Raw genomic sequence first — 52,807 nt, 5'->3', positions numbered from 1 at the left:
GGCCCGGTCCCTGGGGAGGGACCGGGCCGCACGGGTGTGACGGGGTGGGGCGGGGATCAGCCCTCGGGCTGGGCCGCCGCCTTCTTGGTGGTGCGGCGGCGAGGAGCCTTGGGGGCCTCCTCGGCGGCCGGCGCCTCGGCCGCGGCCTCGGCGGCCGCCGCCTTCTTCGTCGTACGGCGGCGCGTCGGCGTCTTGGGCTCGGAGGCGTCGGGCGCCTCCGCCACGACCGCCTTCTTCGCCGCGCGGCGACGCGGAGCCTTGGGGGCCTCCTCGGTCACCGGCGCCTCGGCCACCGCCTCGGCGGCGACCGCCTTCTTGGCCGTACGCCGACGCGGGGCGGCCTTGGGGGCCTCCTCGACGACGGGCTCGGCGACCGGTTCGGCGACGACGGCCTCGGCCGCGGGGGCTTCGGTGGTCGTCGGGGATCCGGCGGCCTTGCGGGCGGTGCGGCGGGCGCGGGGAGCCTTGGGGGCCTCCTCGACGACGGGCTCGGCGACCGGTTCGGCGACGACGGCCTCGGCCGCGGGGGCCTCGGTGGTCGTCGGGGATCCGGCGGGCCTGCGGGCGGTGCGGCGGGCGCGGGGAGCCTTGGGGGCCTCCTCGACGACCGGCGCGGCGACCGGCTCGACGGCGGGTGTCTCGGCCACGGGGGCCTCGACCGTCACGGAGTTGGTGGCCGGGCGGACCGCGCGGCGACGGCGCGGGGCGGGGACCTCGGCCGTGACCTCGGGAACCTCGGCCTTGGGGGCCTCGACGACCGGAGCGGCGGCCTGCTGGACGACCTGCTCGGTCACCGGGGAGCCGGTGGCCTTGCGCGTCGCCCGGCGGCGCGGAGCCTTCGTCGGCTCCTCGACCGCCGGGGTCTCGACGACGGGCGTCTCGACGACGGCGGGCGCGGCGGCGCGACGCAGGGCGGCCGCGGCGGTCTCGACCGTCTGGAACGAGCCGGTGTCCTCGACCGGGCGGGCCACGCGGGGACGGCGGCGGCGCGGGGCCGGAGCCGGCGCCTGGGCCACCGGCGCCGGGGCGACGGGCGCGGCCGTCACGGCCTCCTGGCGGGGCGTACGGCTACGGCGACGGGGAGCCTTCGGCTCCTCCACCGGGGCCGCGGCGGCCGGAGCCGGCGTGGCCTCCACCGCCAGGGCGACCGGAGCAGCGGACGCGACCGGAGCGGCCGGAGCCGCCTCGGTCACCGGAGCGGCGCCCGGGGCGCCGAAGCGGGTGCGACGGCGACGGCGCGGGGTGCGCGGTCCGGACTCGGTCCGGGCCTCGTCCGTCGAAGTGCCGGTGCCGGTCGCGGTGCTGGTCGGGGCGCCCGTCTCGACGGCCGGAGCCGCCGACGCCGGGGCGTCGCCCTCGGCGCCGCCGCGGGTGCGCCGACGCTGACGCGGGGTCCGCGTACGCTCCGGGCGCTCCTCGGTCCGCTCGGCCGGCTTCGGGCCGCGCGCACGGCGTCCGCCGGGCTCGCCCAGGTCCTCCAGCTCCTCCGCGCCCAGACCCGCGCGGGTCCGCTCGGCGCGGGGCAGGATGCCCTTGGTGCCCGCCGGGATGTCCAGCTCCTCGAACAGGTGCGGGGAGCTGGAGTACGTCTCGACCGGCTCGTGGAAGTCCAGTCCGAGCGCCTTGTTGATGAGCTGCCAGCGCGGGATGTCGTCCCAGTCGACCAGCGTCACCGCGGTGCCCTTGGCGCCGGCGCGGCCGGTGCGGCCCACGCGGTGGAGGAACGTCTTCTCGTCCTCCGGCGACTGGTAGTTGATGACGTGGGTGACACCCTCGACGTCGATGCCGCGCGCGGCGACGTCGGTGCAGACGAGCACGTCGACCTTGCCGTTGCGGAAGGCGCGCAGCGCCTGCTCGCGGGCGCCCTGGCCGAGGTCGCCGTGGACGGCGCCGGAGGCGAAGCCGCGCCGCTCCAGCTGCTCGGCGATGTCGGCCGCCGTGCGCTTGGTGCGGCAGAAGATCATCGCGAGTCCGCGGCCGTTGGCCTGCAGGATGCGGGAGACCATCTCCGGCTTGTCCATCGAGTGCGCGCGGTAGACGTGCTGCTTGATGTTGGCGACGGTCACGCCCTCGCCGTCGGGCGAGGTGGCGCGGATGTGCGTCGGCTGCGACATGTAGCGGCGGGCCAGGCCGATGACCGCGCCCGGCATGGTGGCCGAGAACAGCATGGTCTGGCGGCTCGCCGGAAGCATGTTCATGATCTTCTCGACGTCGGGCAGGAAGCCCAGGTCGAGCATCTCGTCGGCCTCGTCGAGGACGAGGACCTTGACCTTGGACAGGTCGAGCTTGCGCTGGCCGGCCAGGTCGAGCAGACGGCCGGGGGTGCCGACGACGACGTCGACGCCCTTCTTCAGCGCCTCGACCTGGGGCTCGTACGCGCGGCCGCCGTAGATGGCGAGCACGCGGACGTTGCGCACCTTGCCGGCGGTCAGGAGGTCGTTGGTGACCTGCTGGCACAGCTCGCGGGTGGGAACGACGACGAGCGCCTGCGGGGCGTCGGTCAGCTGCTCGGGCTTGGCCCGGCCGGCCTCGACGTCCATGGGGACGGTGACGCGCTCCAGGATCGGCAGGCCGAAACCGAGGGTCTTGCCCGTGCCGGTCTTGGCCTGGCCGATGACGTCGGTGCCGGTGAGGGCGACCGGGAGGGTCATCTCCTGGATCGGGAAGGGGGTGACGATACCGACGGCCTCCAGGGCCTCGGCCGTCTCAGGGAGGATTCCGAGCTCTCGGAAAGTCGTAGTCAGGGTGCTGCCTCTTCTGTGAGACGCGGTGCGAGGCGAACGAAGGGGGTCGTACCGTGCCGGGATCCTTCCGGCCGGATCGTTGAAGATCGCTGCCGGGTGGCACGGGACCACTGCCGTCGCTCGAGCGTCGTACCGCTGAGGGTGACCCTTCCGCGGGTCCGCCGGAAGGGCTGTCGGGCCGGAGCCGATCGGGCCACCGACCGGGCATCCTCATTCATGAGTCGGCCCACCGTGTACGTCCGAACGTGCGAAAGCATGTCCGCATACTCAGCAGGCGCTTTATCACTGTACCCCGGATTCGCGCATGTGTGTTGGGAGAAAACGTGATGAGGGCACGGTCACACTGACTGACCAGGGCCTTCCCGGGGTCCGCGAGCGGGCTATTGTGCGCTGCATGGAGACGCCTGACAACGCCACACCCACCGGGATCGCCGCCGAGGACTGGGCCACCGCGTCCGCCGAGCCGCAGTACCGCGCCGCCGTGATCGACCTCCTCGGCGCCCTCGCCTACGGAGAGCTGGCGGCCTTCGAGCGGCTCGCCGAGGACGCCAAGCTGGCCCCCACCCTCGCGGACAAGGCGGAGCTGGCGAAGATGGCCTCGGCCGAGTTCCACCACTTCGAGCAGTTGCGGGACCGCCTCGCGGCCGTCGACGCCGAGCCGACCGCGGCCATGGAGCCCTTCGCCAAGGCGCTCGACGACTTCCACCGCCTGACCGCTCCGTCGGACTGGCTGGAGGGCCTGGTCAAGGCGTACGTGGGCGACTCCATCGCGAGCGACTTCTACCGGGAGGTCGCGGCCCGGCTCGACTCCGACACGCGCGGGCTCGTCCTCGCCGTGCTCGACGACACCGGCCACGGCAACTTCGCCGTGGAGAAGGTGCGCGCCGCCATCGACGCCGACCCGCGCGTCGGCGGGCGGCTCGCGCTCTGGGCGCGCCGACTGATGGGCGAGGCGCTCTCGCAGGCGCAGCGCGTGGTCGCCGAGCGCGACGCGCTGTCGACGATGCTGGTCGGCGGTGTGGCGGACGGCTTCGACCTCGCGGAGGTCGGCCGGATGTTCTCCCGGATCACCGAGGCGCACACCAAGCGGATGGCCGCGCTGGGTCTCGCCGCCTAGCGGCGGATCAGGGGCCGGGTGTCAACGGTCGAGGGGTCGTGCGGCGCTGTTCACGCCGCTGCTGATCGGCGCAGCCGGCGGGTGGCCGGGCGGATCAGCAGGGAGAGCAGCACCGCCGACACGGCCACGGCGCCGATCAGCGTGGCGGCGAAGTGGCCGGGGCCCAGGGCTCCGTGGGTGACGAGCGCGCCGAACACCCCGCCGAGCGTGCCGGTGACGAGAACTCTCCCCCGGACGGGGAGGCGGCCGGCGAGCCGCTGCACGGCGACCCAGGCCAGGGCGAAACCGAGCAGGGCGGAACCGAGGACTTCCAGGAACACTGCGGATCACCTCGCGGAGTGCTGCGGGGCGGGTGGTGCGGTCGGGGACCTCCTACCCCTGAGGGGCGGAACGCAATCCTTCCGTACGCCCTGACGTGGCCATACGGGCATACGAGAGGCCCGGTGGACCGAGAACGGTCCACCGGGCCTCTTCGCGTGCTCTCCGGCTCAGAGAGCGCCGAAACCCACGCGGCGGACGGCGGGCTCGCCGAGCTCCACGTACGCGATCTTCTCGGCCGGAACGAGGATCTTGCGACCCTTCTCGTCCGAGAGGCTGAGCAGCTGCGCCTTGCCGGCCAGCGCGTCGGCCACCGCGCGCTCGACCTCCTCGGCGGACTGCCCGCTCTCCAGAACGATCTCCCGGGGTGCGTGCTGCACGCCGATCTTGACCTCCACGGCTATGTCCCTCCGAACGGTCAGCGTTGCGCGATTGAGTGCGCCGTACGCTGCACACATTAGCCCGGTGAGGGGACGCGTACGGCGCAGCCGCAGCACGCCAGGAGCGAACAGCCCCCGGGAATGCTCAGTGGCCCTCGGCGCTCAGCAGGCCGTCCACCGGGTGCAGCGGGAAGCCGGCGATGCCGCGCCAGGCGAGCGAGGTGAGGAGTCCGACCGCCTTGTCGCGGGGGATCGGGGACTCGCTCGACAGCCAGTAGCGGGCGACGACCTGCGAGACGCCGCCGAGACCGACGGCCAGCAGCATCGACTCGTCCTTGGACAGGCCGGTGTCCTCGGCGATGACGTCGGAGATCGCCTCGGCGCACTGCAGGCTGACCCGGTCCACGCGCTCGCGTACGGCGGGCTCGTTGGTCAGGTCGGACTCGAAGACGAGGCGGAAGGCGCCGCCCTCGTCCTCGACGTAGGCGAAGTACGCGTCCATCGTCGCCGCGACCCGGAGCTTGTTGTCCGTGGTGGAGGCGAGGGCGGTGCGCACCGAGAGGAGGAGCGCCTCGCAGTGCTGGTCGAGCAGGGCCAGGTACAGCTCCAGCTTCCCCGGGAAGTGCTGGTAGAGCACCGGCTTGCTGACGCCGGCCCGCTCGGCGATGTCGTCCATCGCGGCGGAGTGGTACCCCTGGGCGACGAAGACCTCCTGGGCCGCGCCGAGCAGCTGGTTCCGTCGGGCACGTCGCGGCAGGCGCGTGCCCCGAGGGCGTGCTGCCTCTGTCTGCTCGATGGCGCTCACGCGGCCTCCCAAGAATCGATACGTGCGCTGTCGCGCCGCGCCGCCATCGTACTTTTGGGTAACCCGGCTGTGCGCGGTGCGAACGCAGAATTTCACGGACCGGACGTCCAGGTCGACAGTCGATTCAAGATTAAACCGAACAAATCAGCGGTAGTCGTCTTCGTCCAGGGCGACCACGCGCGCCTGTTCGGACGCGTCGGCCTCGTCCGCCGAGTCGTGTTCGATATGAGTGGGGTGTTCGTCCTCGCGTTGCTGCAGTTCGGTGTGCTGCTCAGCGGCGTCGGCCTCCGGGATTTCCTGCTCCAGCAAGACGACCTCTTCCTCGGTGAATGTGTCCGGCTCGGTCGGATCGACAGTCATGCGGTTCCTTCCGGCATGCGGGTCGCGGTCCTCTCCGATGGCCCTCCCTTCGAGCGTAGGAGCACCCGCGCCCCGCCGCACACGCACTTGTGACCCCACCCACACACGGAGCCGCGTGATCGTCTCGTAATATTGCGGCCATGTCCTCGACCGAGCTGCCGGAAAAGCGGACCGCCGCCGCACCACCCGCGTCGCGGCCCCGCGCCGTGAGGGTCGCCGACGGCGAGGAGCTCCGCTCCGTCGAACTGCCCGGGCTCACCCTCACCGTGCGCGCCCGGCCCGGCACCCGGCCCGGCCTGCCGCCCGCGCTGTACGTGCACGGCCTCGGCGGCTCCTCGCAGAACTGGTCCGCGCTGATGCCGCTGCTCGCGGACCAGCTCGACGGCGAGGCGGTCGACCTGCCCGGCTTCGGAGACTCCCCGCCGCCGGACGACGGCAACTACTCGGTCACCGGGCACGCCCGCGCGGTCATCCGCTTCCTGGACGCCGGCGGTCGCGGCCCCGTCCACCTCTTCGGCAACTCGCTGGGCGGCGCCGTCGCCACCCGCGTCGCCGCCGCCCGGCCCGACCTGATCCGCACCCTGACCCTGGTCTCCCCGGCCCTGCCCGAGCTGCGCGCCCAGCGCACCGCCTGGCCCACCGTGATGCTCGCGGTGCCGGGCGTCGCCTCGCTCTTCGCGAAGCTCTCCCGGGACTGGACGCCCGAGCAGCGCGTCCGCGGAGTCCTCTCCCTCTGTTACGGGGACCCCGCCCGGGTCTCCGACGAGGGCTTCCTCCACGCCGTGGAGGAGATGGAGCGGCGTCTGGAGCTCCCCTACTTCTGGGACGCGATGGCCCGCTCCTCGCGCGGCATCGTCGACGCCTACACGCTCGGCGGGCAGCACGGGCTGTGGCGCCAGGCCGAACGCGTCCTCGCCCCCACCCTCCTCGTCTACGGCGGGCGCGACCAGCTCGTGTCGTACCGGATGGCCCGCAAGGCGGCCGCCGCCTTCCGCGGCTCGCGCCTGCTGAGCCTCCCCGAGGCGGGGCACGTGGCGATGATGGAGTATCCCGAGACGGTCGCACAGGCCGCGCGGGAACTGATCGCCGACCACGACGGGAGCTGATCCGGGGCCGTGGGACGACACAGTCGCAAGGGCTCAGCGCCCGCCGCACCTCCCGCACCTCCCGTGCCCGCCGCACCTCCGGCGGCCGGCACCGGACAGCGGCAGCAGCCGCCGGCCGGACAGGGGCAGCCGCCGGCGCAGGCACCCGGCACCGGGCGCCGCCGCAGGCCCCCGGGCACCGGCCAGGACCCCGCCGGGACGCCGGCGCACGGCACCCCCGCGTACGGAACGCCGGCCCACGGCACGCCCGTGTACGGCACCCCGGCGCACGGGGTTCCGACGTACGGCTACGGCACGTACTCCGGACCGGCCTACGACACCCCCGCGCACGGGACGCCCGGCACTCCGGCGCACGGTGTCCCCGCCTACCGGACCCCCGTGCGGGGCGGTCATCCGCAGCACGACGAAGACACCGGCGCACGGCCCGGGGCATACGAGGGCCGGCGCGGCTCGCACCGGGCCCCGGCGGCGGAGCGGACCGGTCAACAGGCCGCGGTGCAGGCGCCGTTCATCCCCGGGCCGCGCCGCGAGCCCGTGCCCGACGTGGCGGACGCCGGCCGGAAGGGCGGTCTGGGGCGCACGCTGACCGGTGTCGGGGCGGCCGCCGTCGCCACCGTCCTCGCCGTCGTCGTCGCCGGTCAGGTGACCGACAGCGGGACGACTCCGCCCGTCACCCACGCCGCCGAGGGCCCGGCCGACCGGGCGGCGGACGACTCCTCCGCCTCCCGCTCCGACGAACGGGCCGTCCCGACGACCCCGGCGCCCGTCGTCGCCACGCCGGCGCCGACGTACGAGCAGCTGATGACCCGCCAGTTCCCGATCGACCCGAAGCTGAAGGGCTCCGGCGACTTCGAGGCCGTGCCGGGCTTCGACAAGGCGCCCGGCAAGGGGCGTCTGATCCGCTATCGGATCGACGTGGAGAAGGGGATCGGTCTCGACCCGAAACTCTTCGCCGCCGCCGTGCAGAAGACCCTGAACGACCGCCGCAGCTGGGCGGGTGACGGCGAGATGAAGTTCGAGCGGATTTCCAGTGGGGAACCCGAGTTCGTCATCACGCTCGCCAGCCCCGGAACCACCGGCGCGTGGTGCAAGAAGTCCGGTCTCGACACGACGGTCGACAACGTCTCCTGTGACTCCGCCTCCACCCAGCGCGTGATGATCAACGCATTCCGCTGGGCGCAGGGATCGGAGACCTTCGGACCGAAGGCCATGTACGCCTATCGGCAGATGCTCATCAATCACGAGGTCGGCCACCGCCTCGGGCACGGTCATGTGAGCTGCAGCACAGCCGGTGCGCTCGCGCCGGTGATGCAGCAGCAGACGAAGTCGCTGAACATCCATGGGATCGCCTGTCGTCCCAACCCCTGGGTGCACCCCGGAAGTTGACGTTCCGTCCGATGCGGGCGTGATCACATTCCGAGATCCGTGTCTCAGCACGGCCGTGAACCGCGTTGACATCGCTCGCGCGTTCGTTCATATTTCTCGGCATGTCGCCCCGTCACGTCGTCTCCGATCGCGCCGCCATTGAGCTGGCGCTCATCGGCGTGACCGCGCACACCGTGTCCGACATTCTCTGTAGCTGACGCCTGCCCGAGCGCCCGTCGGCTTTTTCTCTTTCCCTCTTGCCGGCGATGTACCGCGCCCGGGTGTTCCCTCCCCGCAGGCGCGGCCCTTTTCCCGTTCCCGGCGATTTCCCCGGATGACGCCACTCGCCGCTGCCTGCGCGGAATTCCCTTTTCCCCGCCCGCAGTTCTCCGAGAGGTTTTCTCCGATGCGTCAACCGTCCGTCATTTCGCGCCGCGTGGCAGCGGCCGCCGTCAGTCTCGTCCTGGCCTCGGGCGCCGCCGCCTGCGCGGGACCCGAGGACACCGGCGCCAAGGGCGGCACCTCCGGCAAGGCCGGGAGCGCCCCGCAGAAGGGCGGCACCCTCACCGTCCTCAACAACGAGGCCCAGACCGACTTCGACCCCGCCCGCCTCTACACCTCCGGCGGCGGCAACGTCCCCTCCCTCGTCTTCCGTACGCTCACCACCCGCAACCGCGAGGCGGGCGCCGCCGGCGCGCAGGTCGTCCCCGACCTCGCCACCGACATCGGCCGCCCCAACAAGGACGCCACGGAGTGGACGTACACCCTGAAGGAGGGCCTGAATTTCGAGGACGGCACGCCCATCACCAGCGCCGACGTCAAGTACGGCATCGAGCGCTCCTTCGCCGCCGAACTCTCCGGCGGCGCCCCCTACCTGCGCGACTGGCTGATCGGCGGCGACACGTACCAGGGCCCGTACAAGGACACCAAGGGCCTCGCGTCCATCGTCACGCCCGACCCCCGGACGATCGTCTTCAAGCTGAGGAAGCCCGAGGGCGAGTTCCCCTTCGTCGCCACCCAGACCCAGTTCACGCCCGTCCCGAAGGCCAAGGACACCGGCGCCAGGTACGAGGAGCACCCCGTCTCCTCCGGCCCGTACAAGGTCGTCAGGAACGAGAACGACGGCGAGCACCTCGTCCTGGAGCGCAACGAGCACTGGGACCCGAAGACGGACGAGGAGCGCAAGGCGTACCCGGACCGGATCGACGTCAAGTCCGGGCTCGACGAGGCCGTCATCAACCAGCGGCTCGCCACGTCCTCCGGGGCCGACTCCGCCGCCGTCACCACCGACACCAACCTCGGCCCCGCCGAACTCGCCCAGATCGGCTCCGACAAGGCGCTCGCCGCCCGCGTCGGCACAGGCCACTTCGGCTTCACCAACTACATCGCCTTCAACCCCAAGGTGAAGCCCTTCGACAACCCGAAGGTGCGCCAGGCGATCTCGTACGCCGTCAACCGCACCAGCGTCGTCAACGCCGCCGGCGGCTCCGCGCTCGCCGAGCCCGCGACCACCTTCCTGCCCGAGCAGAAGTCCTTCGGCTTCACGCCCTACGACCACTTCCCGGCCGGGAAGACGGGCAACCCGGAGAAGGCCAAGGAGCTGCTCAAGGAAGCCGGTTACCCCGACGGCCTCACCGTCACCCTCCTGCACTCCACCGCCCAGAACCGCACCACGAGCCCCGAGATAGCGACCGCCGTCCAGGAAGCCCTCGGCAAGGCCGGCATCACCGTCAAGCTCGACGGGCAGCAGCCCAACTCCTTCAACGAGAAGCGCTGGAGCGTCAAGGACGCCCCCGGCTTCTTCCTCTCCCGCTGGGGCGCCGACTGGCCCGCCGGCGGCCCGTTCCTCGCGCCGATCTTCGACGGACGCCAGATCGTCGCCGACGGCTCCAACTACAACCACGCCCAGCTGAACGACCCGTCGGTCAACAAGGAGATCGACGAGATCAACAAGCTGACCGACCTCAAGGCCGCCGCCACCCGCTGGGGCGCCCTCGACAAGAAGATCGGCGAGCAGGCACTCGACGTGCCCCTCTTCCACCCGGTCTACAAGCGGCTCGTCGGCAAGGACGTCAGGAACGTCGTCATCAGCGACTGGACCGGCGTCCTCGACATCTCGCAGGTCGCCGTCAAGTGACCGCCGTGACCGACACGTCGGCGCCCGTGGCGGGCACCCCCGCCACGGGCGCCGCCCGGCAGGCGTGGCGGCGGCTGCGCACCCGGCCCGCCGCCCTCGTCTCCGCCGCCGTCCTCCTGCTGCTCGTCGCCCTCGCCCTCGCCGCGCCGCTCCTCGCCGCGCTGGAGGGCCAGGACCCGAACGCGTACCACGACGACCTCGTGGACTCGGCCCGCGGCGGCGTCCCGTACGGCGCCTTCGGCGGGGCGGGCGCCGACCACTGGCTCGGCGTCGAACCCGGCACCGGGCGCGACCTGTTCGTCCGCCTCCTCCACGGCGCCCGGATCTCCCTGCTCGTCGCCGTCGGCGCCACCGCCGTCCAGGTCCTGATCGGCGTCCTCGTCGGCCTCGCCGCCGGACTCGGCAGCCGCTGGGTCGACGGACTCCTCGGCCGGATCACCGACGTCCTCGTCGCCCTGCCGATGCTGGTCCTCGCCGTCGCGCTGACCGCCGTCGTCCCGCGCGACTTCCCCCGGCCGCTGCTCCTCGTCCTGGTCATCGGCCTCCTCGGCTGGGCCGGCACCTCCCGCATCGTGCGCGCCCAGACCCTCACCCTCCGCGGCCTCGACTTCGTGGCGGCCTCGCGCCTCGCGGGCTCCGGACGGTGGCGGACCGCCCGCCGCGAACTGCTGCCCTCCCTCGCCGCCCCCGTCATCACCTACGCGGCGATCCTCGTCCCCACCAACATCGTCGTCGAGGCGTCGCTCTCCTTCCTCGGCGTGGGCGTCACCCCGCCCACCCCGTCCTGGGGGCAGATGCTGTCGACCGCGCAGACCTGGTTCCGGGCCGACCCCGCCTACGTCCTGCTGCCCGCCGGACTCCTCTTCGTCACCGTGCTCGCCTTCACCGTCCTCGGCGACGCGGTCCGCACGGCCCTCGACCCGCGCGAGGCGAGCCGGCTCGGCGTGGGCACCCGTAAGGAGACCTCCCGATGACCCGCTACGTCCTCAAGCGGCTCGCGGGTGCCGTGCTCGTCCTCCTGGCGCTCTCGGTCCTCGTCTACGCCCTGTTCTACCTGGCGCCCGGCGACCCCGCGCGGCTCGCCTGCGGGGAGCGCTGCAACCCCCAGCAGATCGCCCAGGTGCGCACCCGGCTCGGGCTCGACCAGAGCGTGTTCGCGCAGTACCTGCACTTCCTCCAGGGCGTCTTCGCCGGCCGTGACTACTCCACCGGCACCTCGCTCGTGCACTGCGACGCGCCCTGCCTCGGCCTCTCGTACCAGAGCGACCGGCAGGTCACCGAGCTCGTCCTGGAACGGCTCCCGGCCACCGCGTCCCTCGCCCTGGGCGCCATGGTGATCTGGTTGCTCGTCGGTGTCGGCACCGGACTGCTCTCGGCGCTCCGCCGCGGCGGACCCACCGAGCGGATCCTCACCGTCCTCACCCTCGCCGGCACCGGCACGCCCGTCTTCATCCTCGGCCTGCTCCTCCTCATGGCCGTCTGCGCCTACCTGCGATGGCTGCCCTTCCCGAGCTACGTGCCGCTCGGCGAGGACCCCGAGCAGTGGGCCTGGAACATGCTGCTGCCCTGGGTGACCCTCGGCTTCTTCGAATCCGCCAAGTACGCCCGACTCACCAGGAGTTCCACCCTGGAGACGCTCGCCGAGGACCACATCCGCACCTTCCGCGCCTACGGCGTGGGGGAGCGGGCCGTCGTCACCCGCCACGCGCTGCGCGGCGCCGTCCCGCCGGTGATCGCGGTCAGCGCCGTCGACCTCGGCTCGATGTTCGGCGGCGCCGTCCTCACCGAATCCCTCTTCGGCATCCCCGGGCTCGGCAAGACCCTCATCGACGGGGTGCGCGCGATCGACCTGCCCGTGGTGGTGGGCGTGGTCATGGTGATGGGCGCCGCCGTCGTCCTCGCGGGCGTCGTCGCGGACCTGCTGTACGCCGCCGCCGACCGAAGGGTGGTCCTGACGTGACCGCACACGACCGCACCCCGGGTGAGCCGGCCCCGCTCGTCGAAGTCCATGACCTCACCGTCGAGTTCGACCGCGCGGGCAGTCCCGTACGGGCCGTGGACGGGCTCTCCTTCACCCTCGGCGAAGGGCGCGCCCTCGCGCTCGTCGGCGAGTCCGGCAGCGGCAAGTCCACCGTCGCCGGCGCCCTCCTCGGCCTCCACCGGGGGACGGGCGCGCGGACCGGCGGCACCGTGCGGGTCGGCGGCATCGACGTCGGGGCCGCCGGTCCGGGCGAGCTGCGACGGCTGCGCGGCGGCGTCGCCGCCATGGTCTTCCAGGACCCGCTGTCCGCCCTCGACCCCTACTACGCCGTCGGCGACCAGATCGCCGAGGTGTACCGCGTCCACCACCCCGGATCGCGCAAGGCCGCCCGGGCCCGGGCCGTGGAGGTCCTCGACCGGGTCGGCATCCCCGACGCGGCCCGCCGCTCCCGCTCCCGCCCGCACGAGTTCAGCGGCGGCATGCGGCAGCGCGCCCTCCTCGCGATGGCCCTCGCCTGCGAGCCCCGGCTCCTCGTCGCGGACGAGCCGACCACCGCCCTCGACGTCACCGTGCAGGCCCAGATCCTCGACCTGCTGCACGAGCTGCGGAAGGAGACGGGCACCGCGCTGCTCCTGGTCACCCACGACGTGGGCGTGGCCGCCGAGAGCGTCGACGACGTCCTGGTCATGCGGGCCGGGCGCGAGGTCGAACGCGGCTCCGTCGCCGGGCTGCTGGGCGCGCCGGCGGAGCCGTACACCCGGAAGCTGCTCGCCGCCGTGCCCCGGCTCGACGGGCCCGTGCGCGCGCCCTCGGAGCCGGGCGAGGTGCTCCTCGAAGCGCACGAGCTGCGGCGGGAGTTCGGCCGCGGCGGGAAGCGGGTCACGGCCGTCGACGGGGTGTCGCTCACCGTCCGTGCCGGGGAGACCCTCGGCGTCGTCGGGGAGTCCGGCAGCGGCAAGACCACCCTCGGCCGCATGCTGGTGCGGCTCCTGGATCCGACCGGCGGCCGGCTCCGTTACGGGGGTAAGGAGATCGGCGCCCTGCCGGACCGGGAGCTCCGCCCGTACCGCCACGAGCTCCAGATGGTCTTCCAGGACCCGGTCGCCTCCCTCAACCCGCGCCGCTCCGTCGGCGAGTCGATCGCCGACCCGCTGCGCGTGGCGGGGGAGCGCGACGAGACCCTGATACGGGGTCGGGTGCGGGAGCTGCTCGACCGGGTGGGGCTCGACCCCGACCGGTACGAGGCGTACCCGCACGAGTTCAGCGGCGGCCAGCGCCAGCGCGTCGGCATCGCCCGCGCGCTCGCCGCCTCGCCCCGGCTGATCGTCTGCGACGAACCCGTCTCCGCGCTCGACGTCACCACCCAGGCCCAGGTCACGGCGCTGCTGGCCGAGCTCCAGGCCGAACTCGGACTCGGTCTGGTCTTCATCGCCCACGACCTCGCCGTCGTCCGGCAGGTCAGCGACCGGGTCGCCGTCATGCGCGGCGGCCGGATCGTGGAGCAGGGCCCCGTCGAGGAGGTGTACGGCGCTCCCCGGGACCCGTACACCCGGCAGCTGCTCGCCGCCGTCCCCTCACTCGACCCGGTCCTCGCGGCCGAGCGGCGGGGGAGGCGCCGGGCGCCGGTGGTGGCCGCCGCCTGACCCTCCGTGATCGTTTCGGCGCGTACCGCGACGGAACGCGACCGGGGTGGGAAAGTTACGTGCATTCACCCCTTCCGGTGGTACGACGGACAACCGTCCGTCGTACCACCGGTGTCTCCGCTTACGTTCTTCCCGCTGCGAGTCGCCGGACCAACGGTGGCCGCCGTCAAGGGAGATCGGGGGTGCGCTCGTGCGGATCGGACTGCTCACGGAGGGTGGCTACCCGTACGCCACCGGTGAGTCCGGACCCTGGTGCGACCGGCTCGTACGCGGGCTCGGGCAGCATCAGTTCGACCTCTACGCGCTGGGCCGCCCCGGCACCCCGCTGCCGCTCCCGCCGAACGCCCGCGTCGTGCGCACCGCCGACCTGGACGACGGCGCCGCGCCGAGGCACCGCCTCGAACGGGCCGCCTTCGGCGACGGCCGCGCCGGGCGCCGGGCCTACGGCCGACGCGAGCGGCGGCGCTTCACCGAGGCCCTCCACGCCCTCGCCGCCGGCCTCTGCGCCGAGGACGAGACGGGAGGCGGAGCCGAGGCCGCGGCGGGAGCCGACGGCGCGGCCGCGGCCGGAACGGGCGCGGCGTCCTTCGCCGCCGGGCTCTACGCCCTCGCCGAACTCGCCCGCCAGCGCGGCGGACTGCCCGGCGCGCTCCGCTCCGACGACGCCGTCCGCACCCTCGAAAGCGCCTGCCGCGCGCCCGGCGCACGCCGGGGCGCGGCCGCCGCCGGACTCGCCGACCACCTCGCCTTCGCCGACCACCTGGAGCGGGCCCTGCGCCCCCTCTCCCTCGACTGGTACGCCGAGGACGCGCTCGGCTCGGCCGACCTCTGCCACGCCGCCGCCGGAGGCACCACCGCCCTCCCCGGCCTGCTGGCCAAACGCTTCTTCGGGACCCCGCTGCTCGTCACCGAGTACGGCGTCCGGCTCCGCGCCCACTACCTCTCGACCGCCGGCGCCGAACGTTCCGCACCCCTGCGGGCCCTGCTCGCCGCCCTGCACGGACGGCTCGCCGCCGAGACCTATCGGCAGGCCGCCCTCCTCACCCCCGGCAACGCCCACGCCCGCCGCTGGCAGGAGAAGTGCGGCGCCGACCGGGACCGCATCCGCACCGTCCACCCGGGCATGGCCGCCGACCGCTTCGCCGAGGTCGGCGAGGACGAGGAGAGCGGCGACCCCGCCACCCTCGTCTGGGTCGGCCGCGTCGAGCCCGCCAAGGACCTGATCGCCCTCCTCCACGCCTTCGCCGAGGTCCGGGCCCGGCAGCCCGACGCCCGGCTGCGCATCGTCGCCGTGCCCGTGCGCGAACCGGGCGCCGGCGCGTACCTGACGCACTGCAAGGGGCTCGCGGCCCAGCTCTTCCCCGACGAGGCCGCCGGGGCGCACGCCGTCGGCGAGAACCCCGTCACCTTCGAGGAGCTCGGCGGCCCCGAGGCCCCCACCCTGGAGGACGTCTACGCCTCCGGCGCGGTCGTCGCCCTGTCCAGCGTCGTCGAGGGGTTCCCGGCCAGCCTCGTCGAGGCCATGTTCTGCGCGCGGGCCACCGTCTCCACCGACGTCGGCGCGGTCGTCGAGATCATCGGCGGCACCGGTCTCGTCGTCCCCCCGCGCAACCCCCGGGCGCTCGCCGACGCCTGCCTCGCGCTGCTCCGCGACCCCGAGCGCCGCCACCGGCTCGGCGCCGCCGCCCGCGCCCGCGCGCTCGAACTCTTCACCGTCGAACAGAACCTCGCCGCCTTCCGCGGCATCTACCTGGAACTCCTCTCCCACGCGCCGGTGCGCCACCGCCCCGGGGACGGCGTGCCGTTCGCCCACCCCGCCGAGGCCCATGTGCCGGGCAGCTGGACGCACAAGGCCCTGACCGCCGGCGCGGGAGGCCCCGATGCCTGAAGGAGGCACCCCCATGCGCGGCCCCGCCGCCCCGACGAGCCCCGGAGCCTGGGACGCCCGCTCCGAAGCCCTCCTCGGAACGCCCGCCCTCACCCCCTCGGGCGCCCTCGACCCGAGGGCCGTCCCGGCGGACGCGACCGGCCTCGACCTGCGCGCCCCCGAAGCCCCGGCGGACCCGTTCGACGCGGCCGACCCGGCCGAAGCCTCCGCCCCGTTCGACGCCACCGACCGGACCGCCCCGTTCGACGCGGCCGACGCGGCCGACCCGACCGACCCTGCCGACGCCGCCGGCCCGGCCGAGTCCGTCGACCCGTTCGAGCGGGTCGACGCCTCCGCGCCGGCCGGGATAGCCCCGGCCCCGGAAGCGGCCCCGACGGCGCTCCCGGAGCCGGGTTCCGGCCGGAGTGCCGACCGCCCCGAGGCCCCGGTCGCGGGCGCCGCGTGGAGGAGGGGGCCGGAGGCCGCCGCGCGCCCCGACGCACGGGCCGCCGCGCCCGCCGCCCCCCGGCCCCGGCGCGGGAACGCCGACCCCGTCAAGGTGCTCATGCACCGGCACCGCGAACTGTGCGAGCGGGCCGTGGATCCGCTGGAGATCGCCGCCGGCCTCGAAGCGCAGGGGTTCACGGACCGGACCGCCGCGCGGTTCCGGCACCGGGACGTGTTCTCGCTGGCCGAGGAGCTGTACGCGCGCGTGCCGCGCGGGTACAGCAGGACCGCGCCCCCGGCCGAGCCGGAGCCGCCCCGCGCCCCGTGGGCCCTCGCCGTGCTCGCCCCCGGGGCCGTCGCGGGCCTCGCGGGCCTCGCGCTGACCTTCACCTACGGGTCGCTGCGGGTCGCCGTCGGGGCGGCCGCGGTGCCCGCGCTCGGCGGGGCGCTGCTGCTCGCCGTCCGGCAGGGGCCGTTCCGGGTCCCGGGCGGCGGGACCGTGCCCGCCGCCCGGCTCTGGACGTTCTGGCTCCTGGCGTACGCGGTCGCCGGCGACGGACTCCTCACGCAGGTGCTCAGCGGGGGCCCCGACGGGGTCTGGGACCTCACCCCCGCCCCGCTCCTGGGGCTCGCCCTCGCCGTGGCCCCCGCCGCCTGGTGCGCGCATCACTTCGCACGCCGGGCACGCCGCCGGATCGCCGACAGCCGCGGCCTCGCCGACTTCGCCGCGGCCACCAGGCCGCTGCTCCTCGGCACCGTGGCCCTCCAGCTGCTCGCCCTCACCGCCCTGCTCGCCCTCACCGGCTTCAGCCCCGGAGCCCTCGCCCTCGGCGCGCTCCTGCTGCTCGCCCGGCTCCTCACCGTGCACGGCTTCCCCGAGACGGCCGCCGCCGCCCTCGCCGCCGCCAGCGCGGCCGAGGCCCTCGCCCTCGCGAGCGTCCTCGCCGCGCGGGTCCCGCTCCCCGGCTTCGACGGGATCGCCGCCCCGGTGCGCGCCGTCGTCGACGCGTGGGGCACCGGGGCCGTACCCACCCTCGTCTGCGGCGCCGCCGCGCTCGGCCTGCTGGCCCACGCGACCGGCGCCCTCGCCCGGGCCTCGGCCCACGCCACCCCGTGAAGGCCCCGCCGAAGCCGCGTGCGAAGGCCGGGCGACCATCGCGACCGACATCCCGCCGAGCCTTCATCCGAAGCGCCCCTCGCTCCCGCGGAGCCGACGCCGCGGGCGCGCACCGTCACCTTTCTCATCACCTCGCAAGGAGACCGAAGACCATGACCCCTCAATCCCAAGGACCGGCCGGTCGGCACGTAGGGGCCGCACGATGAGGGTGCTACTGCTCGGAGCCAACGGCTTCATCGGCCGCTTCGTCGCCGACCGGCTGCTCGCCGACCCGGCCGTCCACCTCACCGCCCTCGGCCGCGGCGACGACGCCGACGTCCGCTTCGACCTCGCCTCCGGCAGCCCGGGCGCGCTGACCCGCTTCCTGGACGCCGTCCACCCGGGGGTCGTCGTCAACTGCGCGGGCGCCACCCGCGGCGGTGCCCGTGAGCTCACCCGGCACAACACGGTCGCCGTCGCCACCGTCTGCGAGGCCCTGCGCCGCAGCGGCTGCGGCGCCCGCCTCGTCCAGGTGGGCTGCGCCTCGGAGTACGGGCCGAGCCAGCCCGGCTCCTCCACGGCCGAGGACGCGGTGCCCCGCCCCGGCGGCCCGTACGGGGTGTCGAAGCTGGCCGCCACCGAACTCGTCCTCGGCTCGGGGCTCGACGCCGTCGTCCTGCGGGTGTTCTCGCCCGTCGGCCCCGGCACGCCCGCCGGCTCCCCGCTCGGCCGGCTCGCCGAGGCGATGCGCCGGGCCATGCAGGCCGGGGACGGCGAGCTCAAGCTCAGCGGCCTCGGCGTCCAGCGGGACTTCGTCGACGTACGGGACGTGGCCCGGGCCGTGCACGCGGCCTCGCTCTCCGCCGCCCAGGGCGTCGTCAACATCGGCACCGGCCGCGCGGTCCGGCTCCGGGACGCGGCCGCCGTCCTCGCCCGGGTCGCGGGCTACTCCGGCAACCTGCACGAGCTGGACGCCCCGCACGGCCTGGCGCAGCGCCCGATGATCGGCGCCCCCCGCAGCGAGGGGACCATCGCCGACCAGCTGGCCGCCGCCCCCTACCCGTACCCCGACGGCTGCGGCACCTGGCAGCAGGCCGACGTCCGCACCGCCCGGGACCGGCTCGGCTGGCGGCCCAGGATCAACCTGGAGGAGTCGCTCGCCGACATCTGGATGGAGGCGGCGTGTCGCATCTGACGACGACCACCGCCACGGGGGCCGTCCAGGCGCTCGGCGTGGGCGTCCCCGGCTACGCCCACCCGCTGCTCGCCCCGGTCGAGTGGGCCGAGCTGACCCGCCCCGGGACCCCGGTGCACTGGGCGGTGCTCAACGTCGCGGAGGGCCCGGGCAGCCGGCCCGACCCGCACTGCCTGGAGGCGGCCGGGAAGCTCCGCAACGCCGGGGTCAGGGTCCTCGGGCACCTGGACGCCGACCACGGCCGCCGGCCCTTCGGGGAGCTCGTCTCGGACGCCCACCGCTTCGTCGACTGGTACAAGGTGGAGGGCTTCTACCTGGACCGCGCTCCCGCGGACCGGGCCGACCTGGCCGGGACGCGGCGGGTCACGGCGACCCTGGAGGCGATCCTCGGCGGCGAGGCCCATCTCGTCCTCGGCCACGGCACCCACCCGCATCCGGGGTACGCCGAGGCCGCCGACCAGCTCGTGACGTTCTCCGGCTCCTGGGTGGACTACCGCTGGTCACAGGTGGCGGAGTGGACCGCCGACTACGCGGAGTCGAAGTTCGTCCACCTCGTGCACGGGGTCCCGCGCACGCATCTGGAGGAGGCCCTGCGGGTCGCCCGCTGGCAGGGGGCGGGAACGATCTTCTTCACCGACCGTGCGGACGGCGGGGGACAAAGCGCCCCCTTCCACTCGCTGCCCGGCTACTGGGACGAAATCGTCTCGCGGATCGGACCGGGTGTCTCGGAATGAGGAGGGGCGTGGCAGTGTTACGGGGAGAACAACCGTACTGACATACCGACAACCGGAGTCCCCGTGTCGCTGCCACCCCTGGTCGAGCCGGCTGCCGAGCTCACCGTAGACGAGGTCCGCAGGTACTCCCGCCACCTGATCATCCCGGACGTCGGGATGGACGGGCAGAAGCGGCTGAAGAACGCCAAGGTGCTGTGTGTCGGCGCCGGTGGCCTCGGCTCGCCGGCGCTGATGTACCTGGCCGCCGCCGGCGTGGGCACGCTCGGCATCGTGGAGTTCGACGAGGTCGACGAGTCGAACCTCCAGCGCCAGATCATCCACAGCCAGGCCGACATCGGCCGCTCCAAGGCGGCGTCGGCGCGCGACAGCGTGCTCGGCATCAACCCGTACGTGAACGTGATCCTCCACGAAGAGCGGCTCGAGGCCGAGAACGTGATGGACATCTTCAGCCAGTACGACCTGATCGTCGACGGCACCGACAACTTCGCCACCCGCTACCTGGTGAACGACGCCTGCGTGCTGCTGAACAAGCCGTACGTCTGGGGCTCGATCTACCGGTTCGACGGCCAGGCGTCGGTCTTCTGGTCCGAGTACGGCCCCTGCTACCGCTGCCTCTACCCGGAGCCCCCGCCGCCGGGCATGGTCCCGTCCTGCGCCGAGGGCGGCGTCCTGGGCGTGCTGTGCGCGTCCATCGGCTCCATCCAGGTCACCGAGGCCATCAAGGTCCTGGCCGGCGTGGGCGACCCGCTGGTCGGCCGTCTGATGATCTACGACGCCCTGGAGATGCAGTACCGCCAGGTGAAGGTCCGCAAGGACCCGGACTGCGCGGTCTGCGGCGAGAACCCGACCGTCACCGAGCTCATCGACTACGAGGCGTTCTGCGGCGTCGTGTCCGAGGAGGCCCAGGAGGCGGCGCTCGGCTCGACGATCACTCCCAAGCAGCTCAAGGAGTGGATCGACGACGGCGAGAACATCGACATCATCGACGTCCGCGAGCCGAACGAGTACGAGATCGTCTCGATCCCGGGCGCGCGTCTGATCCCGAAGAACGAGTTCCTGATGGGCACCGCCCTGCAGGACCTCCCGCAGGACAAGCGCATCGTCCTGCACTGCAAGACGGGCGTCCGCAGCGCGGAGGTCCTCGCGGTGCTCAAGTCCGCTGGCTTCGCGGACGCGGTCCACGTCGGCGGCGGCGTGATCGGCTGGGTCCACCAGATCGAGCCCGGGAAGCCGGTCTACTAGGACGTGGTACGCGGAAGGGCCCGGACCTCACGACGAGGTCCGGGCCCTTCCGGCTGTCCGGGGGTGTCCGGCCCGGCAGCTACCCGCAGGTCGTGCCGTACGCGGGGACCTTGCCGTCCAGCAGATACGCGTCGACCTTCCGTGTCACGCACGCCGAGGTGCCGTAGGCGCCGTGGCCCTCGCCCTTGTTCGTGACCAGGATCCCGACGCCGTCCCCGAGCTCCTTCGCCATCTTCTCCGCGCCCTCGTACGGCGTCGCCGGGTCGCCCGTCGTGCCGACGACCAGGATGGGGGCCGCGCCCGGGGCGCTCGCCTCCGGCGTCCTGCGCTCGCCCTTCACCGGCCAGTTCGCGCACCAGCCCGCCGTGTCCCAGGCCAGGAAGGGGCCGAAGACGGAGGAGAGCCGGCGGAACTCGGGCAGCAGCGCCTTCGCCTGCGCGGCGGTGGGCCGCTCGCTGGAGTCCGCGCAGGAGATCGCCCGCTGGGAGTGCGTCTGGGTGGCGTAATGCCCGTTCGCGTCACGGTCGTTGTAGTAGTCGGCGAGGTCCAGCAGGGCGCTGCCGTCGCCGCGCTCGGCGTCGGCGAGGGCCTCGGTGAGGAGGGGCCAGTTGGCCTGGCCGTACAGCGTGACCGCGATGCCCGTGAGGGCCAGGCCCTCGGTCAGCCGGCGCCCGCCGACGGCCGGCGGCTCCCGGTCCAGCTTCCGCAGCAGCCGGGCGATCCGCTCGGTCCCGGCCTTCGGGTCCTGGCCGGTGCTCTTCAGGTAGTTGTCCAGGGCCCGCTGGAAGCCGATCGTCTGGTTGCGGGCGTGCCCGGTGGTGTCGGCGGTCGGGTCGACGACCGCGTCGAGGACGATCCGGCCCACGTGGGCGGGGAAGAGGTGCGCGTACGTGCCGCCGAGCTGCGTCCCGTACGAGATGCCGAAGTAGTGGAGCCGGTCGTCCCCGAGGACCTGGCGGATCAGGTCCATGTCCCGGGCGGTCGCGCTGGTCGTGGTGTGCGGCAGGACCGTGGCGGAGCGGCGGGCGCAGCCGGCGGCGAAGGCGGTGTTGTCCTTCAGGTAGGCGGCCTCCTCGGCGGCGGTGTCCGGCACGAGGTCCACCGAGGTCTCGGCGGCGGCCTGCTCGGCGTCGTCCCGGCAGACCACGCCCGCGCTGCGGCCCACGCCCCGCGGGTCGAAGCCGACCAGGTCGTAGCGCTCGTTCAGCTGCCGGTACTCGTCGGCCGCCTGCGGCAGGATCTCGACGCCGGAGGCGCCGGGTCCGCCGAAGTCGAACAGGAGCGAACCGATGCGGCCGCTCTTGCGCCCGGCCTCCTTGCGGATCAGCGCGACGGGGATCGTCGCGGCCTCGGGCTTCGCGTGGTCGAGCGGGACCCTCACCGTGGCGCAGCGCCACTCGTCGCCGGGCTTCGGACCGCTCCCGGTGGCCTCGCAGGGCTTCCAGTCGGGGCGCTGGCCGGTGAGGGAGGCCGGGAGCGCGGGCGGGGCGGAGTCCGGGGCGGAGGCCGAGGGCGCGGCGCCGGTGGTCCCCGCCGTGGCGGAGGGCCCGGGGGGCCCGGCCTCCGTGCTCGTGCATCCCGCGACCAGCACCCCCGTCACGGCCAGCACGGTCATGCGTACGCGTATGGACATGTGTTCCCCCAGGCTCCCGGCAAGGCGGCCATCCTAGGGGGCGTCCCGGAGGGCGTTTCAGGGGCGCCGGGCGTCCTACTTGCAGACGGTCCCGGAGGCCGGCACCTTGCCGTCCAGGAGATAGGCGTCGACCGCCTTCTTCACGCACTTGTCGCCGCTGTTGTACGAGCCGTGGCCCTCGCCCTCGTACGTCAGCTCCACGCCGACGCCCTTGCCGAGCGCGTTCACCATCGCCCGCGCGCCCTCGTACGGGGTGGCCGGGTCGCCGGTGTTGCCGACGACCAGGATCGGCGCCGCGCCGGGCGCGGACACGTCCAGGTGCTCCCAGGCGCCGGGCACCGGCCACTGCGCGCAGCTCGCGAGCGCCCAGCCCATGAAGTCGCCGAAGACGGGCGACGCCTCCCGGAACTGGGGGAGCCGCTCCTTCGCCTGGCCGAGGGTGTAGCGCTCCTTGAAGTCCACGCAGTTGATGGCGGCGTTGGCGGCCTGGATGTTGCTGTAGGAGCCGTTCTGGCTCCGTCCGTTCATCGCGTCGGAGAGCGACAGGAGCAGCGCGCCGTCGCCGCCGTCGGCGGCGTCGAGCCCCTGCTCCAGATAGGTCCAGTAGTCCTTCGAGTACAGCGACTGCGCGATGCCGTTGGTCGCCTGCGTCTGGGTGAGCTCCCGGTCGCCGATGCCGGGGATCGGGTTCTTGTCCAGCGACGCCAGGAGGTCCGTGACGAAGGACTCGATCTCGGCGACGGTCGTGCCGGGCAGCGTGCACTCGTCGCCGCGGTCGACGCAGTCCTGGGCGAAGTTGTCCAGCGCGAGCTGGAAGCCCTTCGCCTGGCCGAGGGCGCCGTCCTCGACGCCCGCGTCCGGGTCGACGACGGCGTCGAAGACGGCCCGGCCGACGTTCCCGGGGAACAGATGGGCGTACACGCCGCCGAGCTCGGTGCCGTACGAGATGCCGAAGTAGTGGAGCTTGTCGTCACCGAGGACCTGGCGCATCAGATCCATGTCGCGGGCCGCGTTCTCCGTCCCGACGTACGGCAGGGCGGTGCCCGAGTCCTTCTCGCAGCCGGTCGCGTACTTCTTCTGCGCGTCCGAGAGCGTCCGCTCCTCGGCCTCGTCGTCGGGCGTGAAGTCCAGGGAGTAGTAGGCGTCGAGCTCCTTGTCGGTGGCGCACTCCACCGGATCGCTGCGGCCCACCCCGCGCGGGTCGAAGGACACCAGGTCGTAGCGGGTGCGCAGGGTCTCGTAGTCGGCGGCGAAGCCCGGCAGCGCGGTGATCCCGGAGCCGCCGGGGCCGCCGAAGTTGAAGACGAGCGAGCCGATCCGGCGGGAGCTGTCCTTCGCCCTGGCCCGGATGAGGGCGAGTTCGATGGTCTCGCCGTCCGGCACCGCCCAGTCCAGCGGCGTCTGCAGGAAGGAGCACTCCCAGGCCGCGCCGCCGGGGAGTGGGGAGGGCGCCGGCCCGCCGCCCTCGGCCGGGGACGGCGGCGGGCAGGGCGCCCAGGACAGCTTCTGCGCCGCCAGCGCCGAGAGCCCCGAGCCGCTCGGCTTCGTCGGCTCCGCCGTGTCGTCTCCCCCGTCCGAGCACCCGGCGGCGAGCAGCACGGTGGTGGCGGTGAGCAGTGCGGCGCGCTGGGCGACGGAGATCGGCATACGCCCATGGTGGGCCGCCGCCCGCGTGCCCGCGCGGGACGGAGGTCCATGCGGGTGGCCGCGGCCCGGCGCCCGTCCCGCCGGCCGGCAGGACGCCTTAGAGCGCCTCGCGTTTCGTCAGCCAGTTGAAGCAGATCCAGCCCGGCAGGACCGGGAGCCACAGCGTGAGCAGGCGGTACAGGAGCACGGCCGGGGTCGCGACGTCGATGGGGAGGCCCACCGCCAGCAGACCGACGGTGAGCGCGCCCTCGACGGCGCCGACACCGCCGGGCGTCGGCGCCGCCGAGCCGAGCGCGTTGCCCGCGAGGAAGACGACCGCGACGCTCGCGTAGCTGATCGACTGGTGTCCGTGGCCGAAGGCCCGGATCGAGGCGTCCAGGCAGAGCACGAACGCGCCGGTGAGCAGCAGCATCCCGCTGATGCCGGTCAGCAGCTTCATCGGCCGCTGGAGCACGTCCAGCATGCGCGGCACCACACCCGCGAAGAGCGACCGCAGGCGGGTGGAGACGAACTTGCGCATGAACGGGATCGCCGTCACGACGAGCACGAGGACCGCGACCGTGAGCAGACCGGCGATGACCGTCCTCGACGGGGTGAAGGACTGCGACTTCTCCGTCCCCGTCAGATAGCCGAAGGACAGCAGCAGCAGGATGTGCGCGCCGAGCCCGAAGAGCTGCGAGGCGCCGACGCTCGCGACCGCGAGCCCCGGCCGTACCCCCGCCCGCTGGAGGAAGCGGGTGTTCAGGGCGACACCGCCGACCGCCGCCGGAGCGACGATCTTCACGAACGAGCCGGCGACCTGCGCCACCACCGTCCGCCAGAAGCCGACCCGCTCCGGCACGAAGCCGAGCAGGCTCATCGCCGCCGCCACATAGCTGAGCGCCGAGAACAGCACCGCGGCCGCCACCCACCGCCAGTCCGCCTGACTGACCGTCGACAGCGGGGTCCGGGCGATCTGCGACAGCAGGAAGTACGCGGCGACCGCGCCCGCGATCAGACTGACCAGGGTCCGCGGCTTGATCCGCTCCAGACGGACCGGCTCCACCGGCGCCTGCGGGCGGATCAGCAGCACCTGCTGCCGGATCTGGGCCAGCAGGTCCTCCTCGCGGGCCTCGTCGAGCGCCGTGTCGAGGGCCCGCTTCTCGGCCTTCTTGTCCGCCTTCTTCTCGGCCTTCGTCTCGGCCCGCACGTCCTTCAGGTCGTCCGGGGCCGCGGCGGCCGCCTTCGCGAGCTCCCGCTCGTGCTTGGCCGCCTCGGACGCCGCGAGCACGGCCTCCCGCTCCCGGGCCGACCGCTCGCGGGCCATTCTCCGCAGCGTCGCGCGCGTGGAGCGGCTCAGCGCGATCGGCTGGAGCAGCGGCAGACAGTCGGCGACGGCGTCCGGGCCGAGCACCTCGACGGCCGCGGCGACCGCCCGCTCCGCCCCGACGCGCAGACCGAGGGTGGTGAGCAGCTGGGCGATGTCCATCCGCAGGATCAGATCGCCGGCGGCGATCTCGCCGCCCCGCAGATCGGTGAGGATCACCCTGCCGGAACGATCCACCAGAATCGCGTCACCCGTCAGCCTGCGGTGGGCGATCCGGCGCGACTGCAGCGCCCGTACCTGCCGGAAGGTGCTGCGGACCAGCTCGTCGGTGACCTCGTCGTCGTCCAGCGAGTCCAGGCTCCGGCCGCCGATGTGCTCGTACACGAGCATCACGGCGTCCGGTCCGAGCTCGGAGGTGGCGATCAGCTTCGGCGCGTTCGCCCCGGCGGCGATCGCCGCGTACGCGAGGAGCGCCTCCTGCTCCAGCGCCTGGCGCAGCGAGACGATCGACCGGCGGGTGGTGATCGTCCGCAGGGTGATCCGCCGCCACGCGCGGTAGAAGAAGCCGTGCGCCTGCTGCTCGCGGTCGACGACGGTGACGTCGAGCGGCGGGCCGTCCTCCAGGGTCACGATGTAGCGGCGGCCGCGGTCGCCGCTGTCCGCCGCGTCGGCCACGTCCTCGGCGCGCAGCGCCGTCACCGGCCGGAAGCCGACCCGGCGCAGCCCCGCGAGGAGGGTCTGCCCGGTGGGCCGGACGTTGGGGGAGCCGACCGCGTAGAGCGTGCCGTAGGCCACGGTCCAGCCGATGAGGACGGTCAGGATGATCGACAGGGCGGTGGTGTAGCCGGCCACCAGCATGGTGAAGGCGTCGAGCAGCAGCACCGCCCAGAGCGACACCCGCCAGCGGGGCCTGCGGGCCATGCCGACGGCGGTCATGTACGCGATGACCGGGGCGAGGTAGTTGTGCACCGGGTCGGTGAGCCCGCCGCCGGACTGCGGCTGGGTCAGCGCGTCCTGGATGGTGCCGGGCGCGGCCTGGGCGACCCAGAGGTCGGTGGCGAGGGTGACGCCGTGCGCGAGGACGGCGGCGAGGACGCCGTCGGCGATGCGCAGTCCGTCGCGTTTGATCAGCCGCTCGATGGCGAAGGCGACCGGGACGAGCAGGACGGCGATGGAGGAGACGAGACCGGCGATCTTGACGAAGACGTCGGGGGCGCCGACGGCGCCCTTGTTGATGTCCTCCTCGAGACCCGAGGTCGTGGCGTGGGCGAACGCCGCGATGGCGATGACCAGACCGATGGCGAGCAGGCCGATGAGCAGCCGCATCAGGTCGGACGGCCGGTGCACGCGGGCGGCGAGCAGCGGCTCGTCGCCGGAGACCCGCTCGGGCACGTCGGCCTCGCCCTCTCCAGGAGGCTGCGTGTCCTGCCCCATCACCATGTCCGTCTCTGCCCGCGCGTCTTCTCGATCACGTTCTTGTTCTCGTACTTGTCGCTCTTGATCTCGTATCACCAGTCACCGCCCGGACGATGGTGGCACGAAGAGCCCGCGTGCGGAGGCATCAGGGCCATGTCGGTGGGGTGAGGCAGGATGGGGCGGATGAGCATGGAGGAACCCGTGGGGGAGACCGGAGAACTGCCCGAGTACGCGGAGCGGGTGCTCGACGTCGCCGACGGGATCCCGCCCGGCCGGGTCATGACCTACGGCGACGTGGCCGAATGGCTGGGCGAGGGCGGGCCGCGGCAGGTGGGCCGGGTGATGGCCCTGTACGGCGGTGCGGCGCCGTGGTGGCGCGTGGTCCGGGCGGACGGCACGCTCCTCCCCGGCCACGAGCTGCGGGCCCTCGGCCACTACCGCGACGAGGGCACCCCGCTGCGCGCCGCGGGCCCCGCGACCGAGGGGCACGTGCCCCGCGTCGACATGCGGCGGGCACGCTGGGACGGCACCGCGGACCCGGACTCCGGGGACGGCGGCGGCAGCGGCGGGGGTGCCGGAACTCACACCTGAGGGCGCGGGCCCGGAACGCGCGGGCGGGACGTCCCCGCCGGGGTGGACGCGGTCCGGAGTACGGCTCGTCGGCGGCGCGCTTCGCGTAACGTCGACGTTCGCGTCTCCCGAGGCGGCGGCCACGGCACACGGCCGCCTCACCCGCACCACCACACCCACCAGGACCGGCGATCCACGTGAGCACCTCCTCCACCACCCGGCGTACGCCGCCGCACCAGGGACAGCCGTACCCGGGTTCGGGACGGCAGCGGACCCCGGGCGCGTACCGACTGGTGCGCACCACACCGGCCCCGCAGGATCCCCCTCAGCTGGACGCAGTGCAGCGGGAAGTGGTTGACCACCGGAGCGGACCGCTCCTCGTCCTCGCCGGACCCGGCACCGGCAAGACGACGACACTGGTCGAGGCGGTCGCCGCCCGCATGGAGAACGGCGCCGACCCCGAACGCCTCCTCGTCCTCACCTTCAGCCGCAAGGCCGCCGTCGAACTCCGCGACCGGATGGCCGCCCGGCTCGGCGGCCGCCGCCCGCCGCAGGCCACCACCTTCCACTCGTACTGCTACGCCCTGATCCGCGCCCACCAGGACGCCGAACTCTTCGCCGAACCGCTCCGGCTGCTCTCCGGACCCGAGCAGGACCTCGCCGTACGCGAACTGCTCGCCGGCCAGATCGACCTGGAGAGGGCGGGCCTCGGCCGGGTCGGCTGGCCCGACGAACTGCGCGCCTGCCTCACCACCCGCGGCTTCGCCGACGAGGTCAGGGCCGTCCTCGCCCGCTCCCGCGAGCTGGGCCTCGGCCCCGACGCCCTGGCCCGCTTCGCGGACCGGGTCGGCCGCCCCGACTGGAAGGCGGCCGCCGGCTTCCTCGCCGAGTACCTCGACGTCCTCGACCTCCAGGGCGTCCTCGACTACACGGAGCTCGTCCACCGGGCCGTCCTGCTCGCCGGACAGGTCACCCTCCCCGCGTACGACGCCGTGTACGTCGACGAGTACCAGGACACCGACCCGGCGCAGGTCCGGCTGCTGCACCGGCTCACCGGCGGCGGCCGCGGCACCGTCGTCGCCTTCGGCGACCCCGACCAGTCCATCTACGCCTTCCGCGGCGCCGACGTGAACGGCATCCTCGACTTCCCGGCCGCCTTCGGCGGCGCGGACGTCCGCGTCCTGCGCGCCTCCCGCCGCTCGGGAGCCGGCCTCCTCGGCGCGACCCGGCAGCTCGCCCAGCGGATGCCGATGCCCCGGCTCCCCGCCGACAAGGTCCGCGCCCACCGCGACCTCGCGCCGGTACGGGACGGCGGCCACGCCGAGGCGTACACCTACCCCACCGCCTCGGCCGAGGCCGAGAACATCGCCGACCTCCTCCGCCGCGCCCACCTGGAGGACGGCCTCCCCTGGCAGGACATGGCCGTCCTCACCCGCGCCGCCGCCACCCTCCCCTCGCTCCGCCGCGCCCTCACCTCCGCCGGCGTCCCCGTCGAGACGGACGCGGCGGACACCCCCCTCCGCCACGAACCGGCAGTGGCCCCCCTCCTCCTCGCCCTCAGAGCGGTAGCGGGCCCCGTTGCGGGCACCCGTTCCGCAGGGGCGGAACGGGTGGGCACAACCCACGACGGCGCCGCACCGTCGGCGCTTCCTTCGGACCCCGCACCGTCGGCGCAGCCGGACACCGCCGACTGGCTGGCCACCGACACCGCCCTGGAACTGCTCGCCTCCCCCCTGGCGGGAGTGGACCCCGCCGACCTCCGAAGGCTCGGCCGCGCCCTCCGCGACGAGGAACGCGCCGCCGGGAACAAGGTCCCGCCCCCCTCCGACGTCCTCCTCGCCCGCGCGCTCGCGGAGCCCGAGCGACTGGTCGCGCACGATCCCGCGTACGCGCGCGGCGCGAAGCGGCTCGGCGACCTGCTCCGGCAGACCCGTACGCTCCTCGCCGCAGGCGGCACCGCCGAGGAGGCCCTCTGGGTGCTCTGGAACGGCACCCCCTGGCCCGGCCGCCTGGAGCGCGCCGCCCTGCGCGGCGGCCCCGCGGGGCGCAACGCCGACCGCGACCTGGACGCCGTGTGCGCGCTGTTCGAGACCGCCGCCCGCGCCGAGGAACGCGTCGGCGGCCGGGGTGTCCTGAACTTCCTGGAGGAGCTCGACGCCCAGGACATCGCCGCCGACACCCTCACCCGCCGGCACACCCGCCCGGACGCCGTCCGCCTGATGACCGCCCACCGTTCCAAGGGCCTCGAATGGAGCTTCGTAGTCGTCGCCGGCCTGCAGGAGAGGCTCTGGCCCGACCTGCGCCGCCGCGGCTCCCTCCTCGAAGCGGACCGCATCGGCCGCGACGGCCTCGCCGAACCGCTCACCCCCGGCGCCCTCCTCGCCGAGGAGCGCCGCCTCTTCTACGTGGCCGCCACGCGCGCGCGTGACCGGCTCGTCGTCACCGCGGTGAAGGCCGCCGCCGAGGACGGCGACCAGCCGTCCCGCTTCCTCACCGAGCTCGGCGCCGAGCCGAAGGACGTCCCCGGCCGCCCCCGCCGCCCCCTCGCGGTCTCCGCCCTTGTCGCCGAACTGCGGGCCACCACCGTCGACCCGGACGCCTCGCCCGCCCTGCGGGACGCGGCGGCCGACCGGCTCGCCGAACTCGCCGCGCTCACCGACGAGGACGGCCAGCCCCTGGTCCCGGCCGCGCACCCGGAGCGCTGGTGGGGCCTGCTGGAGCCGACGCACAGCACGGCGCCGCTGCGCGAGCGCGACCGGCCCGTGGCGCTCTCGCCGAGCTCCCTGGAGAACCTGGCCGCCACCTGCTCCCTCCAGTGGTTCCTGGGCCGCGAGGTCAAGGCGGCGGCCCCGGCCACCGCCGCCCAGGGCTTCGGCAACGTCGTCCACGTCCTCGCCGACGAGGTCGCCTCCGGCCGTACCCCCGCCGACCTCGACGTCCTCATGGCCCGTCTCGACTCCGTCTGGGACGCCCTCGCCTTCGACGCGCCCTGGAAATCGGCGCAGGAGAAGGGCCACGCGCGCGTGGCCCTGGAACGCTTCCTGCGCTGGCACGTCATGGACCGCGGCGGCCGCACCCCGGCCGCCTCCGAGCACGGCTTCGACGTGACCCTGGAGGCGGGCGACTACGAGGTCCGCATCCGCGGCTCCATGGACCGGGTGGAGACCGACGAGCAGGGGCGCGCGTACGTCGTCGACTTCAAGACCGGCAAGTCGGCCCCCACCCGCGACGAGGTAGCCCACCACCCGCAGCTCGCCGTCTACCAGCTCGCGGTCAGGGAGGGCGCGCTCGACGAGGTCCTCGACGGCCGGCGTCCCGAGCCCGGCGGCGCCGAACTCGTCCAGCTGCGGCAGAGCGCCCCGCAGAAGGAGGGCGGCGACGCCCTGCCGAAGGTGCAGGGGCAACAGCCCCTGGCGGGGGAGTGGGTCGGCCGACTGCTGGCCGACGCGGCGGGCCGGGTCCTCGACGAGCGGTTCACCCCCAGCACCGGCCAGCACTGCACGACCTGCGCCTTCCGGGCCTCGTGCAGCGCCCAGCCGGAGGGCCGCCAGGTCGTCGACTGACACCCGCCCGGTGCCGTGTGCGAAGGGTCACGTCCCTCTCCGTACATCCTTTGTTCGACCTCGCCCGTCATTGTCCTCGCGACGTCCGCGTAAAGGCGTCGTGAAGACGAGCTGTGAAAACCGCCGTGCGAAACGGCTGTGAGGAGTACGCGCATGAGGGCCAACAGGAAGCTCTGGGCTGCGGCGACGGTCTGTGTGGCCGTGGTCGTGGGTGCCACGGGCTGTTCCAAGGGCGAGGACAAGGCCGCCGACCCCTTCGCGGGACTCACCGCCGACGCCATCGCCGACAAGGCGGTCGAGACCACCAAGGCGGCCACCGCCTTCCGCATGAACGGCACGGGCAAGACCGACGGCGAGGAGATGACCGTCGAGTTCTCCGTCGACAACAAGGGCAACTGCAAGGGCTCGATGCAGGCACCCAAGGGCGGCAAGGCCGAGATCGTCGGCACCGGCGGCACCAGCTACATGAAGGGCGACGACGCCTTCTGGAAGTCCACCGGCGGTGACGAGGGCTCCTCCGCGGAGGAGTCCGGCGCCATGAGCGCGCTCCTCAAGGGCCGCTGGATGAAGATGCCGAACGAGAGCGGCGCGGGCGAGGGCGGCCCCGGCGCGTTCTGCGACCTGAAGCAGATCGTCAAGGACATGGACGAGCAGACGCCGCGCAAGGGCATGACGCGCGAGGCCGACGCCGACGTCGACGGCAAGCCCGTCGCCGTGCTCAGCAAGAAGGACAAGGGCGAGACCGCGACCTTCTACGTGGCCAAGGACTCCGCCAAGCCGTACATCCTCCGTGTCGTGACGACCGGTGGCGACGACCCCGGCACCGTCGACCTGAGCGACTTCGACAAGCCGGTCACCGTCACCGCCCCGCCGGCCGACCAGACCGTGGACATGGCGGAGCTCATGAAGGGCGCCTCCTGAAGTAGCGGGCACGCGTGCGCGGGGCGACGCTGGTGTGACGGCCCGGGGGAATCAGCGAGGAGGCTCGCATGACGTCCCACTCCCACCGAAGGCTCCGTGCCGCGGCCGTCGTCTGCGCGGTCGCCGCCGTCGCGGGCCCCGCGCCGGCGGCGGCCTGGGCGGCGGCCGACGGCCCGTCGCGCGCCGTCGCCGTGGCACCCTCCCCGGACCCCTTCACCGGGCTCTCCGCCGACGAGATCGCCGAACGGGCCGTCACCGCGACCCAGTCGGCGACCTCGCTCCGCATGACCGGCCGGGTGTCGACGGACGGTCAGCCGATCGACATCGACTTCGCCGTCGACGACCACGACGAGTGCACCGGCCGGATGAGGATCGAGGGCGGCACCGCCGAACTCCGCAAGGCCGACGACGTCACCTACATGAAGGGCGACGAGGCGTTCTGGCGGGCGTCCATGACCTCCCAGGGCATGTCCGAGCCGCAGATCGCCGCCACCATCGAGCTGATCAAGGACCGCTGGCTGAAGATCGCCGCCGGGCAGGCCGGCAGCGAGGACCTCGGCAGTGTCTGCGACCTGAAGTCGCTCCTCGCCGACCTCGGCAAGGACAAGGCGGAGCGCAGCGGGCTGACCCGGGGGCCGGACGCCGAGATCGCCGGCACCCCCGTCGCCACCCTGGTGAAGAAGGACGGCGCCGAGACCACCACCGTGTCCGTCTCCCAGGAGGGCAAGCCGTACATCCTGAAGATGGTCAAGGCCGGCGGCGAGGAACCCGGCGCGCTGCTCCTCTCCGACTACGACAAGCCCGTCCGCGTGGTCGTCCCGCCCGCCGACGAGACGGTGGACCTGTCGAAGCTCGACCAGGGCTCGCCCGCGTAGCGGGTGCCCTGGCGATCGGGCCGGGCTCGCCGCCCGGCACCGCGCCCCCGGAACCCCAGGTGAGAGCGGTACGGGGTGGGATTGTCGGTCGGCCCCGTTAGCCTCTTTGGGGTGACCGCACGCATCACCGACCCCGAGCAGCTCAAAGAGCTCCTCGGCATCCCGTTCACCCCGGAGCAGACGGCCTGCATCACCGCGCCGCTCGCCCCGCAGGTCGTCGTGGCCGGAGCCGGCTCCGGCAAGACGACGGTGATGGCCGCCCGGGTGGTCTGGCTGGTCGGCACGGGCCAGGTCGCCCCCGAGCAGGTCCTCGGCCTCACCTTCACCAACAAGGCCGCCGGCGAGCTCGCCGAGCGCGTCCGCACCGCCCTCGTCCGCGCCGGCGTCACCGACCCCGACGTCATCGACCCGGACGATCCGCCCGGCGAGCCCCGCATCTCCACGTACCACGCCTTCGCCGGACAGCTCCTCACCGACCACGGCCTGCGCATCGGCCTGGAGCCCACCTCCCGGCTCCTCGCCGACGCCACCCGCTACCAGCTCGCCGCGCGCGTCCTGCGCGAGGCCCCCGGCCCCTACCCGGCGCTCACCCGGTCCTTCCCGACCCTCATCACCGACCTCCTGGCCCTCGACGCCGAGCTGGCCGAGCACCTCGTACGGCCCGAGCGGCTCGACGCGTACGACGCCGAGCTGCTCGACGCCCTCGCCGGCGCCCGGCTCAGCAACGCCGAGCTGCGCAAGGTCCCCGAGGCCGCCGCCGCCCGCCGCGAGCTGCTCGACCTGGTCGTCCGCTACCGCGCCGCCAAGCGCTCCCGCGACCTGCTCGACTTCGGCGACCAGATCGCGCGCTCCGCCGAGCTCGCCACCACCCGGCCCGAGGTCGGCGAGATCCTGCGCGAGGAGTTCCGGGTCGTCCTCCTCGACGAGTACCAGGACACCTCCGTCGCCCAGCGCCTCCTCCTCTCCGGACTCTTCGGCCAGGGCACCGGACACGCCGTGACCGCCGTCGGCGACCCCTGCCAGGCCATCTACGGCTGGCGCGGCGCGTCCGTCGCCAACCTCGACGACTTCCCCGAGCACTTCCCGCACGCGGACGGCCGCCCCGCCGACCGCTTCTCCCTCTCCGAGAACCGGCGCAGCGGCGGCCGCCTCCTCGAACTCGCCAACGGCCTCGCCGCCCCGCTGCGCGCCATGCACGCGGGCGTGGAGGCCCTGCGGCCCGCGCCGGGAGCCGAGCGGGACGGCAGCGTGCGGATCGCGCTCCTCCCCACCCACGCCGAGGAGATCGACTGGCTGGCCGACTCCCTCGCCCACCTCGTCCGCACCGGCCGCGAGCCCGGCGAGATGGCCGTCCTGTGCCGGACGGCCACCGACTTCCCCGCCCTCCACGCGGCCCTCGTCGCCCGTGACGTCCCCGTCGAGGTCGTCGGCCTCTCCGGCCTCCTCCACCTGCCCGAGATCGCCGACCTCGTCGCCGTCTGCGAGGTCCTCCAGGACCCCGGGGCCAACGCCGCCCTGGTCCGGCTCCTCACCGGCCCCCGCTGGCGCATCGGCCCCCGCGACCTCGCCCTCCTCGGCCGCCGCGCCCGCCTCCTGGTCCACCGGGGCGGCGACGATCCGGACCCCGAGCAGCGTCTCGCCGCCGCCGTCGAGGGCGTGGACCCGGCCGAGGTCGTCTCCCTCGCCGACGCGCTCGACACCTTCCTCGGCTCCGGCGGAACCGAGGAAGACGGCCTGGCCTTCTCCGCCGAGGCCCGGGTCCGCTTCGCGCGCCTCGCCACCGAGCTGCGCGCCCTGCGCACCTCGCTCGCCGACCCCCTCATGGACGTCCTGCACCGGGTCCTCAACGCGACCGGCCTGGAGGTCGAGCTCTCCGCCTCCCCGCACGCGCTGGCCGCCCGCCGCCGCGAGACCCTCGGCCACTTCCTCGACATCGCCGCGGGCTTCGCCTCCCTCGACGGCGAGGCCAGCCTGCTCGCCTTCCTCGGCTTCCTGCGCACGGCCGTCCAGTTCGAGAAGGGCCTCGACAGCGCCCTCCCGGGCGGCGAGAACACCGTCAAGGTCCTCACCGCCCACAAGTCCAAGGGCCTGGAGTGGGACGTCGTCGCCGTCCCCGGTCTCGTCGCCGGCCAGTTCCCCAGCGCGCGGGCCCGCGAGTCCTGGACCTCCCAGCCCCAGGTCCTCCCGCACGCGCTGCGCGGCGACGCGCCCACCCTGCCGACGATCGACACCTGGGACGCCACCTCCCTCACGTCCTTCAAGAACGCCATGCGGGACCACCAGCACACCGAGGAGCTCCGCCTCGGCTACGTGACCTTCACCCGCCCCCGCTCGCTCCTCCTCGGCTCCGCCCACTGGTGGGGCCCCGCCCAGAAGAAGCCCCGCGGCCCCTCGGACTTCCTCCGGGCGCTGTACGACCACTGCGCGGCCGGCCACGGCGACATCGAGTCCTGGGCCGACGAACCGGCCCCCGACGACCGGAACCCGTCCCTCGCGGAGACGGACCAGGACCGGCCCTGGCCCCTGCCGCTGGACGAGGAGTCGTTCCGCCGCCGCAGGCAGGCGGCGGAGGCCGTGTCCGCCCGGCTGCGGACCATCGCCCCGCAGGGCGACGGGAGCACCCCCGGAGGGAGCCCGGGGGAGCGCCGGCACACCCCCGCGAGCGCGGCGCCCGCCCCCCGGGGTCCGCACCCCGAGGACCTCTGGCCCGAGGAGGAGGAACCCGTCTGGGACGACGAGGAGACCCTCCCCGAGGACACCCACGCCGACGCCGTCCCCGCCCCCAGGGAGCCCGAGGCCCCGCCCTCGGAGCCGTACGGCGGGCAGCTCGCCCCCGAGGACGCGCGGACCGTCGCGTCCTGGGACCGCGACCTGACCTCCCTCACCGCCGAGCTCCGCCGTGCCCGCGCGACGACCCGCGACGTCGTCCTCCCCGCGTACCTCTCCGCCTCCCAGGTGCTCCGGCTCGCCGCCGACCCGGACGGCTTCGCCCAGGAGCTGGCCCGGCCCATGCCCACGGCTCCGCAGCCCGCCGCCCGCCGGGGCACCCGCTTCCACGCGTGGGTGGAGTCCCGGTTCGAGGAGCTGCCGCTGCCGTTCCTCGGCCCCGAGGAGTTGCCCGGCGGGGAGGACTTCGCCGGGGAACCGGAGATCCTCGACGAGCGGGACCTGGAGACCCTCAAGGAGGCGTTCGCCCGCACGCCGTACGCCCGGCGCACCCCGTACCGCGTCGAGGTCCCCGTGCACCTCTCCCTCGCGGGCCGGGTCGTCCGGGGCAGGATCGACGCCGTCTACCGGGACCCGGACACCGGCGCGTACGAGATCGTCGACTGGAAGACCAGTCATCAGAGGACCGCCGACCCGCTCCAGCTGGCGATCTACCGGCTCGCCTGGGCCGAGCAGCACGGCCTCGCGCCCGAGGACGTCGCCGCCGCCTTCGTCTACGTCCGAACGGGTGAGGTGGCCCGCCCCGCCCGCCTGCCGGGCCGGGCCGGGCTCGAAGCCATCCTGCTTGGCGGAGCACCCCCGGACGCCGGATAGGCTCGGAGGCATGAGCGAGACCCCGGACAGCGCCGTCCACGCCGTACGCACGTACATCGAGCAGCACCGTGACGCCTTCCTCGGCGACCTCGCCGAGTGGCTGCGCATCCCCTCGGTGTCGGCGCAGCCGGACCGGGCCGGGGACGTCCGGCGCAGCGCCGAGTGGCTCGCCGCCAAGCTCACGGAGACCGGCTTCACCACCGTCGAGGTGTGGGAGACCGACGGCGCCCCGGCGGTCTTCGCCGAGTGGCCCTCGGAGGACCCCGGAGCCCCGACCGTCCTCGTCTACGGCCACCACGACGTCCAGCCCGCCGCCCGCGAGGACGGCTGGCACACGGACCCCTTCGAGCCGACCGTGGTCGACGGCCGGATGTACGCGCGCGGGGCGGCCGACGACAAGGGCCAGGTGTTCTTCCACACACTCGGCGTCCGCGCCCACCTCGCCGCCACCGGCCGCACGGCGCCCGCCGTCCACCTCAAGCTGCTCGTCGAGGGCGAGGAGGAGTCGGGTTCCCCGCACTTCCGCGCCCTGGTCGAGTCCCGCGCCGCGCGCCTCGCCGCCGACGCCGTGATCGTCTCCGACACCGGCATGTGGTCCGAGACGACCCCCACCGTGTGCACCGGCATGCGCGGGGTCGCCGACTGCGAGATCGCGCTGTACGGCCCCGACCAGGACATCCACTCCGGCTCCTTCGGCGGCGCCGTGCCGAACCCGGCCACCGTCGCGGGCCGGATCGTCGCCGCCCTCCACGACGCCGACGAGCACGTGGCGATCCCCGGCTTCTACGACGGGGTGACCGAACTCACCGACGCCGAGCGCGCCCTCGTCGCCGAGCTGCCCTTCGACGAGGCGGCCTGGCTCCGTACGGCGAAGTCGCACGGCACCCTCGGCGAGGCCGGCTTCTCCACCCTGGAGCGGGTCTGGGCCCGGCCCACCGCCGAGGTCAACGGCATCGGCGGCGGCTACCAGGGCCCCGGCGGCAAGACGATCGTCCCCTCCTCGGCCCAGCTGAAGCTGTCCTTCCGGCTCGTCGCGGGCCAGGACCCGGACAAGATCGAGCTCGCCGTCCGGGAGTGGCTCGCCGGACTCGTCCCGGCCGGCGTCCGGTACGAGATCGTCTTCGGCGCCCCGACCCGCCCGTGCCTCACGCCCCTCGGCCACCCCGCCCTCAAGGCGGTCGCCGGGGCCATGAGCCGGGCCTTCGACGGCGCCAAGGTCCGCTACACCCGCGAGGGCGGCTCCGGACCGGCCGCCGACCTCCAGGACGTCCTGGAGGCGCCCGTGCTGTTCCTCGGCATCTCCGTCCCGTCCGACGGCTGGCACGCCCCCAACGAGAAGATCGAGCTCGATCTCCTCATGAAGGGCGTCGAGACGACCGCTCATCTGTGGGGCGACCTGCCCGCCGCCCTGGGGCCCGCCTGACGGTTCCCGCCGGGTCCGGGCCGCCCGGCACGCACGCCCCGGCCCGATCCGACGTGAATCGCCAGACAAGCCCTCGTCGCCGAGCGCTGAACCCACACACCGATCCGGGGGAGTAGAAGCACCTGTGAGCACCCTGAAGAACGCGTCCGCGGACCGCCCGATCTCGCTCACCGCGCCGAGCGGCATCGACCGGGCCGCCCACCACCGCCTCGACGAGGCATGGCTCGCGGCCGCCTGGAGCCACCCCAGGACCCGGGTCTTCGTGGTCTCCGGGGGCCAGGTGCTGATCGACGACCGGCCCGACGGCACCACCGAGCTCGTCATGACCCCGGCGTTCGAGGCCCCGGTCACCGAGACCCACCGCTACTTCCTGGGCACGGACGCCGACGGCGTCTCCTACTTCGCCCTCCAGAAGGACTCCCTGCCCGGCCGCATGGACCAGTCCGCCCGCCCCGCCGGGCTGCGCGAGGCCGGGCTGCTGCTGTCGCCGCGCGACGCGGGCCTCATGGTGCACGCGGTCGCCCTGGAGAACTGGCAGCGCCTCCACCGCTTCTGTTCGCGCTGCGGCGAGCGCACGGTCATCGCCGCGGCCGGCCACATCCGCCGCTGCCAGGCATGCGGCGCCGAGCACTACCCGCGTACCGACCCCGCGGTGATCATGCTCGTCACCGACGACCAGGACCGGGCGCTGCTCGGCCGCCAGGTCCACTGGCCCGAGGGCCGCTTCTCCACCCTCGCCGGTTTCGTCGAGCCCGGCGAGTCCATCGAGCAGTCGGTCGTCCGCGAGGTCTTCGAGGAGGCCGGCGTCACGGTCGGCGAGGTCGAGTACATCGCCAGCCAGCCCTGGCCGTTCCCGTCCAGTCTGATGCTGGGGTTCTTCGCCCGCGCCACCTCCGCGGAGATCACCGTGGACGGCGAGGAGATACACGAGGCGCGCTGGTTCTCCCGCGACGACCTGGCCGCCGCCTTCGCGTCGGGCGACGTGGTGCCCCCGTACGGCATCTCGATCGCCTCCCGGCTGATCGAGCGCTGGTACGGCAAGCCGTTGCCCAAGCCCGGTGACGTGGTCTGACACCTCTGGCACGATGCCGGACATGACGCGGGACAGGGCGTACGACGACGAGCGGCTCGCGGTCGCGTACCAGCGGGGCAACCAGATGCCCGAGGCGTCGCTCCGTGACTGGACCAGGCTGATCGGTTCCTTCACGGACCGGCCGGCCCCGGCGATCGTGGAGGTCGGCGCGGGCACCGGCATGTTCTGCGCCGCCATGGCCCGCCGGCTCGCGCCCTCGGCCGTGGTCGGGATCGACCCCTCGGCGGCCATGCTCGCCGAGGCCGTGCGCCACCACGCCGGCCCCGGCGTCCACTACGTGCGGGGCGCCGCGGAGGCCCTGCCCGTCCGCTCCGGCGCGTTCGACCTCGCGCTGCTGTCCCGGATGATCCACCACCTGCCCGACCGTCCCCGCGCGGCCCGCGAACTGGCCCGCGTCCTGCGGCCCGGGGGAGTGGTGGTCGTGCGGACGACCTTCCGCGAGCGCCTGGACGCGCTCGTCTACGACTACTGGCCGCGGCTGCGCGAGCTGGACCGGAAACGCTTCCCGTCGGCGGACGAGATCCGTGAGGACTTCACCGGGGCGGGCTTCACCGTGCTGAAGGTCACGTCGTTCGCCCGCCCGGTCGCCGAGGACCTGCGCACCTACCGCGCGCGGCTGACCGCCCGCCCCCTGGCGAAATTCGGCCGCCTCACCCCCGAGGAGTTCGAGGACGGACTCGACCACCTGGCGGCCGACGCCCGCCGCGAGGGCGCCACCGGGCCGGTGCCCGTCGACGAGCGCTACGACGTGGTGGTCCTGACCGCCCCCTGACCGCCGACCGCCCCGAGTCTCCCCACACGACGAACCCCCGGCCGGGCGGATCGCCGGTCGGGGGTTCGGACGCGCGGTGACTCAGACGCCGATCTTCTGCTTGACCTGCGCGAGCGAGGGGTTCGTCAGCGTCGAACCGTCCGGGAAGAGAACGGTCGGGACGGTCTGGTTGCCGCCGTTGGCCTTCTCGACGAACGCGGCCGAATCAGGGTCCAGCTCGATGTTGACCTCGGTGTACGCGATGCCCTCGCGGTCCATCTGGCTCTTCAGCCGACGGCAGTAGCCGCACCACGTGGTGCTGTACATCGTCACAGTGCCCTGCATGGCGAGGCGCTCCTCTTGTTCGCTGACGGGTGCCGAGAAGGAGAACGTACGCCCCCGCCTCCTCATTCCCGGAATTCGTATGACCGGAGCCCCGGCCTGTGGACGGTCCTCCGCACCGACCCCTCCGGACCTGGCAGCATGGCGGAGTGACAGCAGCAACGCACTCCACTCTCTTCCCGCAGGTCCCGGAGACGGCCGACGCGGTGCTCGACGGGCTCGACCCCGAGCAGCGCGAGGTCGCCCTGGCCCTGACCGGCCCGGTGTGCGTGCTGGCCGGCGCCGGTACGGGCAAGACGCGCGCCATCACCCACCGCATCGCGTACGGGGTCCGGGCGAACGTGCTCCAGCCCTCCAGCGTGCTGGCCGTCACCTTCACCAACCGGGCCGCGGGCGAGATGCGCGGCCGGCTCCGGCAGCTCGGCGCCGGGGGCGTCCAGGCCCGCACCTTCCACTCCGCCGCGCTCCGCCAGCTCCAGTTCTTCTGGCCGAAAGCAGTCGGTGGCGACCTGCCCCGGCTCCTGGAGCGGAAGGTCCAGCTCGTCGCCGAGGCCGCGGCCCGCTGCCGCGTCCGGCTCGACCGCAACGAGCTCAGGGACGTCACCGGCGAGATCGAATGGGCCAAGGTCACCCAGACGGTTCCCGCCGACTATCCCGCCGGCGTCGCCAAGTCCGTCCGGGAAGCCCCCCGCGATCCGGCCGAGATCGGCCAGATCTATGCCATGTACGAACAGCTCAAGCGCGACCGCTCGGTGATCGACTTCGAGGACGTGCTGCTGCTCACCGTCGGCATCCTCCAGGACCGGCACGACATCGCCGACCAGATCCGCCGCCAGTACCAGCACTTCGTCGTGGACGAGTACCAGGACGTCTCCCCGCTCCAGCAGCGGCTGCTCGACCTGTGGCTCGGCGACCGGGACAACCTCTGCGTCGTCGGCGACGCCAGCCAGACCATCTACTCCTTCACCGGCGCCACCCCCGACCACCTGCTGAACTTCCGCACCCGCCACCCGGGCGCCACCGTGGTCAAGCTGGTCCGCGACTACCGCTCCACCCCCCAGGTCGTCCACCTCGCCAACGGACTGCTCAGCCAGGCCCGCGGCCGGGCCGCCGAGCACCGCCTGGAGCTGATCTCCCAGCGCGACCCCGGCCCCGAGCCCGCCTACACGGAGTACGCCGACGAGCCGGCCGAGGCCGAGGGCACCGCCCGCCGCATCCGCGACCTCGTCGCCGCCGGCGTCCCGGCCGGCGAGATCGCCGTCCTCTACCGGATCAACGCCCAGTCCGAGGTGTACGAGCAGGCCCTCGCCGACGCCGGAGTGCCCTACCAGCTCCGCGGCGCCGAGCGCTTCTTCGAGCGCCAGGAGGTACGGGAAGCGGGCATCGCCCTGCGCGGCGCCGCCCGCGCCGGGGGCAACGACTCCCTCCTCGACGACGCCGAGGACCTGCCCGCGCAGGTCAGGGCGGTCCTCTCCACCAAGGGCTGGACCGACCGGCCGCCGGCCGGCTCGGGCGCCGTCCGCGACCGCTGGGAGTCGCTGGCCGCCCTCGTCCGGCTCGCCGAGGACTTCGCCCGCGCCAAGCCCGGGGCCACCCTCTCCGACCTGGTCGCCGAGCTCGACGAGCGGGCCGCCGCCCAGCACGCCCCGACCGTCCAGGGCGTCACCCTCGCCTCGCTGCACGCGGCGAAGGGCCTCGAATGGGACGCCGTCTTCCTGGTCGGCCTCACCGAGGGCATGATGCCGATCACCTACGCCAAGACCGACGAGCAGGTCGAGGAGGAGCGCCGCCTGCTGTACGTCGGCGTCACCCGCGCCCGGTTCCACCTCTCGCTCTCCTGGGCGCTCTCCCGCTCCCCGGGCGGCCGGGCCTCCCGGCGCGCCAGCCGCTTCCTCAAGGGGCTGCGCCCCGGCTCCGGCTCCCTCGGCTCCGCCGCGGCCGCCGGCCGCGGCGGCATCGAGAGGGGCGGCGTCGGCGGGGGCCGGCGCAAGATGCGGGGACCCGTCCTCTGCCGGGTCTGCGGCGCGACCCTCACCGAAGCGGGCGCCATGAAGCTCATGCGCTGCGAGGACTGCCCCTCCGACATGGACGAGGGCCTGTACGAGCGGCTGCGCGACTGGCGCGCCGAGCAGGCGCGGGAACTGGCCCAGCCCGCCTACTGCGTCTTCACCGACAAGACGCTGATGGCCATCGCCGAACGCGTCCCGACCACCGACGGCGAGCTCGCCTCGATCTCCGGCGTCGGCATGCGGAAGCTGGACCGTTTCGGCGCCGATGTCCTGGCCATCTGCGCAGGTGGGGAGGGCGGAGCGGGTGCCGACGAACTCTGAGCGAAACTCGTCGCAAAAATAGTTTGCGCCTGCCCCGTCAAGCGCCATAGGTTCTTAACCACGGAAACAGCGGCTTCTTCGAAGCCCTGTCTTCGTGCTGTACTTGTCCAAATACATATGAGGGTCCGGCTCACACCCGAGCCCTCCGAGACGCCGAGAGGAGGCGATTCCAGTGATCAGCAGCACCATTCAGACCAGCACCGCCAGCTTCGTCAGCAGCGCCAGCTTCGTCGGCATGGCCAAAATGACCGATCCCTCGGTCGTCTCCGCCTGCACCCTCGGCCTCTCCGCCTCGGTTCTCATTGGCACCGGTCTGCCCGTCGCCGGCCTGCCCGTCACCGGTCTCTCCGGTCTCGGCACGGTCGCCGTGGAGCGGCGCAATGAGCGACCGACCAAGGCACTGGAAGCAGGAGCAGCAGGCAAGGCCACGGTTTATGGCTTTGCGGCGACCGGTGCCGGCACCCAGCAGCAGACGACGATGCACCACCACACGATGTGGGCCTTCCGTGGGCTCGAACCCTGGAGTGATCCAGTCTGATCCATGATCAGACCGGCGCCTTCAGGGCCGCGGAACCCCACCCGGGATCCGCGGCCCTTCTGTTTGTCCCCGAACGGGGATGACGGAGCGAAGGGGCCTCGGGACAGAACACCCGGTACCAGCCGAAACCCCGGCCAACAGGCCGGAACGACCAGACGAGGAAAGACCACCGTGCAACTCGAAGCGCACGCCCCGTCCGTACCGCCTTCCGAATCGATCCCCCTGCCCGGCCTCACGGAGGACCCCGCTTTGACCCCCCTCACCGCGCTCACCGCGCTCGACGACGCCATCGAGAACCTCGGCGTCCCCGTCCCGTGTCGCGCCTACGACCCCGAGGTCTTCTTCGCGGAGTCCCCGGCCGACGTCGAGTACGCGAAGTCCCTCTGCCGGACCTGCCCGCTCATGGCGGCCTGCCTGGCCGGTGCCAAGGAGCGCCGCGAGCCCTGGGGTGTCTGGGGTGGCGAGCTCTTCGTCCAGGGCGTGGTCGTCGCCCGCAAGCGGCCCCGTGGCCGTCCGCGCAAGAACCCGGTAGCGGCATGAGTGCCACCGGAACCATCGACCGCCCCCTCACGCACGATCCCCAGAAGCAGGCCCCGATGACCTCTTCCGCAGGCGAGCCGTTCGGCTCCGCGACCCCAGTCTTCTCCCCCGCCGCCGCGCACACCGCGCGTCAGAACAGGACCCGTGAAATGCAACTCATCCCAGAAGCCATGGCTCGTGCCCATATGCACGAGCGACAGCGCGAGGCCGACGCGGAACGCCAGGCCGTGCGCCTGGTCGCCGCCCGGCGCATGCAGCGGCGCGCCGAGCGCGTCTCGCTGCGCGCCCGCCGCGCGCTCGCCATGGCCGTCATGCACTAAGCAGTGACGTCACACCCCTCCAGGGGTGCTGCCGCGGGGGCCGGTCCGAACGGACCGGCCCCCGCGGTGCGTTGCCCGGGCGGCGGCGCCCCGCCGGGGTTATCGTCACGAGGGTGAACGACGCCCGTACACCCGAGGAGCGCCTCGCCTGCGCGCGCTGCGGCAAGACCGCCGACACCCTGCCGCTCACCTGGACCTGTTCGGTGGAGAACGGCCGGCGCACGTACTTCTGCGAGGACTGCGCCCGCGCCAACATCCGCTCGATCGAGGGCCGTCTCGACTCCTCCTGGTGGTGAGCGGCGCGCCGCGTGTGATCGACTGCCGGGATGGCCACCCTGACGGACAGCGTCCTGCGCGCACTCGGACGGTTCAACGCCGCCCACCCGTGGGACCACAACGCCCACTACCACCGGTGGATCCTGCGGCAGCTGCCCTCCCGCCCCGAGCGCGCCCTCGACCTCGGCTGCGGAACGGGCGACCTCGCCCGGCTGCTCGCCACCCGCGCCCGCACCGTGCGCGCGGTCGACGCCGACCCGGCGATCGTCGCCCGCGCCCGCGAGCTGACCGCACCGGCCGCCCGCGTGACCTACGCCGCCGAGGACGCCCTCGCCGCCACCGGGGACGACGGCACCTACGCGGCGGTCACCTGCGTCGCCACCCTCCACCATCTGCCGCTCGCCCCGGCCCTCGAACGGTTCCGGGACCGGCTGGCCCCCGGGGGAACCCTGGTCGTCCTCGGCCTCGCCCGCCCCGAGACCAGCGGCGACCACCTCCTCGGCCTCCTCGCGATCCCGCTGAACGCGGCCACCGGCTGGATCGTGAACCGGGGCCGTCCGGCGCCCCGGCCCGCGGCGATGACCGCCACGACCCGGGACGCCGAGGAGACCTTCGCCGAGATCGCCCTCGCCGCCCGGCGGATCCTCCCCGGCGCCCGGCTGCGCCGACGCCTCTTCTGGCGCTACACCCTCGTCTGGCGCAAGCCCGCCGACGCCGCGGGGCCGCCCTTCGGGCGACGACGGGAAGGTGACGCAGGCCCTAGGCCGGTTCCCCGAAGCCCGGCAGCCACTCCTCCAGTTCGTCGCGGAGCCGGACCGTCGCGTTGAGCTGGCACAGCACTCCGATGGTGCTGAGCGTCACCCGGTGTATCAGCAGGTACGAGGGCGGCAGGTTCAACTGCTTGCCCAACCGGTGGGCGGGGGAGCGGGGGTCGGCGATCCGGGCCGCCTGGGCCCGCATCCAGCCGCGGCTGAACTCGAAGGCATCCGCCTCGGCCGGTTCGATGATCGGCAGCAGGTACTCCAGGACCGCGTCCGGGTCGAGGGCGACGGACTCCTTGACGAAGCCCTCCCCCCGCAGCAGCCCGTAGACGGTCTCGGCGTCACCGGCGAGCGTCATCCGCAGACAGGTGCCGATCGTCTCGGGCAGCCCGCCCGGCAGCCGGTCCACGGTGCCGAAGTCGAGGACTCCGAGCCGCCAGCTCTCCGGCCCCTCGTCCTCGTCGGGGCCCGGCAGCAGCCGGAAGTTCCCCGGGTGCGGGTCGGCGTGCAGCAGCCCCGTGCGGGCGGGGCCGGAGAAGAGGAAGCGGGCCAGCAGCTGGCCCGCCCGGTTCCGCTGGGCCTCCGTGCCGTCCGCGATCACCTCCGCCAGCGGGACACCGTCCATCCACTCGGTGACGAGGACCTGCTCGGCCCGGTGCACCACGGCCGGCACCACCACGCCGGGATCGTCCGCGAACTCCTCCGCGTGCCGCTGCTGGGCCTCCGCCTCCAGGGCGTAGTCCAGCTCCTCGGCGACCCGGTCCCGCATCTCGGCGATCAGCGGCTTGATGTCCATCCCCGGGATCAGCGGGCCGAGGAGCCGGGCGAAGCGGCTCAGCTGCGCCAGGTCCGAGAGGAGCGCCTCCCCGGCTCCCGGGTACTGCACCTTCACCGCGACCTCGCGCCCGTCGTGCCAGACGGCCCGGTGCACCTGACCGATCGAGGCGGCCGCCGCCGGCTTGTCCTCGAACTCCAGGAACAGCTGCCGCCACTCGGCGCCGAGCCGCTCCTCCAGGACGGTGTGCACCGTGCGGGTCGGCATCGGCGGCGCCGCGTCCTGGAGCTTCGTCAGCGCTGCCCGGTAGGGCCCGGCCACCTCCTCCGGAAGGGCCGACTCGAAGACGGACAGTGCCTGCCCGAACTTCATCGCCCCGCCCTTGAGCTCGCCGAGCACCTTGAACAGCTGCTCGGCCGTGCGCTGCTGGAGCTCGCGGGCGACGAGCTCCGCGGATCTCCCGCCGATCCGTTTGCCCAGACCCCAGGTGGCCCGGCCCGCGAAGCCCAGCGGCAACGCGGCCAACTTGGCGGTCCGGGTGACCGCCTTCCGGGGAAGATCAGACATAAGCCCCTCCAAAACCCAGACTGCCGTGCCGCGCAGGGCGGTTACCCCGCCATTGTGTCGTGCGTGTCCGCCGCCGTTGAGGCGCGCTCCCCGTCCGCGCCGCGCGCCGCCCCGCAGGGGCAGGCCGGATGGGGTTCCAGCCGCTCCGCCCGCCACTCCAGCAGCGGTGGCGACGCCTCCCAGCGGGCACCCGTGCTCGCCGGGAGGTCGCCGTCCAGGAAGGCCAGCGCGTGCGCGGCGGCGAGCCCCGCCACGGCCGTCGCCAGGGCCAGGTCACAGGCGGGCAGCCGGTGCGGGGCGCCGGAGCGCCACTGGGCCAGCAGCCGGGGCCAGACCGGCTCCCGGTCGGTCCTGCCCTCCTGGAGGCACCGCGCGCAGGCCGTGCCGCCGGGCAGCACGAGCGGCCCCACGATCCCCGTCGCCTCAAGGACACCCGCGTACAGATGGGGGGTGCCGGTGGAGATCCACGGCTCGGCGGGAAGCGGATCGGGGACGTACGCCCCGAGACCGTCCCTCGGGGTCACCACGACGAGTGAAAGCCCACCGCAGCCGCCCCCGTCACCCCGCCCGCCGGCCCCGAGGTCGCGACCCCCGCCCCCGGCACCCCGCCCGCGGTCGCTCCCGGTCCTCTCGCCCCGTCCGCCCGCCGCCGGGCCGGTGCGGGCCGGAGGTCGTGTCCAGCGGCCGACCAGGCGCCGGGCGGCCGTCGCGCGGCGCTCTCCGACGGCTTCGGCGGGCAGCCCGCCGGGGGCCGTCTCCCAGGGTTCGACGCGGCCGGAGTCCAGCACCTCGACCGTGCCCACGCCGGCCGCGGCGAGCAGGGCCGCCACCGTCGTCCCCACCCGGCCGGCGCCCCGGACCTGGACGCGCAGGGCCCGCCGGGCCGCGAGGGTCCGCATGGCCCGCTCGGGCTCGGGGTGGACCACCGACAGGGAGGCCAGGTCGGCCCGGAGCGGGTCGAGGGCACGGTCCACCGCGCCGGCGGGAGGCCCCGCCCTGCCCGGCCGTCCGTGTGCGGCGTCCGTGAGGAGCTCGGCCGACTCCAGCCGGTGCAGGAGCGCCTCAAGATGTCCGTTCGGCAGGCCGAGCGCCCGCGCCTCGGCCCGGAGGAGCTCGGTCCCGCGGGTGCCGTCGAGCAGCCCGAGCACCGCTCCCGTGTCCGTGCCGACCGGACCGAGGACCACCGCGTGCGCGGGGGTGACCCCGAACTGCACGCACTGGAGACTCCGCCAGGCCCGCCGCAGCGCCGGTTTCACCATCGGATGCATTTCCCGCCCCCGCCCGTGATCGCATTACAAGATCGACATCGGCTCTTTCGCCGTCCCGAGGTGAGAATGCCCCGCTGTCGTGACGGTCGCCGAAAGTTGTCCACAGGTCAGGGGATTAGTCATTCAAATGGGGCGCGCCGGGGTCGGAACGTTCCCGAAACCACTCCGGAGGCGGGACTTCCCGCACCGGCAGCGGGTAACGTCGGGGCCGTGCCCGCCGACCCACAGAGCAGCGTGACCAGCAAGCAGCCCCGCGGTGCGGGGACGAGCGCGGTCGAGGTCCGCAGAAGCCCACGGCGGAGCAGAACCGTGTCGGCGTACCGCGAGGGCGATCGGACCATCGTGCTCATCCCCGCCCGGATGTCGGAGGCCGAGGAGCGGCGCTGGGTCGGCGTGATGCTGGACAAGCTCGCCGCCCAGGAGAGCCGGAGCGTCCTCGGCGACCGCGAGCTGACCGAGCGGGCGCTGCACCTCTCGGAGCAGTACTTCGGGGGCCGGGCCCGTCCCGGGTCCGTCCGCTGGGTGACCAACCAGAACACCCGCTGGGGCTCCTGCACCCCCTCGGAGGGCAGCATCCGGCTCTCCCACCGGCTCCAGGGCATGCCCGAGTACGTCGTCGACTACGTCCTCCTCCACGAGCTGGCCCATCTGCTCGTCCCCGGGCACGGCCCGGAGTTCTGGCGGCTCCTGGAGGCGTATCCCCGCACCGAGCGGGCGCGCGGCTATCTGGAGGGCGTCGTCGCCGCCGCGCGGCTGCCGCACCTCCCGGCCGTCCGCGAGGAGTGACGGCGGCGGCACGCACGCGTGAGCGTGTTTCCCGATTCCGTACCGAAAACGACCCGCCCTGTCTCAATGTCGTGGTCAGCCGTTAGCCTGGCGCGAGCATTCGCCATTCGGGATGGGGGACGGTCGTTACGCATGGCCAGGGAATTCCAACGCGGCCACAAGGCCAAGATCAGTGATCTGACCGCGGGCACCGATCTGTACGTCGGCGTGCAGATCGCGGCGCCCGGATTGACCTTCGACATCAGCTGCTTCGGCCTCGACGCCGACGAGCGGCTGTCGGACGACCGCTACTTCGTCTTCTTCAACCAGCCGAAGACGCCCGAGGAGTCCGTCCAGCTGCTCGGGGCGCAGTCCGGTGACACCGAGTCCTTCCGCGTCACGCTCGACCGCATCCCCGCGAACATCCACAAGCTGTCGTTCACCGCGACGATCGACGGCGCCGGCCAGATGTCCCAGGTCGGCCCCGGCCATCTGCGGATCGTGGCGGGCGGCGAGGAGGTCGCCCGGTACGCGTTCACCGGCGCGGAGTTCTCCACCGAGCGCGCGGTGATGCTGGGCGACTTCTACCTCAAGGACGTCTGGCGGTTCGCCGCGGTCGGCCAGGGCTTCGACGGCGGCCTCGACGCGCTCCTGCGGAACTTCGGCGGCGAGGTCGCCGAGGAGGCGCCCGCGGCGCCGCAGCCCCAGGGCGCGGCCCCCGGCTTCGCCCCGCCGCCGCAGGCGACGGCGCCGCCGGCCTTCGGCGCACCCGCGCAGGCCCCCGCGCCCGCGTTCGGCGCGCCGCAGGCGCCCCAGGCGCCCACGCCGGCGCAGCCGGTCCACACGGCGCCGACGATGGTGGCACCGCTGGCGCCCGCCCCCGTCCCGCCGCCCGCGCCGGCCCCCGCCCCGTACGGGCAGCCGCCGCAGTACGGCCAGGTTCCGGGGCAGCACCCGGGCCAGGTCCCGGGTCAGGCCCCCGGCCAGTACCCCGGTCAGGGCCAGCCGCCGCAGGCGCCCCCGTACGGGCAGGCCGCCCCCGCCCCGTACGGGCAGCAGCCGCCGGCGTACGGCCAGCAGCCCGCCGGCTACGGGCAGCCCGCGGGCGTCCCGCAGGGCGTCCCGGCGACCGGCGCCGGGCTCGCCGCGGCGCTCGCGCCGTACAAGGAGACCGCCACCGGCGCCCGCTGGACCCCGCAGAACCAGCAGCTCATGCGGGTCGACCTGGCCATGGGCGGGGTGCCCGTCCTGGCCCGGCAGGGCTCCATGGTCATGTACCAGGGCAAGGTCGACTTCGGCTACAAGGGCGCGGGCTTCGCCGGCCGGATCGTCGGCAACGCCACCGGCCAGGAGATGCAGCTGATGCGCTGCACCGGCCGCGGCCAGGTCTTCCTCGCCGAGGAGGGCGCCCACCTGCACCCGATCGAGCTCCAGGGCGACGGCATCTGCGTCTCCGCCGAGAACGTGCTCGCGTTCGACGAGTCCCTCCAGTACGAGGTCCGTCGCATCGAGGGCCACGGCATCCCCGGCGGGGCGCTGTTCACCATGCAGTTCCAGGGCACCGGCACGGTCGTCGTGAAGACCCACGGCGTCCCCGTCGTCCTGCCCGTGACACCGACGACCTTCGCCGACTGCAACGCCGTCGTCGCCTGGTCGTCCGCGTCCCAGGTCATCCTCTCCAGCCAGGTGCGGCTCCGCCGCAACGCCTACCCCGGCCACAGCGGGGAGACCGTGAACCTCCAGTTCCGGGGCGCCCCCGGCAACTTCATCGTCGTCCAGCCCTACGAGGTCTGAGGGAGCCCGAAGTCATGAACCAGCAACTCGCGGGCTACGCCCCGACCCCCGTCGCGGCCCGGATGGAGAACCACGGCCGCACCATGCTGAAGGTCGCCATGGCCTCCGGCCAGGACCTGTACGCCCGGTCCGGCTCGATGGTCGCCTACGAGGGCTTCATCACCTACGAGCCCAACCCGCCCGCCGTCCGCCAGGTCGCCCAGCAGTGGGCCACCGGCGAGGGCACGCCGATCATGAAGTGCACCGGCGACGGACTGCTCTACCTCGCCGACTACGGCGCCGACGTCGTCGTGATCAACCTGCAGAACGACTCGATCTCCGTCAACGGCACCAACCTGCTCGCCTTCGACGCCCACCTCCAGTGGGGCGTCGAGCGGGTCAAGGGGCTCGCCAAGTTCGCCGGCCAGGGCCTGTTCAACGTGGAGATCGCCGGCACCGGCTGGGTCGCGCTCACCTCGCGCGGCACGCCGATCGTCGTCGACTGCGGCCGCGGCGAGGACGAGACCTACGTCGACCCCGACGCGCTCGTCGCCTGGTCGCCGACGCTCAAGGTCAAGGGCAAGCGCAGCTTCAAGGCGTCCTCCCTCATCGGGCGGGGCAGCGGCGAGGCATACCAGATGGCCTTCTCGGGCCAGGGCATCGTCGTCGTACAGCCGAGCGAGGACAGCACCGACCGCCTGCGGGTCCGGGGCTGAGGGGGAGCGAGAACACACCATGCAGAGCCCGCTTTTCAACCACGCCGAACAGCAGAGCCAGGAGCGGTACGTCATCCAGAACCCGCAGCTGCTGCGGGTCAGCCTGACCGGGCAGGACGACGTCCTCGCCCGCAAGGGCGCCATGGTCGCGTACCAGGGACTCGTCGACTTCGACGGCGAGTACAAGACCCCGAACCAGCGGCGGGCCCAGGCCCGCACCGGCGAGGGCCTGGACCTGATGCGCTGCTCCGGCCAGGGCACGGTCTACTTCGCCAACCTCGCCCAGCACGTCCACGTCGTGGAGGTCGAGCAGGAGGGCCTCACCGTGGACAGCGCCTATGTCCTGGCGCTCGACTCGACCCTCCACACCGAGGTCATCGCCGTCGACAGCCAGTACGGCGTCTCCGGCTCCGGCAAGTACCAGCTCAACATCTCCGGCCGTGGCAAGGTCGCCCTGATGACCTCCGGGCAGCCGCTGATGATGCAGGTCACGCCCGAGAAGTACGTCAGTGTCGACGCGGACGCGATCGTGGCCTGGTCCACCGGGCTGCGCGTCCAGATGCAGGCGCAGACGACCAACTCCAGCGTCCGCCGCCGGCGCGGCGATACCGGCGAGGGCTGGGAGCTCAGCTTCCTCGGCCAGGGCTTCGCCCTGGTCCAGCCCAGCGAGGTCATGCCCCCGCAGCACGCGGCCATCGGCCAGGGCATCGCCGCCCAGTTCGGCGCCGGACAGCACGGCGCCCACGCCCAGAACCAGAACAACGCCTGGAACTGAGCGATCGAGCACGGGGAAGGGGGCGGCCGCCACGGCGACCGCCCCCTTCCCCGTCTCCTACGGCAGGCGGGCCAGCGTGCCCTCCAGGAGGCGGACCACCGACGTGTCCGCCACGCCCGCCACCTCCTCGTACGCGAACCAGCGCAGGTCGAGCGACTCCTCGCTGATCTCCGCCACCGCGCCGGCCGGCGCCAGCGCCGCGTACTGCACGTCCAGGTGCCAGTGGCAGGGCGCCGGAATCGGATGCCGGTCGAGCCGCACCGGACCGCCCGGCAGCAGCGTCAGGCCCGCGATCCCGGACTCCTCCGTCGCCTCGCGCAGCGCCGCCGCCTCCACGGTCGGATCACCGGGCTCGCAGTGGCCGCCCATCTGCAGCCACATGCCCAGCTTCTTGTGCAGGGTCAGCAGCACCCGGCCCCGCGACGGGTCGACCACCAGCGCGCTGCTGGTGAGGTGACCGGCCCCGCACGGCTTGTACATGCCGTCGGGATGGGCCGACAGGTGGTCCAGATAGACCTGCCGGAGCTCCTCCTGGTCCCCGTACTCCTTCAGTACGAGGACCGCGTCGTCGTGCAGGGTCACTGGGCGCCGTCGTCCTTGCCCTCGTCCTCGGAGCGGCCTTCCGCCGCCTCGCCGAGCATCTTGTCCAGCTCGGAGAAGTCGAGGTGCTCGCGGTGGACGAAGCCGTCCGGGTCGTCCAGGTCGGTCGCCGTCGGCAGCATGTCCGGGTGCTCCCACAGACCGTCCCGGCCGTCGACCCCGCGCGCGTCGGTCAGCGAGGCCCACAGGCGCGCCGCGTCCCGCAGCCGTCGCGGACGCAGCTCCAGACCGATCAGCGTCGCGAACGTCTGCTCGGCGGGACCGCCCGAGGCACGGCGCCGGCGCAGCGTCTCGCGCAGCGCGTCCGCCGAGGTCAGACGGGACTTCGCGGCCTCGTGGACCACCGCGTCCACCCAGCCCTCGACCAGCGCGAGCGCCGTCTCCAGACGGGCCAGGGCCGCCTTCTGCTCCGGGGTGTCCTCCGGCTGGAACATGCCCTGCTGGAGGGCCTCCTGCAGCTGCTCCGGGTGGGTCGGGTCGAGCTGGCCGACCGCCTCCTCCAGCTTCGAGGTGTCGACCTTGATGCCCCGCGCGTACCCCTCGACCGCGCCGAAGAGGTGCGCCCGCAGCCACGGCACGTGCGCGAAGAGACGCTGGTGGGCGGCCTCGCGCAGGGCCAGGTAGAGCCGCACCTCGTCCGAGGGCACGCCCAGGTCCTTGCCGAACGCCTCGATGTTCAGCGGCAGCAGCGCCGCGCGCCCCGCCGGGCCGAGCGGCAGGCCGACATCGGTCGAACCGACGACCTCACCGGCGAGCGCGCCGACGGCCTGCCCGATCTGCTGACCGAACATGGCGCCGCCCATCGAGCGCATCATGCCGATCAGCGGGCCCGCCATGGCCTGCATCTCCTGCGGCAGGACGTCGCCCATCGCGGTGCCGACCCGCTCGGCGACCGGGTCCACGAGCTGCTGCCACGCCGGCAGCGTCGCCTCGACCCACTCCGCACGGCTCCACGCCACGGCCGTGCTCGCGCCCGAGGGCAGCGAGGTCACGCCGTCCAGCCACAGGTCGGCCAGGCGCACGGCCTCCTGGACGGCGGCCTTCTCCGCCGGGCCGACACTGGCGTCCTTGGTGCCGTCGGCGGTGCCCTGTGCCACCACCTGGCGCGCGATCTGCTTGGCCATGTCCCAGTTCACGGGACCGCCCTCGTAGCTCAGCATCTGCCCGAGCTGCTGGAAGGCCGCCC

General features: G+C 73.7%; 44 protein-coding genes (1 of these 44 only partly in view). 31 read left to right on the top strand and 13 right to left on the bottom strand.

Annotated features, from left to right (window positions below; genetic code table 11):
* Positions 1 to 56: 56 nt before the first annotated feature.
* Positions 57 to 2,651, bottom strand: coding sequence for a DEAD/DEAH box helicase (locus ACFVZH_RS14430; RefSeq protein WP_384896876.1), 2,595 nt, complete (start codon positions 2,649 to 2,651; stop codon positions 57 to 59).
* A 487-nt stretch (positions 2,652 to 3,138) separates the two neighbouring features.
* Between ACFVZH_RS14430 and ACFVZH_RS14425 the strand changes: the two genes are divergently transcribed.
* On the top strand, positions 3,139 to 3,861 hold the full coding sequence (locus ACFVZH_RS14425; RefSeq protein ID WP_384896873.1) for a ferritin-like fold-containing protein: 723 nt from the start codon (positions 3,139 to 3,141) through the stop codon (positions 3,859 to 3,861).
* 50 nt (positions 3,862 to 3,911) lie between these two features.
* On the opposite strand, the gene ACFVZH_RS14420 is transcribed toward ACFVZH_RS14425, so the two are convergent.
* The 4 genes from ACFVZH_RS14420 to ACFVZH_RS14405 all read right to left on the bottom strand — a co-directional run bounded on the left by ACFVZH_RS14420 (position 3,912) and on the right by ACFVZH_RS14405 (position 5,724).
* Complete coding sequence (locus ACFVZH_RS14420; RefSeq protein ID WP_384896870.1) at positions 3,912 to 4,181, bottom strand: hypothetical protein; 270 nt, start codon at positions 4,179 to 4,181, stop codon at positions 3,912 to 3,914.
* Between the two features lie 168 nt (positions 4,182 to 4,349).
* Positions 4,350 to 4,577, bottom strand: coding sequence for a DUF3107 domain-containing protein (locus tag ACFVZH_RS14415; protein ID WP_187284102.1), 228 nt, complete (start codon positions 4,575 to 4,577; stop codon positions 4,350 to 4,352).
* A gap of 127 nt (positions 4,578 to 4,704) precedes the next feature.
* Positions 4,705 to 5,364: a TetR family transcriptional regulator gene (locus ACFVZH_RS14410; RefSeq protein ID WP_384896867.1), complete on the bottom strand. Its 660-nt coding sequence runs from the start codon at positions 5,362 to 5,364 to the stop codon at positions 4,705 to 4,707.
* 144 nt (positions 5,365 to 5,508) lie between these two features.
* Positions 5,509 to 5,724: a hypothetical protein gene (locus ACFVZH_RS14405; protein ID WP_384896865.1), complete on the bottom strand. Its 216-nt coding sequence runs from the start codon at positions 5,722 to 5,724 to the stop codon at positions 5,509 to 5,511.
* A 140-nt stretch (positions 5,725 to 5,864) separates the two neighbouring features.
* Here ACFVZH_RS14405 and ACFVZH_RS14400 point away from each other — a divergent pair, with 140 nt between their 5' ends.
* From ACFVZH_RS14400 to moeZ, 12 genes are all read left to right on the top strand, one after another.
* Complete coding sequence (locus ACFVZH_RS14400) at positions 5,865 to 6,830, top strand: alpha/beta fold hydrolase (RefSeq protein WP_384896862.1); 966 nt, start codon at positions 5,865 to 5,867, stop codon at positions 6,828 to 6,830.
* A 9-nt stretch (positions 6,831 to 6,839) separates the two neighbouring features.
* Positions 6,840 to 8,216, top strand: coding sequence for a DUF3152 domain-containing protein (locus ACFVZH_RS14395; RefSeq protein ID WP_384896859.1), 1,377 nt, complete (start codon positions 6,840 to 6,842; stop codon positions 8,214 to 8,216).
* A gap of 101 nt (positions 8,217 to 8,317) precedes the next feature.
* Positions 8,318 to 8,413 (top strand): Ms4533A family Cys-rich leader peptide, encoded by a 96-nt coding sequence (locus tag ACFVZH_RS14390; protein WP_384896857.1) that lies wholly within the window; start codon positions 8,318 to 8,320, stop codon positions 8,411 to 8,413.
* 188 nt (positions 8,414 to 8,601) lie between these two features.
* Positions 8,602 to 10,332, top strand: coding sequence for an ABC transporter substrate-binding protein (locus tag ACFVZH_RS14385; protein ID WP_384896854.1), 1,731 nt, complete (start codon positions 8,602 to 8,604; stop codon positions 10,330 to 10,332).
* The gene (locus tag ACFVZH_RS14380) at positions 10,329 to 11,306 is read left to right on the top strand and encodes an ABC transporter permease (RefSeq protein ID WP_384896852.1); all 978 of its coding nucleotides are present in this window, start codon (positions 10,329 to 10,331) and stop codon (positions 11,304 to 11,306) included. Before ACFVZH_RS14385 ends, ACFVZH_RS14380 begins: the two co-directional genes overlap by 4 nt.
* Complete coding sequence (locus tag ACFVZH_RS14375) at positions 11,303 to 12,292, top strand: ABC transporter permease (protein WP_384896850.1); 990 nt, start codon at positions 11,303 to 11,305, stop codon at positions 12,290 to 12,292. The genes ACFVZH_RS14380 and ACFVZH_RS14375 overlap by 4 nt, the downstream gene beginning before the upstream one ends.
* Positions 12,289 to 13,956 (top strand): ABC transporter ATP-binding protein, encoded by a 1,668-nt coding sequence (locus ACFVZH_RS14370; protein WP_384896848.1) that lies wholly within the window; start codon positions 12,289 to 12,291, stop codon positions 13,954 to 13,956. Before ACFVZH_RS14375 ends, ACFVZH_RS14370 begins: the two co-directional genes overlap by 4 nt.
* Before the next feature lie 190 nt (positions 13,957 to 14,146).
* Entirely contained in the window at positions 14,147 to 15,844 is a 1,698-nt protein-coding gene (locus ACFVZH_RS14365; RefSeq protein ID WP_384896845.1) for a glycosyltransferase, read from the top strand.
* A 13-nt stretch (positions 15,845 to 15,857) separates the two neighbouring features.
* Positions 15,858 to 17,387 (top strand): hypothetical protein, encoded by a 1,530-nt coding sequence (locus ACFVZH_RS14360; protein WP_384896842.1) that lies wholly within the window; start codon positions 15,858 to 15,860, stop codon positions 17,385 to 17,387.
* Between the two features lie 202 nt (positions 17,388 to 17,589).
* Positions 17,590 to 18,561 (top strand): NAD-dependent epimerase/dehydratase family protein, encoded by a 972-nt coding sequence (locus tag ACFVZH_RS14355; protein ID WP_384896840.1) that lies wholly within the window; start codon positions 17,590 to 17,592, stop codon positions 18,559 to 18,561.
* The gene (locus ACFVZH_RS14350) at positions 18,549 to 19,295 is read left to right on the top strand and encodes a spherulation-specific family 4 protein (RefSeq protein WP_384896837.1); all 747 of its coding nucleotides are present in this window, start codon (positions 18,549 to 18,551) and stop codon (positions 19,293 to 19,295) included. The genes ACFVZH_RS14355 and ACFVZH_RS14350 overlap by 13 nt, the downstream gene beginning before the upstream one ends.
* Before the next feature lie 63 nt (positions 19,296 to 19,358).
* Positions 19,359 to 20,537, top strand: a complete 1,179-nt coding sequence (gene moeZ / locus ACFVZH_RS14345; RefSeq protein WP_384896834.1) for an adenylyltransferase/sulfurtransferase MoeZ — start codon at positions 19,359 to 19,361, stop codon at positions 20,535 to 20,537.
* A gap of 79 nt (positions 20,538 to 20,616) precedes the next feature.
* Here the strand turns inward: moeZ and ACFVZH_RS14340 are convergent, their stop codons facing one another.
* The 3 genes from ACFVZH_RS14340 to ACFVZH_RS14330 form a co-directional block, all read right to left on the bottom strand.
* On the bottom strand, positions 20,617 to 22,170 hold the full coding sequence (locus ACFVZH_RS14340) for an alpha/beta hydrolase (RefSeq protein ID WP_384896831.1): 1,554 nt from the start codon (positions 22,168 to 22,170) through the stop codon (positions 20,617 to 20,619).
* A 75-nt stretch (positions 22,171 to 22,245) separates the two neighbouring features.
* The gene (locus tag ACFVZH_RS14335) at positions 22,246 to 23,817 is read right to left on the bottom strand and encodes an alpha/beta hydrolase (protein ID WP_384896828.1); all 1,572 of its coding nucleotides are present in this window, start codon (positions 23,815 to 23,817) and stop codon (positions 22,246 to 22,248) included.
* Between the two features lie 97 nt (positions 23,818 to 23,914).
* Complete coding sequence (locus ACFVZH_RS14330) at positions 23,915 to 26,563, bottom strand: lysylphosphatidylglycerol synthase domain-containing protein (RefSeq protein ID WP_384896825.1); 2,649 nt, start codon at positions 26,561 to 26,563, stop codon at positions 23,915 to 23,917.
* Positions 26,564 to 26,713: 150 nt separating this feature from the next.
* On the opposite strand from ACFVZH_RS14330, the gene ACFVZH_RS14325 reads away from it, so the two are divergent.
* The 8 genes from ACFVZH_RS14325 (at position 26,714) to ACFVZH_RS14290 (ending at position 39,296) form a co-directional block, all read left to right on the top strand.
* Positions 26,714 to 27,130 (top strand): MGMT family protein, encoded by a 417-nt coding sequence (locus ACFVZH_RS14325; RefSeq protein WP_384896822.1) that lies wholly within the window; start codon positions 26,714 to 26,716, stop codon positions 27,128 to 27,130.
* A gap of 176 nt (positions 27,131 to 27,306) precedes the next feature.
* A complete protein-coding gene (locus ACFVZH_RS14320; RefSeq protein ID WP_384896820.1) occupies positions 27,307 to 30,672 on the top strand; it encodes an ATP-dependent helicase in 3,366 nt (1,121 codons plus the stop codon).
* Between the two features lie 153 nt (positions 30,673 to 30,825).
* Positions 30,826 to 31,593 (top strand): hypothetical protein, encoded by a 768-nt coding sequence (locus ACFVZH_RS14315; RefSeq protein WP_384896817.1) that lies wholly within the window; start codon positions 30,826 to 30,828, stop codon positions 31,591 to 31,593.
* Positions 31,594 to 31,661: 68 nt separating this feature from the next.
* Positions 31,662 to 32,468 carry a hypothetical protein gene (locus ACFVZH_RS14310; protein ID WP_384896815.1) on the top strand — a complete coding sequence of 269 codons (807 nt, stop codon included), beginning with the start codon at positions 31,662 to 31,664 and terminating at the stop codon, positions 32,466 to 32,468.
* A gap of 111 nt (positions 32,469 to 32,579) precedes the next feature.
* Positions 32,580 to 36,008: a UvrD-helicase domain-containing protein gene (locus ACFVZH_RS14305; RefSeq protein ID WP_384896812.1), complete on the top strand. Its 3,429-nt coding sequence runs from the start codon at positions 32,580 to 32,582 to the stop codon at positions 36,006 to 36,008.
* Positions 36,009 to 36,018: 10 nt separating this feature from the next.
* Entirely contained in the window at positions 36,019 to 37,431 is a 1,413-nt protein-coding gene (locus tag ACFVZH_RS14300) for a dipeptidase (protein WP_384896809.1), read from the top strand.
* Positions 37,432 to 37,555: 124 nt separating this feature from the next.
* Complete coding sequence (gene nudC, locus ACFVZH_RS14295) at positions 37,556 to 38,503, top strand: NAD(+) diphosphatase (protein ID WP_384896806.1); 948 nt, start codon at positions 37,556 to 37,558, stop codon at positions 38,501 to 38,503.
* Positions 38,504 to 38,525: 22 nt separating this feature from the next.
* Entirely contained in the window at positions 38,526 to 39,296 is a 771-nt protein-coding gene (locus ACFVZH_RS14290) for a class I SAM-dependent methyltransferase (RefSeq protein ID WP_384896803.1), read from the top strand.
* A gap of 81 nt (positions 39,297 to 39,377) precedes the next feature.
* Here ACFVZH_RS14290 and ACFVZH_RS14285 read toward each other — a convergent pair whose 3' ends face one another.
* Positions 39,378 to 39,620: a mycoredoxin gene (locus tag ACFVZH_RS14285; RefSeq protein WP_369146392.1), complete on the bottom strand. Its 243-nt coding sequence runs from the start codon at positions 39,618 to 39,620 to the stop codon at positions 39,378 to 39,380.
* A gap of 146 nt (positions 39,621 to 39,766) precedes the next feature.
* Between ACFVZH_RS14285 and ACFVZH_RS14280 the strand changes: the two genes are divergently transcribed.
* From ACFVZH_RS14280 to ACFVZH_RS14255, 6 genes are all read left to right on the top strand, one after another.
* Complete coding sequence (locus tag ACFVZH_RS14280) at positions 39,767 to 41,947, top strand: ATP-dependent DNA helicase UvrD2 (RefSeq protein WP_384896800.1); 2,181 nt, start codon at positions 39,767 to 39,769, stop codon at positions 41,945 to 41,947.
* 172 nt (positions 41,948 to 42,119) lie between these two features.
* On the top strand, positions 42,120 to 42,485 hold the full coding sequence (locus tag ACFVZH_RS14275) for a hypothetical protein (RefSeq protein WP_384896797.1): 366 nt from the start codon (positions 42,120 to 42,122) through the stop codon (positions 42,483 to 42,485).
* Positions 42,486 to 42,656: 171 nt separating this feature from the next.
* Positions 42,657 to 43,025: a WhiB family transcriptional regulator gene (locus ACFVZH_RS14270; protein ID WP_384896794.1), complete on the top strand. Its 369-nt coding sequence runs from the start codon at positions 42,657 to 42,659 to the stop codon at positions 43,023 to 43,025.
* Positions 43,022 to 43,345 carry a hypothetical protein gene (locus tag ACFVZH_RS14265; protein ID WP_384896792.1) on the top strand — a complete coding sequence of 108 codons (324 nt, stop codon included), beginning with the start codon at positions 43,022 to 43,024 and terminating at the stop codon, positions 43,343 to 43,345. Before ACFVZH_RS14270 ends, ACFVZH_RS14265 begins: the two co-directional genes overlap by 4 nt.
* Before the next feature lie 113 nt (positions 43,346 to 43,458).
* Complete coding sequence (locus tag ACFVZH_RS14260; RefSeq protein WP_384896789.1) at positions 43,459 to 43,641, top strand: hypothetical protein; 183 nt, start codon at positions 43,459 to 43,461, stop codon at positions 43,639 to 43,641.
* A 30-nt stretch (positions 43,642 to 43,671) separates the two neighbouring features.
* A complete protein-coding gene (locus tag ACFVZH_RS14255) occupies positions 43,672 to 44,448 on the top strand; it encodes a class I SAM-dependent methyltransferase (RefSeq protein WP_384896785.1) in 777 nt (258 codons plus the stop codon).
* On the opposite strand, the gene ACFVZH_RS14250 is transcribed toward ACFVZH_RS14255, so the two are convergent.
* Together ACFVZH_RS14250 and ACFVZH_RS14245 are read right to left on the bottom strand one after the other, a co-directional pair.
* Positions 44,381 to 45,724, bottom strand: coding sequence for an ABC1 kinase family protein (locus ACFVZH_RS14250; RefSeq protein ID WP_384896783.1), 1,344 nt, complete (start codon positions 45,722 to 45,724; stop codon positions 44,381 to 44,383). The two genes, ACFVZH_RS14255 and ACFVZH_RS14250, sit on opposite strands and share 68 nt — an antisense overlap.
* Positions 45,725 to 45,765: 41 nt before the next feature.
* Positions 45,766 to 46,992, bottom strand: a complete 1,227-nt coding sequence (locus ACFVZH_RS14245; RefSeq protein ID WP_384896780.1) for a ThiF family adenylyltransferase — start codon at positions 46,990 to 46,992, stop codon at positions 45,766 to 45,768.
* Between the two features lie 210 nt (positions 46,993 to 47,202).
* On the opposite strand from ACFVZH_RS14245, the gene ACFVZH_RS14240 reads away from it, so the two are divergent.
* From ACFVZH_RS14240 to ACFVZH_RS14225, 4 genes are all read left to right on the top strand, one after another.
* The gene (locus ACFVZH_RS14240; RefSeq protein ID WP_384896777.1) at positions 47,203 to 47,778 is read left to right on the top strand and encodes a SprT-like domain-containing protein; all 576 of its coding nucleotides are present in this window, start codon (positions 47,203 to 47,205) and stop codon (positions 47,776 to 47,778) included.
* Between the two features lie 132 nt (positions 47,779 to 47,910).
* Positions 47,911 to 49,551, top strand: a complete 1,641-nt coding sequence (locus ACFVZH_RS14235) for a TerD family protein (protein ID WP_384896775.1) — start codon at positions 47,911 to 47,913, stop codon at positions 49,549 to 49,551.
* Between the two features lie 14 nt (positions 49,552 to 49,565).
* Complete coding sequence (locus ACFVZH_RS14230; protein WP_384896772.1) at positions 49,566 to 50,246, top strand: AIM24 family protein; 681 nt, start codon at positions 49,566 to 49,568, stop codon at positions 50,244 to 50,246.
* 19 nt (positions 50,247 to 50,265) lie between these two features.
* Positions 50,266 to 51,021, top strand: coding sequence for an AIM24 family protein (locus tag ACFVZH_RS14225; protein WP_384896769.1), 756 nt, complete (start codon positions 50,266 to 50,268; stop codon positions 51,019 to 51,021).
* A gap of 57 nt (positions 51,022 to 51,078) precedes the next feature.
* Here the strand turns inward: ACFVZH_RS14225 and ACFVZH_RS14220 are convergent, their stop codons facing one another.
* On the bottom strand, positions 51,079 to 51,603 hold the full coding sequence (locus ACFVZH_RS14220; protein WP_384896767.1) for an NUDIX hydrolase: 525 nt from the start codon (positions 51,601 to 51,603) through the stop codon (positions 51,079 to 51,081).
* A protein-coding gene (locus tag ACFVZH_RS14215; RefSeq protein WP_384896764.1) for a zinc-dependent metalloprotease crosses the window boundary here: on the bottom strand, positions 51,600 to 52,807 show its 3' portion. It continues 229 nt past the right edge of the window; 1,208 of the gene's 1,437 nt are visible here — the last part of the coding sequence; its start codon lies beyond the right edge, outside the window — the gene reads right to left on this strand; it ends in the stop codon at positions 51,600 to 51,602. The genes ACFVZH_RS14220 and ACFVZH_RS14215 overlap by 4 nt, the downstream gene beginning before the upstream one ends.

Origin of the sequence: Streptomyces sp. NPDC059534, assembly GCF_042743475.1 — a bacterium.
Taxonomy (GTDB): domain Bacteria; phylum Actinomycetota; class Actinomycetes; order Streptomycetales; family Streptomycetaceae; genus Streptomyces.
The sequence above is the reverse complement of the archived record's forward strand: the minus strand, read 5'-3'. Positions and strand labels throughout refer to the sequence as shown.

What these genes read in the sequence shown, in the direction of transcription:
- ACFVZH_RS14430 (WP_384896876.1), bottom strand. Translation starts at nt 2,651, where the DNA reads ATGACCCTCCCGGTCGCCCTCACCGGCACCGACGTCATCGGCCAGGCC.
- ACFVZH_RS14425 (WP_384896873.1), top strand. Translation starts at nt 3,139, where the DNA reads ATGGAGACGCCTGACAACGCCACACCCACCGGGATCGCCGCCGAGGAC.
- ACFVZH_RS14405 (WP_384896865.1), bottom strand. Translation starts at nt 5,724, where the DNA reads ATGACTGTCGATCCGACCGAGCCGGACACATTCACCGAGGAAGAGGTC.
- ACFVZH_RS14400 (WP_384896862.1), top strand. Translation starts at nt 5,865, where the DNA reads ATGTCCTCGACCGAGCTGCCGGAAAAGCGGACCGCCGCCGCACCACCC.
- ACFVZH_RS14390 (WP_384896857.1), top strand. Translation starts at nt 8,318, where the DNA reads ATGTCGCCCCGTCACGTCGTCTCCGATCGCGCCGCCATTGAGCTGGCG.
- ACFVZH_RS14385 (WP_384896854.1), top strand. Translation starts at nt 8,602, where the DNA reads ATGCGTCAACCGTCCGTCATTTCGCGCCGCGTGGCAGCGGCCGCCGTC.
- ACFVZH_RS14375 (WP_384896850.1), top strand. Translation starts at nt 11,303, where the DNA reads ATGACCCGCTACGTCCTCAAGCGGCTCGCGGGTGCCGTGCTCGTCCTC.
- ACFVZH_RS14360 (WP_384896842.1), top strand. Translation starts at nt 15,858, where the DNA reads ATGCGCGGCCCCGCCGCCCCGACGAGCCCCGGAGCCTGGGACGCCCGC.
- ACFVZH_RS14355 (WP_384896840.1), top strand. Translation starts at nt 17,590, where the DNA reads ATGAGGGTGCTACTGCTCGGAGCCAACGGCTTCATCGGCCGCTTCGTC.
- ACFVZH_RS14340 (WP_384896831.1), bottom strand. Translation starts at nt 22,170, where the DNA reads ATGTCCATACGCGTACGCATGACCGTGCTGGCCGTGACGGGGGTGCTG.
- ACFVZH_RS14335 (WP_384896828.1), bottom strand. Translation starts at nt 23,817, where the DNA reads ATGCCGATCTCCGTCGCCCAGCGCGCCGCACTGCTCACCGCCACCACC.
- ACFVZH_RS14330 (WP_384896825.1), bottom strand. Translation starts at nt 26,563, where the DNA reads ATGGTGATGGGGCAGGACACGCAGCCTCCTGGAGAGGGCGAGGCCGAC.
- ACFVZH_RS14325 (WP_384896822.1), top strand. Translation starts at nt 26,714, where the DNA reads ATGGGGCGGATGAGCATGGAGGAACCCGTGGGGGAGACCGGAGAACTG.
- ACFVZH_RS14315 (WP_384896817.1), top strand. Translation starts at nt 30,826, where the DNA reads ATGAGGGCCAACAGGAAGCTCTGGGCTGCGGCGACGGTCTGTGTGGCC.
- ACFVZH_RS14310 (WP_384896815.1), top strand. Translation starts at nt 31,662, where the DNA reads ATGACGTCCCACTCCCACCGAAGGCTCCGTGCCGCGGCCGTCGTCTGC.
- ACFVZH_RS14300 (WP_384896809.1), top strand. Translation starts at nt 36,019, where the DNA reads ATGAGCGAGACCCCGGACAGCGCCGTCCACGCCGTACGCACGTACATC.
- ACFVZH_RS14290 (WP_384896803.1), top strand. Translation starts at nt 38,526, where the DNA reads ATGACGCGGGACAGGGCGTACGACGACGAGCGGCTCGCGGTCGCGTAC.
- ACFVZH_RS14285 (WP_369146392.1), bottom strand. Translation starts at nt 39,620, where the DNA reads ATGCAGGGCACTGTGACGATGTACAGCACCACGTGGTGCGGCTACTGC.
- ACFVZH_RS14265 (WP_384896792.1), top strand. Translation starts at nt 43,022, where the DNA reads ATGAGTGCCACCGGAACCATCGACCGCCCCCTCACGCACGATCCCCAG.
- ACFVZH_RS14255 (WP_384896785.1), top strand. Translation starts at nt 43,672, where the DNA reads ATGGCCACCCTGACGGACAGCGTCCTGCGCGCACTCGGACGGTTCAAC.
- ACFVZH_RS14250 (WP_384896783.1), bottom strand. Translation starts at nt 45,724, where the DNA reads ATGTCTGATCTTCCCCGGAAGGCGGTCACCCGGACCGCCAAGTTGGCC.
- ACFVZH_RS14245 (WP_384896780.1), bottom strand. Translation starts at nt 46,992, where the DNA reads ATGCATCCGATGGTGAAACCGGCGCTGCGGCGGGCCTGGCGGAGTCTC.
- ACFVZH_RS14235 (WP_384896775.1), top strand. Translation starts at nt 47,911, where the DNA reads ATGGCCAGGGAATTCCAACGCGGCCACAAGGCCAAGATCAGTGATCTG.
- ACFVZH_RS14230 (WP_384896772.1), top strand. Translation starts at nt 49,566, where the DNA reads ATGAACCAGCAACTCGCGGGCTACGCCCCGACCCCCGTCGCGGCCCGG.
- ACFVZH_RS14225 (WP_384896769.1), top strand. Translation starts at nt 50,266, where the DNA reads ATGCAGAGCCCGCTTTTCAACCACGCCGAACAGCAGAGCCAGGAGCGG.